A 55,938-nucleotide genomic window follows, 5' to 3' on the forward strand; every position below is an offset into this window, starting at 1 on the left:
ACACCAGGCGCCTGCACAGCAGCCTTGAGATGATGACCCCCGTGGAGTTCGAGCAAGCCCATTACGCGACCCTCAACCGAGAGCCGCAACCCGTATAGAAGCGGCGGAGAACCTGGGGCGGTTCACTCTCATGCGGCGGCGTTACGGGCCTTGGTCGTTTTCGGGGAGTAGGTAGCGTTCGGGGTGGTGGTAGCCGTTGATGCGGTGTTGGCCGGCCTCGAGTTCGGGTGGTGGGTGCCATTCGGTCTGGTTCTTGGCGTTTTTGGTGGTGGTCCAGCCGGTGTTCTCGATCATGCGGTTGTGCGGTCCGCAGGCGAAGGTCAGATCGTCGATGTTGGTCTGTCCGTCGTCTTTCCAGCCGGTGACGGCGTGGTGGACCTGGGCCCACGAGCCGGGAACGGTGCAGCCGGGCCGGGTGCAGCCCCGGTCGCGGGCATGCAGGACCAGCCGCTGGGCGGCGTTGGCGAACCGTTTGGCCCGACCCAGATACAGGCTTTGACCGGTGTGCTCGTCAAAGACGTACAGGTAGTGGTGGGCCTGGGCGGCCATCCGGATCAGGTCGGGCATCGGTAGCAATGATCCGCCGCCGGTGACCGCCACCCCGGCCCCCTTTTCCAGCTCCTGCAAGCTGGTCGAGACGATCACCGTCACCGGGAGGCCGTTGTGGCTGCCCAGTTGGCCGGATTCGAGCAGCCTGCGTCCCACGGCCAGCAACGCATCATGGTTGCGTTGGGCCTGGGTGCGGGTATCGCGCCCACCGTCATCGCGGTCGGGCTCAGCGTGCCGATCAGCGCCCGGCGCCGCCCCGGTATCTCCGCCTGATGCCTGCTCGGCGGGTGGCGGGTTGTTACCTGCCGCGGGGTCGTCGGGGAGATTGGCGCCTGGGGCGGCTTCTTTGGCGAAGATCGCCTGCCAGATCGCCAGCGCTTCGGGGCTGAGCACCCCGGAGATCTTGGCCGTGCCGTCGGGACGCTGCTTGCTGATCGTGATGCCACACTTTTCGGCCAACTCCTTGTCGGAGGGTTCGGCGCCGTCCTGGTCGATCATCGTCAACAGCACCCGCGCGGCTTCGGTCAGGTTCTCCGGATCCAATCCCGCCCCGGCCCACGCCAGGTGCCGGTCGGCCTCGGCGCGGGTGCCGACGTCAACCCAGGACGGCAGCTTACGGTGGAACTTCGCGATCACCGCGACATGCTCCTCATCGAGCAACCCTCGAGCCTGGGCGGCGGCGGTGGCCTCCCACAGCGGCGGCAACGGTTGTCCGGTCATGGCTCGGCGCGGCCCCAACGTCTTGGCGCGGGCGAGCCGGCGCGCCGCCTCAGCACCACTGACCCGCAGGGTCGTGGTCAGCATCTCTTTCCAGCTCGCCGCGCCCACCCGGGACGGTTCGGTTTCGTCTGTCAGCCGCGCCAGCACCTTGTGCTCCAGTGCCGGGACCGACCGCAGCACCCTGGTCAACTCGGTCAGCAGGCCAATCAGCTCGCGGTGGGAGAGCTCGTCGGCGGCTTTGGACAGCACGGCGATCTGCTCGACGATCGCCTCCACCGCCTCGGACACCAACTCCATATATCGAACATTAGTTCGAGGGTCCGACAACAAACCCGCCCGCGCACAACGCAAGTGACACACGAAACCACAGTGACCAAAGAAAATTCTGAGGCTCAACTCTGATGCTCATCGGGCCGGCTTCGGCGCCGGCGCGTCCGCGCCAGTCCATTGCCGGTGGGTGCTACCAGCCCTCGGTCAGCACCCGATCCAGGGTGTCGACGTAGAAGTCGGCGGCTTCGACGTCGATGCAGAGCGGCGGCTTGGTCTTGAGGATGTTCTGGTGGTCCCCGGTGGGCTGAATCACCACGCCGAGATCGAGCATCCGGTCGCAGATCGCTGCGGTCTCCTCGGTCGCCGGCGCCAGCGACTGCTCATCCCGGATCATCTCGACGCCTAGGTACAGCCCGAACCCATGCACGGTGCCGACGATCGGGTGACGATCGCGCAGCGCCTCCAGCCGGGCTTTGAGGTGTTCGCCGACGCGGCGGGCGTTGTCCTGTAAACCCTCGTCGCGCAACACGTTCAAGACGGTCAGACCGATCGCGCACGACAGCGGACTGCCGCCCGTCGACGAGAAGAAGTAGCCCTGGCTGGAGAACGCGTCGGCGACAGCGCGACTGGTGATCACCGCGCCGAGCGGATACCCGTTGCCGGTCGCCTTGGCCACCGCAACGATGTCGGGCACTGCGTCCTGTTGTTCGAAGCCCCAGAACCAGTTGCCCAGCCGGCCGTAGCCGACCTGCACCTCGTCGGAGATCGCCAGCCCGCCACCGGCCCGCACCGCGGCGTACACCCGCTGCAGGTAACCGTCCGGCAGCGCCATGCCGCCGGCGTTGCCGTATACGCTCTCGCAGATGAACGCCGCCGGCGCGCGCCCCGATGCGATGAGGTCTTCGATCTGAGCCACCGCCTCGGCGGTGTAGCGGAAAGCCTCAGTGCCGCGGAACTTGCCGCGGAAGCTGTTCGGCGATTCCACGGTGTGCACCCAATCCGGCCGGGTCGCAAGCGCATTCGGGTTGTCAGCGGTAGACGTCGACACCGCGTCGGTGCCGAATGTCCAGCCGTGATAGGCCTCGCGGACCGCGACCACGTCGCGACGGCCCGTCGCTGCCGTCGCCAGCCTGATCGCGAGATCGCTGGCCTCCGAACCCGAATTGACCAGGAACACCGTGTCCAGCGGGTCGGGCAGCAGCGCGGCCAGCCGCTCACTGAACTCGACAACAGCCTCGTAGTTGAACCGTGAATTCGTGTTCAGCTTGCGCAACTGGCGGGTGGCGGCATCTGCGATCCGCGGATGTGCGTGGCCCAGGACGGTCACGTTGTTGACCATGTCGAGATAACTACGGCCGGCGGTGGACATCAAATAGTGCCGACGGCCCCGCTCGATCTGCGGCGGTGTGCGGTAGTAGAACTCTTGAACCGGAGCGAAACTCGCGTCCCTGCGGGACAGCAGGTCCGCGGCGGCGCGGCCTGGCAGGGGTGCGAGGCCGAGTAGCGGTCGCGGATCCCGGGAGTGGGCCAGCCACCCCGCAGCGAGCTCGGCGCGCACGAACGCAGGGGCCGCCGGTGCACCGGCCGGGCGCACACTGACCTCGAACCGGTCGCGCGCACGCGAGGTGCCCACGAGCTCCCCGGCGGTGACGGCCCCGGTGGGCCCAGGAGTCACGCCGACCAGTGTCACCTCGAAATCTGTGCCGCGCAACGTGATCGATCCGGTGCTGTCGTGCAGCGCCTCGCCGTCCCACGGTGCTGCGACCGGCGTGTCGGCGGCAGTCCACACGCTGACGCCGGTGGCCACCACCTCCGGGCTGTCCTGGCTCAGTCTCGGTGCCCGGCACAGCATCGCCTCGCCGAAGCGCGTCACCACAACCGCGGCGCCCCGGTCAAGGGCGGCCTGCGCGGCGTTCTCGTCCGTGCCGGGACGGAGCGATCCAGCCGAGTCGAACGCGTCGTCGTACAGATCTGACGTCGTGGACAGATCGAGGCTCACGGCCGCCGACCGATCCACGCCGATGAGCTGCGCCTGGACCGCCACCGGGGGACGCGTCTCGGCCAATCCCAGGTCGGCCTTGATCTGCGCGGTCATCACGTCGACCGGGACGGAGGTGGCCAGCTCGAACATGCGACGCTCGCCGTCGGACTGCGCGGTGATGTAGTCGTTGTCCGGGTCGAGCGCTGCCTGCTGTGCTCCGCTCACGATCAGCACCGCGGTCCGCAACACGATCAGCGGCCAGAGCGCGTCGGCCTCGGCCGCCGACAGCGGACGTACGGCGTGGAAGGCCCTGATCGCTGGGAGTACAGAAACAACTTGGGCACCAACATGTCCCAGTACCGACGAGGCGGTGATGGCGAGCTCGGAGACCGCCCAGGTGTGGGACAGGTCGCCGAAGTCGATGACTCCGTCGGGGCGCACACGGGCGCCCTCGCGGGACACCACCACGTTCGCGTCGGTCAGGTCGATGTGGGCGGCCTGGCGCGGCAGCTTCTCATCGAGCGGGGTGATTCGCGCCCACGCCTCCCGCGCCGCTGCCAGCAGCCGGTCCCGCAGCGGCGCGTCGGCGACATGCGAGCTCAGCGTCTCCACCACATCCATGCCGAATCGCAGGTCCCACTGCAGGATCCGGTCCAGTCCGGGATGGGTGAACTGCGCCAGGGCCCGGCTCACGCGCCCGGCGACGTCGCCGAGACCGGCGACCGCCTCCGGGCTCAGGTACCCGGACTGTAGCAACGTCCCGCCCGGCAGGTAGCGCAGCAGCCGCACATACGCGGTGCCGTCTGCCAAATCCTCGACGGCCGTGCACTTCTGCCCGGCCTTGTTCTCCAACGGAACCGACACCCGCAGCGCCGGTTCGGCCTCCGCGATCAGCTGCGCGGCTTCGTCCTGTGCGGCCAGTTCCTCGGCTGTGAACGCCGGATTGGCGATCTTGAGGACGCCCACGATCTGACCGTCGTCGGCGTGGACGGTGAAATTCTTGTCCTGTTGGCTGCCCAGCGACTCCACACGCGCGGTGATGCCGTAGTGCGTGGACAGGATGTCGGCTGCCTGGGCCTCACTCACCTGCGGGGCGGGCAGCTCAGGCTGCTCCAGAAAGTTGAAGCCCCGAGCGCTCACTGGTGCACCATGCTCTTCGCCCGAGCGCTCATCGCAACACAAACTCTGTGACGACGTCCGAGAACGCGTCGTTGTCGTCCCCGGCTGCGGTGTGTCCGGCACCGGAGAGCTCGACGAACTCGGCAGCCGGGACCTTCGCCAGGAAGTCGTGCACCGCTTCCTCGCTCACCACATCGGACAGTTTCCCGCGCACCAGCAGGATCGGGATCGTCAACTCGATCGCCGCCTGCTCGAGCAGCTCGACCCGCACGAACGGGTCCTCGTTCGGCTTGGTCAGAAACGCCGGATCCCAATGCCAGTACCACCGGCCGTTGCGACGCCGCAGATTCTTCTTGAGGCCTTCGGGGCTGCGGGGTTTCGTCCGGTGCGGCAGATACGCGGCCACCGCGTCGGCGGCCTGCTCCAGTGAGTCGAAGCCGTGAACGTGACTGAACATGAAATCGCGGATGCGGGCGCTGCCTTCCTTCTCGTAGCGCGGCACCACATCGACGAGGATCAACCGCGCCACGCGCCCGGCACCGGCCTGCCGGGCCGTCAGAATCCCGGTCAGGCCGCCCATGCTGGCGCCGATGAGCACGGTCGGCCGCCCGATCTGGTCGAGCACCGCGCAGGTGTCGGCACACAGCGACTCGACGGTGTAGTTCGCGTCGGGGGAGCGGTCGCTGTCACCGTGGCCGCGGCTGTCGAGCGCGACCACGTGCAAACCCTCACCGGCCAGGATCTTTCCGGTCTTCTTCCAGGAGAACCGGTTCTGCCCACCGCCGTGCAGCATGAGCACCGAGGGGCGGGTGGCGTCGAACCCGGCGGTCTCCGCAGGCTTGTTCCACTCGTCGGCCACAAGTGTCAGGTCTTCGGCGCCGCGGAAGGTGACGGTCCTTGGTTCGTTGCAGGTGGTGCTCACGGGCGTCCTCTCGGCTGGTCCCCGCGATCACGCTACTGCGCGGGCGGGTGGTTGCCGTCCCGGGGCCGGGTCAACCCTGCGGACAGTAATATTTACGGTTGTGACAATGGGGGGTCATCACGATGACGATCGACGGCGCATCATCACCGCCGCATACCGCTGCCTGGCAGAACCGCACTCCGGACCTGTTCCGGTGTCGGCGATCCTGCGTGGGGCCGGAGTGTCCAGCCGGGCGTTCTACCGGCATTTTCTGTCGAAGGACGACCTCTTCCTGGCGTTGCTGCAGCAGGAGTGCGAGGCGGTCGTCGCTGCGGTGGACGCGGTCGCCGACGCCGCGGTCGGCACACCGACCGACCAGCTCGCGGCGTGGATCGCCGCCGTGTTCGACCTCGTGGTGGACCCGCAGCAGCGACTGCAGCTGACCGTCATCGACTCCGAGGAGGTCCGAGCGGCCAGAGGCTACCGCGAGCTGAGGGAGCGCTTTCACGCCGACCGTGAGCGGTCGCTGTCGGAGATCCTGCGCCGTGGCCGGCATGACGGCTCTTTCCCGCTTACCGAACCCGAGATCGATGCCGTCGCGATCAATGCGGTGGTCAGCAGGGTGCTCGGCAACCAAAACAGCGACGATCCGCAGATCCGCAAGCAGGCCCAGGAGACGGTGCTGGATTTTGCGCTGCGGGCGGTCGGAGCCACCGGCCCACGGTGAATCGCGGCGCCCGCCGATGAGTGGCGGGGCGTCGCCGAGTCGGAACGGGCAGGACACTGTTCGACCGAAGGAGCTGCCATGCCCGCCATCACGCCGTCGCTGTGGTTCGACGACAACCTGGAGGAGGCGGTCGCGTTCTACACCGCGATCTTCCCGAACTCCGCCGTCGAGTGCGTCGCGCGCTACACCGACGCCGGCCCCGGGAATCCCGGCGAGGTGGTGACGGCGACGTTCACGCTCGACGGTCAGCGCTTCATCGCCATCAACGGCGGGCCGCAGTTCCCGTTCACCGAGGCCGTGTCGTTCACCGTCGCCTGCCGTGACCAGGACGAGGTCGATCACTACTGGGACCGGCTGGTCGACGGTGGCCAGGAATCGCAGTGCGGTTGGCTCAAGGACCGCTACGGGCTGAGCTGGCAGATCGTGCCGGACCGGCTCAGTGAATTGATCGGCGATCCGGATCCCGCGCGGGCGGCGGCGGCGACCAAGGCGATGCTGGGCATGCGCAGGATCGTGATCGCCGAACTCGAAGGCGCCGTCCGGAGCATCTAGTCACGACGTATCCAGTTGGTCTCAGCTCGCCCGACGGCGTTCGTATTGCCAGCTCAGAATTTGTTGATATACGGTTCTGCGCGTCCTCGGCTGTGTAACCTCAGCCCCACCCGAATCGGGGCCAGGCCGGTTGTCGGAGGACCGATGGCTGAGGTGCACACGGGGAGGGGCGCGATAGATGGTCGCTTCTGACGTGATCGCCAAGCCCGTGCGCGCTTTCGGCGGCTTCTTCTCGATGGCGCTGGACACCTTCGTGGCGATGTTCCAGCCGCCGTTTGCGTGGCGTGAGTTCATCTCCCAGGCCTGGTTCGTCGCTCGGGTGTCGATTGTGCCGACGCTGCTGCTGACGATTCCCTACACCGTGCTGCTCACCTTCATCACAACGATCCTGCTGACCGAGCTCGGCGCCGCGGACTTCTCCGGGACCGGAGCTGCGCTCGGCACCGTCCGCCAGATCGGGCCGATCGTGACCGTGTTGGTGGTCGCCGGCGCGGGGGCCACCGCGATGTGTGCCGATCTGGGCGCCCGCACCATCCGCGAGGAACTCGACGCACTGCGGGTGATGGGCATCAATCCCATTCAGGCCCTTGTGGTTCCCCGGGTGCTGGCCGCCATGGTCGTGTCGCTGGCGCTGTCGGCGACCGTGATCCTCGTCGGCCTGTCGGGGGCCTACTTCTTCGTCGTGTACATCCAGCACGTGTCGCCGGGCGCGTTCGCGGCGGGCCTGACGCTGATCATCGGTACCGCCGATGTGGTGATCGCGTTGATGAAGGCCGCGTTGTTCGGGCTCTCCGCCGGTCTGATCGCCTGCTACAAAGGGATTTCCGTGCGTGGCGGCCCGGCTGGGGTCGGCAACGCGGTGAACGAGACCGTGGTGTTCACCTTCATGGCGCTGTTCGCGATCAACATCGTCGCGACGGCCGTAGCGATCAAGATCACGCTATGACAGTCGCTCGGCCCCATTCCCAGTTCCCGTGGCTGAAAGGCCGGTTCCGCTCCGTCGCCGATCCCTGGATCGACATCGGGGTGCAGACGAAGTTCTACGGCCGCACATTGCGCTCCGTCGGCTACGTCTTCAGCCACTACAGCGTCGAGTTGATCCGGATCGTCGCCCAGATGGGGCTCGGGGCGGGGGCGCTCATCGTCATCGGCGGGACGGTCGCGATCGTCGGCTTCCTGACGGTCACCACCGGCGCGCTGGTGGCGGTGCAGGGCTACAGCGACTTCTCCGAACTCGGCGTCGAGGCGCTGACCGGCTTCGTGTCGGCCTACTTCAACGTTCGGCTGATCGCACCGGCCACCACCGCGATCGCGTTGTCGGCCACCATCGGCGCCGGCGCCACCGCACAACTGGGCGCCATGCGGATCAACGAGGAGATCGACGCGCTCGAGGTGATGGGCATCCGGTCCATCGCGTTCCTCGCCTCGACCAGGGTGGTCGCCGGCTTCCTCGTGGTGATCCCGCTGTACTGCGTGGGTGTGCTGATGGCGTTCTGGGCGGCGCGGTTCGGTACGACCGTGATCTACGGCCAGTCGACGGGCGTCTACGACCACTACTTCAAGACGTTCCTCAACCCCACCGACCTGATGTGGTCGTTCGGGCAGTGCATCGTGTTGTCGGTGATCATCATGCTCGTGCACACCTATTACGGCTACACCGCGCGCGGCGGGCCGGCAGGCGTCGGGGAGGCCGTCGGGCGGGCGGTGCGCACCTCGCTGATCGTCTCGGCGTCCGTGCTGGTGCTCCTCTCGCTCGCCGTCTACGGCCAGTCCGGCAACTTCAATCTGGCGGGCTGACATGGACCAACACGACGAGGGCCTGCATCCGGCGTGGTACACGCTGATCCTGCTCGTCCTGCTCGCGGTCGCCCTGTGGCTGACGTACTCGTTGTTCTTCGGCACGTTCAAGCCGCACGAAACGGTGACCTTGACCTCTGAACGTGCGGGCCTGGTGATGGAGACCAACTCCAAGGTCAAGCTGCGCGGTGTCCAGGTCGGGCGGGTCTCCGCCATCCAGGGCGGCAGCCAACCGGTGGCGCTGACGCTGGAGATCGACAAGGACAAGATCGCGTTCATCCCGGCCAACGTCGAAGGTCAGATCCGGGCGACCACGGTCTTCGGTGCCAAGTTCGTCGACCTGGTCTATCCGGAGAATCCCCAGGGACAGCTGCAAGCCGGGCAGGTGATCGAGTCCCGCAATGTCACCGTCGAAGCCAACACGGTGTTCCAGAACATCGTCGACATCATCGAGCGCATCGACGTGGCCAAGCTCAACAGCACCCTGTCAGCGCTGGCCGACGGTGTCCGTGGGCAGGGCGAGCGAATCGGCCAGGCCACCACCGACGCGAATCAGGTCCTGCTCCAGCTGAATCCGCGCAGCGACACGATCGCCGCCGACTGGCGGGCGCTACGAGATTTCAACGACACGTACAGCGCTGCCGCGCAGGACATCCTGACCACCCTGGATGCGCTCAGCACCACCAGCACGACCATCACCGCCCGCGCCACCCAGCTGGATGCTCTGCTGCTGGCCACCACGGGACTCTCCAACAGCGGCATCAGCTTGCTGGCGCCCAACCAGGCCAACCTCATCAAGGCCGTCAACGTGCTCGAGCCGACCACGAACCTGCTGCACAAGTACAGCCCGTCCTACACCTGCCTGCTGACGGGGGCGAAGACCCTGCTCGACACCGGCGGCTACGAGGCGCCGGGCGGCAACGGACGAACGTTGGTGCTCGACGTCGGGCTGACGCTCGGCGATGACCCGTACCACTACCCGGACAACCTGCCGATCATCGGCGCCAAGGGCGGGCCGGGCGGCAAACCGAGCTGCGGTTCGCTGCCCGACGTCGCCAAGAACTGGCCCGTGCGAAACCTGGTCACCAACACCGGATTCGGCACCGGGATCGACTGGCGGCCCAATCCGGGCATCGGTTTCCCGGCCTGGGCCAACTACCTGCCTGTCACCCGGGCGGTGCCGGAACCGCCGAGCATCCGCAACCTCTTCGGCGGACCCGCGATCGGTCCGGTTCCGTATCCGGGCGCGCCCGCCTATGGCGCGGACCTGTACGCACCGGACGGCACCCCGCTGTGGCCGGGACTGCCACCGGCACCGCCCCCGATGGCGCCGCGGGACCCCGGACCGAGGCCCGGCTCCGAGCCGTTCATCGTGCACCACCCGGCGCAGATGCAGCCGACGCCCCGACCACCCGTGCCGTTGCCGCGCGAGGCGGCTCCGAAACCATGACCGCCGTCGCAAGAGCGAGGAGAGGTACACCGCCATGCCGGGCTTGACAACCAGGGTGCGCCACGACGCCGTGCGTCTCGGCGCGTTCCTGACTGTGTGCCTGATCGGTGTTTTCGGATTGTTCGCGGTGTTCGGTCAGATGCGTTTCGGGGAGAAGACCCACACCTACAAGGCTGCGTTCGCCAATGTGACCGGGCTGGAGAACGGGGACTTCGTCCGCATCGCCGGCGTCGAGGTGGGCAAGGTCGAAAAGGTCGCCATTCAGCCGGACACGACGGCGTTGGTCGAGTTCACCGCGGATCAGTCGGTGGTGCTGACCGAGGGCAGCAGGGCCGTCATCCGGTACGACGACCTGATCGGTGGGCGCTATCTGGCGCTGCAGGAGGGGGCCGGCGCGACGACGACTCTCGAACCCGGAGAGACGATTCCGATGGCCCGCACCGCGCCGGCGCTGGACCTCGACGCGCTGATCGGTGGATTCCGGCCTCTGTTCCGGGCGCTGGATCCCGAGCAGGTGAACGCACTGTCGGGTCAGCTGATCTCGGCCCTGCAGGGACAGGGCGGGACGATCAACTCGTTCCTGGCGCAGACTGCGACCCTTACGAGCACGCTGGCCGACCGGGACCAGCTGATCGGCCAGGTGATCACCAACCTCAACGTCGTGCTGGGCTCGCTCGGTGATCAGAACGACCAGTTCGCCAAGGCGATCGACGCGCTCGCCGACCTGGTGCAGACGCTGCGGGATCGCAAAGAGGACCTGAGCAACGGCCTGGCGTATACGAACGCCGCGGCCGCCACCGTCGCGGACCTGCTCACACAGGCTCGTCCGCCGCTGGCCAAGACGGTTCGGGAGACCGACCGCTCCGCGGCGATCGTGGTGGCCGATCACGAGTACTTCGACAACTTCCTCAACACGCTCCCGGACGCGTATCAAGCGCTGGCGCGCCAAGGCATCTACGGTGACTTCTTCAGCTTCTACCTGTGCGACATCGTGCTGAAGCTCAACGGTAAGGGCGGGCAGCCGGTGTACGTCAAGGTCGCCGGCCAGTCCACCGGGAGGTGCGCGCCGCGATGAAGTCCTTCAGTGAACGCAACCAACTCGTCGTCGGCGTCGTCGGGCTGGCGGCCACGATCGGCATCGTGCTGGGGTCGTTGAACTACGACAGGCTGCCGTTTCTGCAGGGCAAGGAGTACTCGGCCTACTTCGCCGAGGCGGGCGGCCTGAAAACCGGTGAAGACGTGCAGGTTTCGGGATTCACCGTGGGCGACGTCAAGTCCATCGAGTTGGACGGATCAAGTGCGCGCGTCACATTCACCATCGCCCGGGATATCCGGCTCGGTGAGCGCACCGAGGCGGCGATCAAGACCCAGGGCCTGCTGGGCTCCAAGATGCTGGAGATCACCTCGCGGGGCGGGGGTCAACTCGACGGTCCGATCCCGCTCGAGCGCACCACGTCGCCGTACCAACTCCCCGACGCGCTGGGCGATCTGGCGATGACGATCAGCGGGCTCGACACCGATCAGCTGTCTGATTCGCTGCGGGTCCTGTCGGCGACGTTCGCCGACACCCCGCCGCAACTGCGCGTTGCCGTGCAGGGGGTCGCGCGGTTCTCGGAGACCCTCAACGAGCGCGACGCCGAGTTGCGATCCCTGCTGGGCAACGCCGAGAAGGCCACGACGGTGCTGGCCGAGCGCAGCAATCAGGTCGTGAGCCTGGTCGCGAACAGCAACGCGCTGCTGATCGAGCTGCGGAACCAGAGCGCCGCCCTTGATCAAATCTCCGGCAACATCTCTGCGCTCAGCGATCAACTGCTGGGCTTCATCGCCGAGAACCGCGAAACGCTGCGGCCCGCGCTGGACAAGCTCAACGGCGTGCTGACGATGATCGACAACCGCAAGGAACGCCTGCAGAAGTCCATCCAACTGCTTCAGCAGTACTCGATGTCGCTGGGCGAGTCGGTGGCGTCCGGGCCGTTCTTCAAGACCTATGTCGCCAACCTGCTCCCGGGCCAGTTCCTGCAGCCTTTCATCGACTCCGCGTTCTCCGATCTGGGGCTGGACCCCACTGTGCTGTTGCCCTCGGAACTGACCGATCCGCCCGTCGGCCAGCCGGGCACACCGGCACTGCCTTCGCCCTACCCCCGGACAGGGCAGGGCGGCGAGCCGCGACTGACGGTTCCCGACGCCATCACCGGCAATCCCGGCGACCAGCCGTGCGGGCCGCCCGGGCTGCCGTTGCCCGGCCCGGGCTGCTACCCCTATCGCGCGCCGCTGCCGGCGCCGCCCCCCGGCGGGCCGCCGCCGGGGCCGCCCGCCGAGGCGGCACCGGGCCAGCAGTCGATTCCGGGACCGACCCCGGCGCCGGTGCTGGTACCCGCGCCCGGTGAGGCGCCTCATCTCGGATCCGCGGAGGCCGGACGATGACGCGCACCCTCCGGATCCTCCTGATCGCTTCACTGGCTGTGATTCTGGTCGGTGGCGTGGTCGTGCTGCTGCGCACCACCGATCGGATCAGCCGCACCTACGCCGTCGCGTACTTCGAGAACAGCAACGGCATCTATGCAGGCGACCATGTCAGTATCGTCGGCGTGCCCGTCGGCAGGATCGAGTCCATCGAGCCGCAGCCGGAGTCGGTCAAGATCTCCTTCTGGTACGACAGCAAGTACAAGGTGCCGGCGGACGCGAAGGCGGTGATCCTGTCGCCGACGCTGGTGACGGCGCGCACCATCCAGCTCACCCCCGCCTACACGGGTGGGCCGGTGATGGAGGACGACGCGGTGATCCCGCGGGAGCGCACCGCGGTCCCGGTGGAATGGGACGAGGTCCGCCAGCAGCTGGCGACACTGGCCGACACATTGCAGCCCACCGAGCCCGGCGGCGTGAGCCCGCTCGGCTCCGTCATCAACACCACCGCCGACAATCTTCGCGGCGAAGGCGCCAACATCCGGGACACCGTCATCAAGCTGTCGCAAGCCGTTTCGGCGCTGGGGGACAACAGCACCAACATCTTCTCCACGGTCAAGAACCTGGCGACCCTGGTGTCCGCGCTGCAGGACAGCACCAACCTGATGCGTCAGCTCAACCAGAATCTGGCCGGCGTGACCGGTCTGCTCGCCGACGATCCCGACGAGGTGGCCAACGCGGTCCGGGACCTGGACAGGGCCGTCGGGGAGGTCCAGACATTCGTTGCCGACAACCGCGAATCGCTGGGCACCACGTCGGACAAACTCGCGGGCGTGACCCAGGCGTTGACGGACAGTCTCGCCGACGTGAAGCAGTTCCTGCACGTGGCTCCCAACACCCTGCAGAACTACGTCAACATTTGGCAACCCGCCCAGGGCGCGGTCAGCAGTGTGCCGATGATCAACAACTTCGCCGACCCGGTCTCCTTCCTGTGCGGCGCCATCCAGGCGGCCTCACGCCTGGGCGCCGAGGAGTCGGCGAAACTTTGCGTGCAGTACATGGCGCCGATCATCAAGAACCGCCAATACAACTTCCTGCCGCTCGCGCAGAACGTCTTCGTCGGCGCCACCACCAGGCCGAATGAGCTCACCTACAGCGAGGACTGGCTGCGCCCCGATTACATTCCGCCGCAACCGGTTTCCGCCGAGCCGCCGGCGGGTGCGCCACCGTCACCAGCCATGGGGCCGCTCCTGCCCGCGGAGGCGGCGCCGCCCACCGCGCCCAACCCGGCTGACGGCCTGCAGGGCCTGATGGTGCCGCATGGAGCAGGATCATGATGCGCGCCAGCGCATTTCGCGCGGTTGCCATCGCGACCGTGCTGGTCGGGTTGCTGGCGGGCTGTTCCGACTGGCGCGGGCTGAACTCCGTTCCGCTGCCCGGTGTCGAGGGCACGGGGCCGGGAGCGTTTCAGATCCATGCGCAGATGCCGGAGGTCGACACCATCGAGCCGAACTCCCGCGTCCGGGTCGCTGACGTCAACGTCGGCCACGTCAGAAAGATCGAACGTCAAGGCTGGCATGCGCTGGTGACGATGCAGCTCAACGGCGACGTCGAGCTGCCGGCGAACGCGACAGCGACCCTCGGCCAGACCAGCTTGCTGGGTTCGCTGCACATCGAATTGGCGCCGCCGACCGACGAAGCGCCGCAGGGCAGACTGAAAGAGGGCTCGCTGATTCCGCTGTCGTCATCGCGGGCCTACCCGACCACCGAACAGGCGCTGGCTGCCATCGCCATGCTGCTCAACGGCGGCGGCATCGGCGAGATCCAGGACATCACCGAAGCGTTGAGCACCGCCTTCACCGGTCGGGAGAACGACCTGCGCAGCCTGATCGAGCAGCTCGACAAGGCCATCGGTTACCTCGACGACCAGAAGGACGACATCATCGCCGCGGCGGAGAGCCTCAACAACCTGGTGGGACAGCTCGCGGAGCAGAAGCCCGTGGTGGACAAGGCCCTACGGACCATCCCCGATGCGCTGGCCGTGCTCAGAGACCAGCGCAACAACCTTGCCGAGGCGCTCACCCAGTTGGGGAGGTTCAGCGCGCTGGCCGCCGACTCGGTCAACCAGACCCAGGAGGCGCTGGTTGCCGAGCTCGAAGACCTGGGCCCGGTGCTGGAGGAACTCGCCGACGCCGGCCCCGCGCTGACCCGCGCGCTGAGCTTCCTGCCGACGTTCCCGTTCCCCAAGGAGACGCTGACCAACTGGATGCGCGGCGATTACGCCAACCTCACGTTGATCCTCGACCTGACACTGAGCAGGATCGACTCCGGATTCTTCACCGGAAGCCGGTGGGAGTGCGACCTGACCTGGCTGGAGTTGCAGTGGGGCCGCACCATCGGGCAGTTCCCCAACCCGTGCATCGCGGGCGGCCCCGGCACCGCGGGCAACCCGTTGGTCGCTCCGTACCGCTGGGACCAGGGGCCATAGCATGCGTCTGACTCGTCGAATCCTGATCCAGCTGGCGATCTTCGCCGTCATAGCGACGACCGCCCTGGCGATCATGGTGTTCGCCTATATGCGGTTGCCCGCGTTCCTCGGCATCGGGCAGTACCGGGTGACCGTGGAGCTGCCCGAATCGGGTGGCCTGTACCCGAGGGGCAACGTCGCCTATCGCGGCGTCGAGGTCGGCGAGGTGAAGAGCGTCCAGCTGACCGATAAAGGCGTCGTGGCGGTGCTGTCGCTGAATGACGACGTCAAGATTCCCGCCGATGTCGACGCCGAGGTCCACAGCGTGTCCTCGGTCGGTGAGCAGTTCGTGCAGTTGCTGCCCCGAAGCGCCGAGGGGCCGGTGCTCAAGGACGGCGACGTCATCCCGATGGACCGGACGTCGATTCCGACGGACATCAACGGGGTGTTGAACGCCACCAACACCGGCCTTGAGGCGATACCGCAGGAGAACCTGCAGACCGTCGTCGACGAGGCCTACACCGCCGTCGGCGGGCTCGGGCCGGACCTGCGCCGGTTGGTCACCGGCAGCACCGCACTGGCCATCGACGCCCGCAAGAACCTCGAGTCGCTGACCACGCTGATCGACCAGTCCAAACCGGTGCTCGATTCGCAGACCGAGACCGGCGACTCGATCCAGGCGTGGGCGGCGAATCTGGCGAGCATCTCCGGGCAGCTGCAGAACCAGGACCCGGCCGTGGCCGGGATTCTGGAGAAGGGGCCGGGCGGCGCCGAGGAGGTGCGGGCGCTGTTCGACCGGCTGCAACCGACGTTGCCGATCGTGCTGGCCAACCTGGTGAGCGTCGGCGAGGTGGCGGTCACCTATCAGCCCAGCCTCGAGCAGTTACTGGTGCTGCTGCCGCAGGGCACCGCGGTCACCCAAGCCGTCGGCGTGCACAAGCGCAACACCAAGCAGGACTACATGGGTGATGCCCTGGTCTTCAACCTGAACCTGGCGATCCCGTTTTTCCCGGCGCCGATTCCGTTGCCGCCCCAGCAGTTGCCGCCGCCATGCACCACCGGCTTCCTTCCGGCGCAGCAGCGTCGCGTGCCGACCTTCGAGGACTACCCCGACAGGCCGGCAGGCAACCTGTACTGCCGCGTCCCGCAGGATGCGCCGTTCAACGTCCGCGGCGCCCGCAACCTGCCGTGCGTCTCCGTGCCGGGCAAACGCGCCCCGACCTGGCAGGACTGTGAAAGCGACGAGGTGTATGTGCCGCTCAACGACGGCTACAACTGGAAGGGCGATCCGAACGCCACGCTGTCCGGAGAGCCGATCCCTGACATGCCACCGGATGTTCCGGTCGCAGTGACGCCTCCACCGCCGGGGACGCCTCCGCTGCCCGTGGCGGCTGCCGAATACGACCCCGCCTCTGGCGAATACGTCGGTCCGGACGGGAAGGTGTACACGCAATCCAACCTTGCCGGTGGCGCGTCGGGGGAGCGGCCGTGGCAGTCGATGCTCGTCCCGCCCGGGGGCTGACCGCTCGCTGTCTGCGGACGACTGGGGCACGGGACTGTTCCGAACGTGGTGGTCAATAGTCAGTGCGTCGAATCGGCTCGCGGCCGCCGACGATATGGTGTCGGACACGTAAGTTGGTACCGACCTGTGCACCGACCCCGATCTGGCCCGCCGGCCGCTGAGGAAACATTGATGGCAGACGAGAAGAGACCCGCTGAGGAGGAGTCGACCACCGAGGTCGGCGCGCCCGGCGAGAGCCCTGAAGCCACGGCGTCGGTCGCGGATACGGGCGAGACGGAGTCGGACGGGGTCCAGGACTCCGAGGCCGCCGCGGCCGAGGTCGAGGATGAGGTCGCGCCCCGCAGGCCGATCTCGCATGTCAAGCTCGCGCTGATCGCCGGGACGGTCGGCGTGCTGGCCCTGGCGGGCCTCACCGGCTGGCTCGGATACCGCACCTACGAGTCCAACAAGGCCGAGGAACAGCGAAACGTCTTCTTGCAGGTCGGGCGGCAGGGAGCCCTCAATTTGACGACCATCGACTGGCAGAACGCCGACGCCGACGTCCAGCGCATTCTGGACTCGGCCACCGGCACGTTCTACGACGATTTCCAGCGGCGCGCGGAGCCGTTCGTGGAGGTGGTCAAGCAGGCTCAGTCGAAGTCGGTCGGCACCGTCGCCGAGGCGGGCCTGGAGTCCTCCAGCGACAACGAGGCCCAGGTGCTGGTCGCGGTGACCGTGCAGACCACGAACGCCGGCGCACCCGAACAGCAACCGCGGGCGTGGCGGATGCGGCTGACGGTGCAGGACGTCGACGGCGAGGCGAAGGTGGCGAAAGTGGAGTTCGTGCCGTGAGCGACAAGAACGACGTGACAGTCGGCGCGACCGACGACGACGCGACCGAGATCGTCGAGGCCGACACCGCTGAGCCGGCCGAGCCCGCCGACACCGGGGCGGCCGACGAGACCACCGGGCCGGACGAAACCGAGGCGGTCGACGAGACCGCCGCGGCTGACGAGGTGGCCGGGGCCGCTGACGCGCCTGCGCCGAAAGGCGGCATCGCATGGTCGCGGGTGGTGGCGTTCGCGGTGCTGCCGGCGCTGGCCCTGGTGCTCGCGCTGGGCGCGGGATATCTGAAGTGGCGCGACAATTCGATCCGCAACAGCGAAGTCGCCGCTGCGATGTCGGTGCAAGCGGCCCGCGACAGCACGATCGCGCTGCTGTCCTATAAGCCCGACACCGTCGAACAGCAGCTCGGTGCGGCACGCGAGCTGCTGACCGGTGAATTCCGGGACGCCTACACGTCGTTGACCAAAGACGTGGTGATCCCCGGCGCCAAGGAGAAGCAGATCTCGGCCGTCGCGTCGGTGCCTGCCGCGGCGTCGGTGTCGGCGACTCCGAGCGAGGCCGTGGTGCTGCTGTTCGTGAACCAGACGGTGTCGGTCGGCGCGGACGCCCCCACCGACACCGCCTCGAGCGTGCGGGTGACGCTGGAGAAGGACGGCGACCGCTGGCTGATCTCCAAGTTCGATCCGGTGTAGCGGTTCAGCGCGGCTCGCGGCCGGGGTGGTTGCGGGCCAGCATCGGCAGCAGGACCCAGCGCGGGGCCAACCGGTTCAGCGCCGCCGCCACCCGGTTCGCAGCGCCGGGCACGATGATCCGCCGGCCACGGACCAGGCCGTCGACCGCGGCCCTGGCGACGGCCTCCGGCTGCTCCCACAGGAAACTCGGGAGCAACTTCTCGGCGTCCTCGTCGGGAATGCCGGCGGCCTCGCCGAACCCCGTCCGCACCGGACCCGGACACACGACGGCCGCCGTCACGCCGGTGCCCTTCAACTCCTCGCGCATCGCCTCGGTGTAGGAGAGCACGAACGCCTTGGCTGCGCCGTAGGACGCCTGCCACGGCACCGGACCGAACGCCCCGACCGACGCGACATTGAGCACAGCGCCCCGTCCGCGCGCCACCATGGCCGGCACGAACCGGGTGCACAGGTCGACGACGGCAGCGACGTCGACCTCGATGAGCCGCAGTTCGTCGTCGACGTCCACCCGCGCGACCGCCCCCACATTCGCCACGCCCGCGTTGTTGACAAGCACATCCACCGTCAGCCCCAGGGCGGCCACCCGGTCGGGTAACGCCGCCCGGTCCGCACGCTCGGCCAGGTCGGCGGCGAGCACGTGGGCGCGCGTGCCGAGCGCATTGGCCAGCTGCCGCAGCCGCTCGGAACGCCGCGCCACCAGGACCACCTGATGCCCGCGCCGCGCAAGTTCGCGGGCCAGGTGTTCCCCGATTCCCGACGATGCGCCGGTGATCAACGCCGCCCCCGTGTCCGAGGGCGCGGGCATTGTCGCCATGCCGGCAGCCTAGCCTGGGCCGATGACGGTGCGCCGGCTCACGGCGGTCGACGCGCAGATGTACTGGATGTCGGCGGCGGTCCCCAACGACCAGTTCCTGCTGTACGCCTTCAACGCCTTTGACGGCGGCGGTGACGGCGGCGTCGGCGACCTGGACCGGGCGCTGGACGTCGTGCGTGGCCGGGCGCAGACCTGTGCGGAGTTCGGACTGCGGATCGCCGACACCGGGTTCTGGACATATCCGGTGTGGGCGCCGCGCGAGGTCGCCGTCGACCAGATCGTGGTGCACAACCTCGGCGCGCTCGACTGGCAGGCGTGCCTGGCGGCGGTCGCGGATCTGACCGACGAACAGCTCGACGCGACCGCTCTGACCTGGCGGCTGCACGTGTTCCCGTCCGTCGGCGGCCTGCCGGGCAACGGCACGGGATCGGTTGCGGTGCTGCAGATCTGCCACGCCCTCGCCGATGGCACCCGGGCCTCGGCGCTGGCCGCCCGCCTGTTCGGCCGTGACGTCGATGTGCCCGCGGTGACCGCGCCGGCGGCGTCCGGGGCGGCGCTGCCCTGGCGAGCGTTCGCCGCCGGCCGGGCGCACCGCCGGCTGGTGCGCGACACCGAAGCGGGACTGGTTCCACCGCAAGCGCTTTCGCGACCCGCGTTGACCAGCAATACCCGCCCCGACGGCGCTCGCCGGCTGCGTACGGTGGTGTGCCCGCGCGGACGGTTCGGTGCGTCGACAGTGACCGTCGGCGTGCTGGCGGCGGTGTCGGCGGCGCTGGCCGGTCATCTGCGTGAGATCGGTGACGACCCGGCCGAGTTGGGAGCGGAGGTGCCGATGGCCCGGCCGGGGCCGCCCAGGGCACACAACCACTTCGGCAATGTCGGCGTCGGCCTCTATCCAGGTCTGGCGCCGCAGGAGCGCGCCGAAGCGATCGCGGGGGACCTCCACCGGCGGCGGCGCCGTGCCGCACACCCGGCGATGGAGAGCGAGGCGGCTGCGTTCGCCACCCTGCCGGCCCCTCTACTGCGTTGGGGTACAGCGCAAATCGATCCCGACGTGCGGTCGCCCACAGTGACGGGCAACACCGTGGTCTCCAGCGTCAACCGAGGTCCCGCGGATCTGCGGTTCGGCGCCGCGACGGTCGTGCTGACCGCCGGCTTTCCGAGTCTGTCGCCGATGATGGGCGTCACGCACGGCGTGCACGGCATCGGCGACACGGTCGCGGTCAGCGTGCACGCCGCGGACTCGGCGATCGGCGACATCGACGCCTACGTCGAGCGGCTGGCCCACGCGCTGTCGCCCTGACCGCCGAAATCGCATTCCACGCGCGTCAAGTCGGGAAAATCGCACGCTGGACGCGATCTCGGCGAGGATGATGCGGATCTCACGACGACTCGGCCAACCCTACGAATCGGCCAGTGCCGCGACGACGGACTCCATCGAACGCGTCGCGGCGTCCCGGTCGTCGCCCATGCCGACGAGGGTGTCGATGACCAGAGGGCCGAGGATCTGCGCCAGCCCGTGGCCCTCGTGCCCGAAGAAGCCCGCCAGCTCGAGCATCACCGCGCCGTGGTTGATGCTCCACAACCGGCCCGCGACGGCGAGCTCGTCGTCGACGCGGATGCGGCCGGCCGCCATCATCCGGTGCACGGCGCGGTGCAGCGCGCCGAACGACGCCGCCCATTCGGCGCGGTTGGTCGCGGTACCGGTGGCGGTGATGTCGCTGCGGAATCGGGCGATGGACGCCGGCGAGGCCGCGCCGAACATCATCTGGTAGCGCGCCGGGTTGGCGAGCGCGAACCGGTGATACGCCAGCCCCATGGCCAGGAAATCGGCGACCGGATCGTCGGTGTCCGCGACTTCGGTGAGGACCTGGGTGAACCGGCTGAACACCTCGACGGCGATCGCGTCGAGCAGGCCCGTCATGCCGCCGAAGTGCGTGTAGACCGCCATCGTCGACGTGCCGGCCTCCGCGGCGACGCTGCGGGCACTCAAGGCCGCGAGGCCGTCGCGTTCCATCAGCCGTACCCCGGCCCCGACAAGGCTGTCAGCTACCTGTTTCATGGTTGCCATGCTGCCATAACGGTGTTATACAGAGACCACGTATAACGCTGTTATAGGGGGCGGTATGGCCAATCAGTACCTCGAAGGCGCATTCGCCCCGGTGGCGCAGGAGTACACGCTCACCGATCTCGACGTGGTCGGCCGTATTCCGGACCATCTGGACGGCCGCTACCTGCGCAACGGCCCCAATCCGGTCGCCGAGATCGACCCTGAGCTCTATCACTGGTTCACCGGTGACGGCATGGTGCACGGCATCCGCCTGCGCGACGGCCGGGCCGAGTGGTATCGCAACCGGTGGGTGCGCAGTCCGCGAGTGGCCGCGGCGCTCGGGGAGACACCGCCCCGGGGGGACTACGGCCTGACCCCGATCGGCGCCAACACCAACGTGATAGGCCATGCGGGCAGGACGATGGCGCTGATCGAGGCCGGGGTCGCCCAATACGAACTGACCGACGAACTGGACACCGTCGGCGTCTGCGATTTCGACGGCACGCTGGCCGGTGGCTACACCGCTCATCCCAAACGCGACCCGCAGACCGGTGAGCTGCACGCGGTGTCCTACTGCCTACTCAACGGGAACACGGTGCAGTACTCGGTGATCGGCGTCGACGGCCGGGCCCGGCGCACCGTAAACGTCGAAGTCACCGGAAGTCCGATGATGCACGACTTCTCGTTGACCGAACGGCACGTGGTGTTCTACGACCTGCCGGTCACGTTCGACGCCCGCCAGGCCGCCGCGATCGGTGTGCCGCGTGGGCTGCGGCTGCCCGCCCGGCTGCTGCTGTCCGCGCTGATCGGCCGGGTGCGCATCCCCGACCCCGTCGCGGCGCGCCGCCCGGGCGCCGGCGGCTCTGAGGCCGCCTTCCCGTACTCGTGGAACCCCCGCTATCCGGCTCGTGTCGGCGTCATGCCGCGCGACGGCGGCAACGGCGACGTCCGCTGGTTCGAGGTCGAGCCGTGCTACGTCTTCCACCCGATGAACGCGTTCGACGACGGCGACACCGTGGTGCTCGACGTGGTGCGGCACGAGAAGATGTTCGCCACCGATCATCGTGGTCCCAATGAGGGCCCGCCGACATTGGACCGCTGGACCGTCGACCTCGCCGATGGAAAGATTCGCGAATCCCGGATCGACGACCGCGGCCAGGAGTTCCCGCGCGTCGACGAACGCGTCGTGGGCCGGCGGCACCGGTACGGCTACGCCCCGGCCGTCACCGGTGGCGGGACCTGCGCTGACACGCTGCTCAAGCACGATTTCGTCGGGAACCGCTCCGTGGCCCGGTCGTTCGGAGCCGGAAAAACGTTGGGCGAGTTCGTGTTCCACCCGTCCAATCCTGAGGCCGGCGAGGACGACGGCGTGCTGATGGGCTACGTCTATGACCGGTCCACCGACCGCAGCGAACTGGCGATCCTGGACGCGGCCACTCTCGATGACCTCGCCTCCGTCCGGCTGCCGCACCGGGTGCCGGCCGGGTTCCACGGCAACTGGGTGCCGACGGCCCAGACGGGCAGGGGGTGGCCAGCGACGTGACAGATGTTCTAAGTTCTGTTGCATGACTGCCTATGACGTCGGAGTGCTGATCCTGCGAGTCGTCCTCGGCTTGACCATGGCTGCGCACGGCTACAACAAGTTCTTCGGCCCAGGCGGACTCAAGGGCACCGCCGGTTGGTTCGACAGCATGGGGATGAGGCCGGGCATGTTCCACGCCCGGATCGCCGCGACCACCGAGATGGCCGCGGGCATCGGGCTGGCGGTCGGTCTGTTGACCCCGATCCCGGCCGCGGGTTTCGTCGCGCTGATGCTGGTCGCCGCCTGGACGGTGCACAAGCCCAACGGGTTCTTCATCGTCAAGGAGGGCTGGGAATACAACCTGGTGCTCGCAGCGTCGGCGGTCGGCATCGCGACCATCGGCGCAGGCAAGCTGAGCCTCGACCACCTGCTGTTCTCCGGCACGGGCGTGTATGACCTGCTGCACGGCTGGTGGGGGCTGGTGATCTCGGTGGGGCTCGGCCTGGCCGGCGGCATCGGTCAGCTGGTCATCTTCTACCGTCCGCCCGCCAAGACTGGCGCGTAACCTCCCGGCCAGTCCCCGCGAGGTAGCCCGCGAACAGACGCAAACTCGCACGATCGCGCCGCGAATCGTGCGATTTTGTGTCTGTTCGCGGCCATCGAAACTGAAACACGTTCTAGTCTGTCCGGCATGGGGTTTCTCAAGCAGGACGCTCCCGTCGTCGACTACGCGGAATGGAGTAAGGGCACCCGCGCGGAACGCATCGTGCCGATGGCGCGGCACTGGGCGGAGGTCGGTTTCGGCACTCCCGTCGTGCTGCACCTGTTCTACGTGGTGAAGATCCTGCTCTACGTGCTCGTCGCGTGGCTGATCGTGCTGAGCACCAGCGGGATCGACGGCTTCACGAACGTGGCCGCCTGGTATCACGAGCCGATCGTGTACCAGAAGGTGGTCTTCTACACGATGCTGTTCGAGGTCGTCGGTCTCGGCTGCGGGTTCGGTCCGCTGAACAACCGGTTCTTTCCGCCGATGGGCTCGGTGCTGTACTGGCTGAGACCCAAGACCATCCGGCTCCCCCCGTGGCCGAACCGGGTTCCGTTGACAACAGGCGACACCCGCACCCTGTTCGACGTCGCGCTCTACGGAGCCCTGCTGGTGGTGCTCGTGGTCGCGCTGTTCTCCGACGGCACCGGCCCGATCCCGGAGATCGGGTCCGAGATCGGCATCCTGCCGGTGTGGCAGACGGCGACGATCATCGGGTTGCTGATTCTCGCCGGGTTGCGCGACAAGGTCATCTTTCTGGCCGCCCGCGGCGAGGTGTACGGGTCGCTGGCGGTGTGCTTCCTGTTCAGCGGCGCCGACATCATCATCGCCGCGAAGCTGGTCTGCCTGGTGATCTGGATGGGTGCGGCGACCTCGAAGCTCAACAAGCACTTCCCGTTCGTGATCTCGACGATAATGAGCAACAACCCGGTGATCAGGCCGCGGGCGATCAAGCGGAAGTTCTTCGAGCGCTTCCCCGACGACCTGCGTCCCGGGCGCGCGTCGCGGGTACTCGCGCACTTCTCGACGGCCATCGAGATGCTGGTGCCGCTGGTGCTGTTCTTCTCTCACGGCGGATGGCCCACCGCGATAGCGGCTTTCGTGATGCTGGTGTTCCACTTCGGCATCCTGTCCGCAATCCCGATGGGGGTGCCCCTGGAGTGGAACGTCTTCATGATGTTCAGCGTGCTGGCGTTGTTCGTCGGCAACGCCGGGGTCGGTCTGTCGGACCTGCAGAGCCCCTGGCCGATCGTGTTGTTCGTCGTCGTCGCCGGCACCGTCGTGGTCGGAAACCTCTTCCCCCGCAAGGTGTCCTTCCTGCCGGGCATGCGTTACTACGCCGGCAACTGGGACACCTCGCTGTGGTGCGTGAAGCCGTCGGCCGCCGAGAAGATCACCAACGGCATCGTCGCGATCGCCAGCATGCCCGCCGCGCAGATGGAGAAGTTCTACGGCAGCAAGGAGACCGCCGAGATCTACCAGTACATGGGGTATGCGTTCCGGTCGTTCAACACCCACGGCCGGGCGATGTTCACGCTCGCGCACCGGCTCATGGCCGACGGGAACGAGGACGAGTACGTGCTCACCGACGGCGAACGGATCTGCAGCACCGCGATCGGATGGAACTTCGGTGACGGACATATGCACAACGAGCAGCTGATCGCCGCCCTACAGAAGCGGTGCCATTTCGAGCCCGGCGAGGTGCGGGTGCTGTTGCTCGACGCGCAGCCGATCCACCGGCAGCGTCAGGAGTACCGGCTGGTCGACGCCGCCACCGGCGAGTTCGAACGCGGTTACGTCATAGTCGACGACATGGTCACCCGGCAGCCGTGGGACGACACTGTTCCGGTGCACGTGACGTGGCAGAGGGACGCCGCCGACGCCTCGTGAGTCGCGGATCGGCTCTGTCTGTGCGGGGGGTCAGCCCATGACGTCGCGGACGGGCACACTCTCGAGGCCGGTCAGCAGCAGCTCCCTGGTCTTGTCGAGATGCTTGCGCCAATGCGTTTCGGCGCCGACGGCGTCGCCGGCGCGCAGAAATTGCATCAGCCTGCGGTAGGACCGCAACAGCGTGTCGTAGTCCGCCTTCGACACCGGGCGCCGTTCGTTGAACACGAAGGCCGTGTGCCTGACCGTGATCTCGTGCAGCATGCCGGCCACGATGCTCAGCGTCGCGTTGCCCGACAGCTGCACCACGCGCAAATGGAACAGCCCGGTGGCCTCGGCCAGCCGGCTGGACTGGTGACCGTCGGCGGCGAGTTCCTCCAGCATCTGCTCCAGCTCGTCGAACGCCTCGGGCGAACCGGACTCGGCGAGCAACCGCGCGGCCATCGGTTCGATTCCCGACTTCGCGGTCAGCAGGTCGGCGATCGTCGCGCCGGACAGTTCGAGCAGCAGCCCCGCCGGTCGGGCGACGACCTCGGGGCCGGGCACCCGCACGCGCGCGCCGGTGCGGGAGCCGCGGCGCACCTCGACCAGGCGCTCGGACTCCAGCACCCGGACGGCTTCGCGCAATGTCGGGCGGCTGACGCCGAAGTGGGCCATCAGCTCGGCTTCGTTGGGCAGGAAGTCGCCGTCCTTGAGCTGTCCTTCGACGACCATCCGGCGCAGCGTGCCGGCGACGAGCTCGGCGGTCTTGGGGGAGCGAACGGCGGCGCGAGAGGCGACGGCGTCCGGCCCGATCATCGGGGCCAGGGGTATGCCGTGGGTCACTGCACCTCCTCGTCGGTCGACTACGCTGCGTGACAGCTGTGCAACTCAGTAAACCATGTGATGACGGGGTAATCGGACCACGCGGGGGTCCGTCCAGGTGCGAACCACCCTGGGAGGTGGCGGCCCGGGTCCAAACCCCTACCAACCAGTAGGTTGACCTAGTAAACCTTGTTGGTTAGGTTCGTGGCAAAGCCGATTCAATGAAGGAGTATCCGCATGGCTGAAGCCGTCATCGTCGAGGCAGTCCGCTCGCCAGTCGGCAAGCGCAATGGCGCTCTGTCGGGGATCCATCCGGCCGAGCTGTCGGCCCAGGTGCTCAACGGACTGGTGCAGCGTGCCGGTGTCGACCCCGCGCTCGTCGACGACGTGATTTGGGGCTGCGTCATGCAGGCCGGCGAGCAGGCGCTCGACATCGCCCGCACCGCGGTGCTGTCGGCCGGCTGGCCCGAGACCGTCCCGGGGGTGACCGTGGACCGCCAGTGTGGCTCCAGCCAGCAGTCGCTGCACTTCGCCGTCGCCGGTGTGGTGGCCGGTCACTACGACGTCGTGGTCGCCGGTGGCGTCGAGTCGATGTCGCGCACCCCGATGGGCTCGTCGCTGGCCAACGGCGGCAACCCCTATGGTGAGTCGTTCAAGGCGCGCTACGACAAGACTCCCAACCAGGGCATCGGCGCCGAGATGATCGCCGAGCAGTGGGGCCTGTCCCGCACCGAGCTCGACGAGTTCTCGCTGCGATCGCATGAGAAGGCTGCTGCCGCACAGGATTCCGGTGCTTTCAAGGATCAGATCGTGGGCATCAAGACCCAAGACGCCGACGGCAACGACACCGTCGTGCTCGAAGACGGCGGCATCCGCCGCGGCGGCACCGTCGAGTCGATGGCCAACATCAAGCCCGCATTCAAGGAGGACGGCGTGATCCACGCCGGTAACTCCAGCCAGATCTCCGACGGCTCGGCCGCGCTGCTGCTCATGTCCGCCGAGAAGGCCAAGGAGCTCGGTCTCAAGCCGCTGGCCAAGGTGCACACCGCGGTGCTCGCCGGCGCCGACCCGGTCATCATGCTGACCGCGCCGATCCCGGCCACGCAGAAGGCGCTCGCCAAGTCCGGCCTGAGCCTGGACCAGATCGGCGCATTCGAGGTCAACGAGGCGTTCGCGCCCGTGCCGATGGCATGGCTGAAGGACATCGGCGCCGACGAGAACAAGCTGAACCCCAACGGCGGCGCCATCGCGCTCGGCCATCCGCTCGGCGGCTCCGGTGCGCGCATCCTGACCACGCTGCTATACCACATGCGCGACAACAACATTCAGTACGGCCTCCAGACCATGTGCGAGGGTGGCGGCCAGGCCAACGCGACCATCCTGGAACTGCTGTGACCGACACCGCCGTCGCCCCTGGCGCGCTCACCGAGCGCCGGGGGAACGTCCTGATCATCACGATCAACCGCCCCGAGGCCCGCAACGCGATCAACGCCTCGGTCAGCACCGCCGTCGGTGACGCACTGCAGTCCGCGCAGGAGGACCCGGAGATCCGGGCCGTCATCCTGACCGGCGCCGGGGACAAATCCTTTTGTGCCGGAGCCGATCTCAAGGCGATCTCACGCGGGGAGAACCTGTTCCACCCCGAGCACTCGGAGTGGGGTTTCGCCGGCTACGTGCGGCACTTCATCGACAAGCCGACCATCGCCGCGGTCAACGGCACCGCGCTGGGTGGTGGCACCGAGCTGGCCCTGGCCAGTGATCTGGTGGTCGCCGAGGAACGCGCGAAATTCGGTCTGCCCGAGGTGAAGCGTGGTTTGATCGCCGGCGCCGGCGGCGTATTCCGCATCGTCGAGCAGCTGCCGCGCAAGGTGGCGCTGGAGCTGATCTACACCGGTGAGCCGATCAGCTCGGCCGACGCGCTGCGCTGGGGTCTGATCAATCAGGTCGTGCCCGACGGCACCGTCGTCGACGCTGCTCTGGCTCTGGCCGAACGGATCACCTGCAACGCGCCGCTGGCCGTGCAGGCCAGCAAGCGGGTGTCCTATGGCGCGATCGACGGTGTGGTCGCCGGCGACGAGCCGTTCTGGAAGCAGACCTTCGGCGAGTTCTCGACTCTGCTGAAGACCGAAGACGCCATGGAAGGACCGCTGGCCTTCGCGCAGAAGCGCGAGCCGGTCTGGAAGGCCAAGTAAGCCAAGCAAGGGGAGCGAAAAGCCATGAAGCGCACCATCTATGACGCCGAGCACGAGGCGTTCCGCGGAACCGTCAAGGAGTACATCGAGCGTGAGCTCGTCCCCCACCACGAGAAGTGGGAGACCGAGCGCATCGTGGACCGGTCGGCCTACACCGCGGCGGGCAAGTACGGCCTCATCGGGTTCAACATGCCCGAGGAGTTCGGCGGCGGCGGGTCGGACGATTTCCGGTTCAACGCGATCATCGACGAGGAGATCGCCAAGGCCGGTGTGCACGGACCCGCGCTGAGCCTGCACAACGACGTCGTCGGGCCCTACTTCAAGGACCTGACCAACGACGAGCAGAAGAAGAGGTGGCTGCCGGGCATCGCCAGCGGTGAGACGATCATCGCAGTCGCGATGACCGAGCCCGGCGCCGGCAGCGACCTGGCCGGCATCCGCACCTCCGCGGTGCGCGACGGCGACGACTGGATCATCCACGGCTCCAAGATGTTCATCTCGTCGGGCATCAACTGCGACCTGTGCGTCGTGGTGGCCCGCACCGACCCGGAGGCCGGGCACAAGGGCTTCTCGCTGTTCGTGGTGGAGCGCGACATGGAGGGCTTCAGCCGCGGCCGCAAGCTCGACAAGATGGGTTTGCACAGCCAGGACACCTCCGAGCTGCACTTCGAGAACGTCCGGGTGCCGAACGCGAACCTGCTCGGCAAGGAGGGGCGCGGCTTCTACCACCTGATGACCAACCTGCCCTCGGAGCGACTGTCGATCGCGATCTCGGCGATCGCCGGCGCGCGGGCGGTGTTCGACGAGACGCTGCGATATGCCAAGGACCGCAAGGCTTTCGGCCAGCCGATCGGCAGCTTCCAGCACAACCGGTTCCTGCTCGCCGAGATGGAGACCGAGCTCGAGGTCACCGAGACCTACATCGATCGCTGCCTGCAGGGCGTGGTCGACGGAGAGCTGACCGCGGTCGAGGCGGCCAAGGCGAAGTGGTGGGCCACCGAGGTCGCCAAGAAGGTCGTCGACCAGTGCGTGCAGTTGCACGGCGGCTACGGCTACATGATGGAGTACCGGGTCGCCCGTGCCTACGTCGACGGGCGCATCCAGACGATCTTCGGTGGCACCACCGAGATCATGAAGGAGATCATCGGTCGCGACCTGGGAGTCTGAGTCGGCCCGCCGACGTGGAATCTGAGTCGGCCCGCCGACGAGAAATGCCCCCGCCCGAGGCGGGGGCATTTCGTGTGCCGACAGTGCGGTGAGAGCGGTGATTTCGCGCAATCACCAGACCCAGCGCACTCTCGGCGCTGAGACGGCCGGCTAGCCGATCGGTGCCTCGGCCGCGGGCACGGTGGGCGACTCGGCCGGTGCTTCCGCCGGCGCCGGTGCCGGCTCGGTGGTCTCGGTCGGGGACGTGGTCGTCGTCTCGGTGGTGCTCGTCTCCGACGTGCCGGTCGGTGTGATCGGGGCCGGGGCCTCGGTCGGGTCGAGCACCTTGTCCACGAGGTAGATGCGGGCGTTCTGCGCCGGGATGCCGCCGCAGAGCACCTCGGTGGTCTCGTTGACCTGGATGTCACCGCCGGAGCCGGTCACCTCGATCTCGGTGCCCTCCTGGGTGGGACGCTGGCCCTTGACGTCGTCGGGGCCGAGCAGGCCGAGGAACGCGTGGTAGTACAGCAGGCTGGTCAGCGCGGCCGGATCGGTGCGCAGCACCTCCTGCTGGTCGGGCGGCAGCGCGGCGAACGCCTCGTTGGTGGGCGCGAACACCACGTACGGCCCGTTGTCGAGCACGCTGGTGATGTTCACGGCAGGGTTCATCTGCCCCGAGAGCGCGGCGTTGAACGTCGAGATCTCGGCGATCGAGGACAGCGCGGTGCTGACCGGCAGGTTCGCCAGGCCCTTCCAGTTCGGCAGTGCCTCCTTGAACGCGCCGCACTCGGGTCCCTGCGGATCCGGGATCTCCGCCGCGGGGGTGGTCGGTTCGGCGTGGGCGTTGATGGACAGCGGGACCGACAGGGCGATCGCGGCGGCGCTGACAGCGACGCCGATGGCCTTGCTGGTAGGGGTCTTCACGTTGCGCTCCTTACAGTCGTCAAGTCGCCTGGCATGGTATGTGCCGCTGTCGGCGACGGCCAAGTCGAGTTAGCGGGCGAGGCTTGTCGCTCGACCCGTCGGCAGTGCCCTGAGCTGGGCTTCAGGGCCTCGGCGAGGTGTCGGGCAACAGGGTTGCGACGATGCTGCTCAACCCGGCCGCGGTGGCCTCGAACGTCGCGGTTCCCGAACTGGCCTGCACCATCGCGCCGACCAGCCCGAACTCCAGCGTCTCGGTGACCTCGGGCCATACCTGCGAGCGCAGCGCCGCGCGCACCCGGCGGTGTAGTTCGGCATGGATGCGACGCCGGATGACCTGCACCGACGGCTCCCGCGAGATCAGCGCGCCGGCGCACGCGGCGGCCAGCCCGGGATGCTTCGCGGGAAGCATCACCAGCTGGTTGAACAGCGCGGCCGCCCGCGCCCGCGCCGACTTGTCCACATCGACGGTCAGCGGCGCGTCGCGGAGCAGATTGAGATAGATCTCGGCGACGATCGCGTCCTTCGACCGGAAGTACACGCAGAGGTCGCGGTGCGAGACGCCGGCCGCCGCGGCGATGCGCTGTGTGCTCAGCGCGTCGAACGCGACCTCGGCGAGTTGCGCGACGGTGGCGTCGAGGACGGCGGCCACCACCGTATGGTCGTCGCGGTCGCGGTCACCGTAGGAGCGAAGGTAGACGACCTTCGCGCCGGTGGTCACGCACCCGTGCCCGAGCTCGACGCGCTCTCTGTGCAGAGGTGTTCGGACAGTGCCCACAGTGCCAGCGCACGGGAGTCGTCGACGGCGTAGGGAGCGGCGGTGCGCACCCGGCAGTCGGACAGGTACACCCCGCCGCTGCTGTCGAGTTCGTCGCTGACGGCCGCCCACACCTGGGTGGCGGCGCCGTACTCCGGTGTCGTGAACTGCGTGCGGAAGTCGGTCGGCGGCTTGTCGCCGGTCCGTTTCGCGCTGGACTTGTTCAGGCTCGTGAAGTCGTCGTTGGTCATGTGGCGGGCCAGCGAGGTGGCCACGATCCCGGGGTGCACCGCGAAGGCGCGCACGCTGCTGTCACGCAGCCTGCGGTCCAACTCGACCGCATGCAGCATGTTGGCGGTCTTCGACGCGCCGTAGGCGGCGAACTTGTCGTAGTCGCGGTGCTCCCAGTTCGGGTCCTGAAAATCGACGTCACCCATGCGGTGTCCCTCAGAGGACAGGTTGACCACCCGTGCGCCGTCGGCGGCGACCAGCGCGGGGAACAGCAGCCGTGTCAGCTCGAAATGGCCCAGATGGTTTGTGCCGAACTGCATTTCGAAGCCCTCGGCGGTACGGCCGAACGGGGTGAACATCACTCCCGCGTTGTTCATCAGCACGTGCACCGCCGGCGTCAGCTCGGCGATCTCCGCCGCGGCCGCCGCGACGCTGGCCAACGACGTCAGGTCCAGGTGCACCGACGACAGCGCCGCGTCGGACACCTCGGCGTGTATCCACGCCTCGGTCTCGGCGAGCGCATCGGTGTTGCGGGCCGCCAGGATCACGTGCGCACCGGTCCTGGCCAGGGCGCGGGCGGACTCGCGGCCCAGTCCGGAGGAGGCGCCGGTGATGACGCAGGTCTTGCCGGTGAGGTCGACTCCCTCGACGATGTCGAGTGCGGTCGGCGCTGACGTCGATGTCACGACGTGAGGATCGCACGTGGCGTCGGGACCGTCCGCACCCGGCCCTACGATGACGGCCATGCCTGAGCCACTGATCCTGCCCGTCGCCGGCCACTCACCCGACCTGCACCCCGACAGCTGGGTGGCGCCCAACGCCACCGTTGTCGGCCGGGTCAGCCTCGCCGCCGGCGCGAGCGCTTGGTACGGCGCGATCCTGCGGGCCGAGGCCGAGCCCATCGAGATCGGGGCCGGCACCAACATCCAGGACGGCGTGACCATCCATGTCGATCCCGGCTTCCCGGCACGGGTGGGCGCGGGAGTCAGCGTCGGGCACAACGCGGTGCTGCACGGCTGCACCATCGAGGACAACTCACTGGTCGGCATGGGCGCGGTGGTGCTCAACGGCGCCGTCGTCGGATCGGGCTCGTTGATCGCCGCCGGCGCGGTGGTGCCGCAGAACGCGGTGATCCCGCCGGGATCCATGGTCGCCGGGGTGCCGGGCAAGGTGCGGCGCCAGCTCAGCGAGGACGAGATCGCCGGCATCCGCAGCAACGCCGCGGTGTATCAGGAGCTGGTGAAGCTGCACCGGAACCAGGCGTGACCGACCTAACCCCGCGCCCCGTGTTCTGAACTCAGGCGGCCTGGGTACAGGGCTTACCGTGAAACCCGTGCGCACCCTGGTCACCGGCGCGACCGGCTACATCGGATCCCGCCTGGTCGCGGCGCTCCTCGAGGACGGACACCAGGTGGTCGCGGCAAGCCGAGATCCGGACCGGTTGGCGCAGTTCGGCTGGTACGACAGTGTCTCGACGGTGACGCTCGATGCGCACGACGAGATCTCGGCCAACCAGGCCTTCACCGACGCCGGTCCCGTCGACGTCGTCTACTACCTGGTGCACGGAATCGGCCAGCCGGGATTCCGCGAGGCCGACAACCGCGCCGCGGCCAACGTGGCGGCCGCGGCGAAGGCCGCCGGGGTGGGACGCATCGTCTACCTGGGCGGGTTCGTACCGAATGAGAACTCGCTGTCGGAGCACCTGGCCAGCCGGGCCGAGGTCGCCGCCGCGCTGACCATCGACGGCGGGCCGGACGTGGTGTGGCTGGGGGCCGCGATCATCATCGGTGCGGGCTCCACGTCGTTCGAGATGCTGCGCTACGTCGGCGACCGGTTCCTGCTGCTGCCCATGCCGGAATGGTCGGCCAACCCGATCGACCCGATCGCGATCAGCGACGCGCTGCACTATCTGGTCGCCGCGGTCGACACCGACGCCGTGCCCGCGGGCGCCTACGACATCGCCGGTCCGGAAACCACCACCTACGGTGACCTGCTGCGCACCTACGCGAAGGTGGCCGGCATCTGGCGCACGCCGGTCGCGGTGTACGGCGTCGACACCTCGCTGGTTTCGAAGCTGACCGGCGCCGTGCTGCCCGTTCCGGGTGGACTGGCCGCCGATCTCGTTGAGTCCCTGGACTTCCCGATGTTGGCGACGGCGAAGAGTCTCCGGGATCTGGTGCCCGATCCTCCCGACGGACTCGTGGGCGTCCAGGACGCGATCCAGCGGGCGGTCGCCAGCCCGCCGCGCCGGCCTGTCGACGAGCTGACCGACCCGCACCATCTCGCCGACACCGACCCCGAGTGGGCCGGGGGCGACACCCTGCGGCTGCGGCAGCTGGCCCGCGCGGTGACACCGCCGGTGGCCCGGCCTATTCTCGGTCTGCTCTGTTTCGTTCCGGGTCCGGTCGCGGCGGCCGTGCGCACCGGGCTGGACACTGTGCTCGGACTGGTGCCCAGGGTGAGTACGGCGTGAGCGCCGAGGTGGGTTGGGCCGGCGAGTTGCGCAAGATCGCGCGCAGGAAGGCTCCGCCGTACAACGAGCCACCGTCGGTCGTCGGCAAACGCAAATGGGTGGTCGGCGTCGTCCTGTTGATCGGCGCGGCACTGCTGGGCTATTCGCTGAGCCGGCCGCCGGGCGACGAGACCTTCATCTGGCTCACCCTCGCACTCGCCGGCGTGTGGGCGGCGGGCGCTTTCGCTTCGGGCCCGCTGCACATGGGCCACGTCTGTGTCCGCGGCCGCAACCAGCGGCCCGTCATCACCGGAACCGCGGTTGGGCTGCTTCTCGGCGGCATCTTCGTGCTCGGCGGTCTGGTGGTGCGCGAGATCCCCGGCGTCAACGACTACATCCGCGAAGTCCTGCAGTACTCGAACGCCGGCCCGCTGTACCTGATCATCTTCATCACGGTGATCAACGGGCTGGCCGAGGAGATGTTCTTCCGCGGCGCGGTGTACACCGCACTGCTCAAATACCATCCGGTGATCGTCTCGACGGTGCTCTACGTCATCGCGACGGCGGCCACCACCGGCAACCCGATGCTGGGCTTCGCCGCGATCATCCTGGGCACTGTGTGCGCGCTGCTGCGGCGGGCCACCGGGGGAGTGCTCGCCCCGATGTTGACGCACTTCTTCTGGGGGCTGGTGATGGTGCTGGCGTTGCCGCCGATGTTCGGGGTGTAGCTCAGATCGCCAGTTGTTCGTCGGCGTCCTGCGCATCGGCGCCGCGCCACACCTCGACCGCCCGCTGCAACGGCAGACCGAGTGCGTCGCACAGTCCGACCACAGTGCCGAAGCTCGGGCTCGGCATCCTGCCCACCTCGATCTTGCGCAGCGTCTCCGGGGAGATCCCCGCGGCCCGGGCCACGCCCTCGGGGGCGCGGCCCGCCCGTGCCGTTCTCAGTAGCGCGCCGAGGCGTTGACCGGCGCGGATCTGTTCGGGACTCAGCGGTACGCGGACCATGCCGCACAGCATAACGGTATTCAAATACCGCGCCTGCTACCGTGGCGGTATAAAAATACCGACACGACGGAGCAGCGCATGATCGAACTCAAGACCGCCAAAGAGATCGACAAGATGGCGGTCACCGGCGAATTCGTCGCCCGCACCCTGCAGACGCTGAGCGGTGAGGCCGAGCCGGGTGTCAACCTGATGCAGCTCGAACACCGGGCCAGGGCGCTCGTCGACGAGCGCGGCGCGACGTCCTGCTATTGGGACTACGCACCGTCGTTCGGTCGCGGACCCTTCCGCAACGTCATCTGCCTATCGGTCAACGACGCTGTGCTGCACGGACTTCCACACGACTATGGGCTCGCCGACGGCGACGTGCTGAGCATGGACTTCGCGGTGTCGATCGACGGCTGGGTCGCCGACGCGGCGGTCACCGTGATCGTCGGTGAGCGCGTCGACCCAGCGGACGCCGCGCTGGTCGACTCCACCCGGCGCGCGCTGAGCGCGGGCATCGCTGCCGCGGTCCCCGGCGGGCACCTCGGCGACATCTCGGCGGCCATCGGCGAGGTCGCGGCTGCCGAGGGGTACGCCGTCAACACCGACTTCGGCGGCCACGGACTCGGCCGCACCATGCACGAGGACCCGCACGTCCCCAACCGCGGAAACCGCGGACGCGGGATGAGGCTGCGCCCGGGACTGACGCTGGCGCTGGAGCCGTGGTGGGCGCGGGGCACACGGCGCCTGACCGTCGACGACGACGGCTGGACCCTGCGGTCGGCCGACGGCTCCCGCACCGCGCACTCCGAGCACACCATCGCCGTCACCGAGGACGGTCCGCGCATCCTCACCGCAGCGCCTTAGCTCAGCGGGTGGGCCAGTTCGTCCTGTCGCATCCGCGCGGCCCGCAGTGCCACCGCGGCCAGCAGCACCGGTGCCACGCCCGCGGCCAGGAAGATCGCTTCCATCGGAACGACTTTCGACAGCGGGCCGACGATCGCGAACGACACCGGCATGAACGCCAGGGACACGAAGAAGTCGAGGCTCGACACCCGGCCCAGCATCTCGGGCGGCACCCGGCGCTGAAGCAGGGTGCCCCAGATGACCATCCCGGCGCCATCGGTGACGCCGACAACGAACGTCGCCGCGGCCATCAGAGGGAACGACGACGTGACACCGACGATCACCAGCGGGACCGAGCCCAGGCCCCACATCGTCATCATCACCGTCAGATACCGGCGCGGCAGTCGCCGCGACGACACCGAAAGCGCGCCCAGTGCACTGCCCATCCCGAAGAACGCCAGGATGAATCCGTAGGTCTGCGCACCGTGGGTGAAGCGGTTCTGCACCAGGAAGGGCAGCAGCACCTCGATCGGTCCGAGCACGACGAGCACGAACATGCTGGCGAACAGCAGCGTCCACAGCAGCCACGGGGTGCGCAGCACGAACACCCAACCCTCGCGCAGGTCCCGCAGCAGATTCGGGCGCGAAACTTCTACCGGGCCGGGATCTCTCGGTGCCGGCCGGGTGAACAGCAGCAGGCCCAGGCTGACGGCGAACAGCATGGCCACCATGACCGCACCCGTCGCCGGCACTGTCGCGCCGACCACCAGCCCGGCCACCGCGGGACCCACCGCGCGCTGGAACACCGGCCGGACCACCCCTTCGACACCGTTGGCGGCCAGCAGCTGCTCGGCGGGCAGAATCCTCGGCAGAATCGCGCTGTACGCCGGGAAGAAGAACGCCGCCGCGATGCCCAGTGCCGCGGCTGCCACCGCCATGTGCCAGATCCGTAGTGCCCCAACAAGTCCGAGCGCGGCGACGGTCGACACCACGACCGTGTTGACCGTCGCGACCACGATGATGATCCCGCGCTGGCTCAGCCGGTCAGCGGCCAGGCCGCCGACCAGCACGAACGCGACCAGTCCCGCGCCAAGGCACGTCGCGACCAGCGACAGCGAGGTGGGGTCGTTGGACAGCTCGATGACCTGCAGCGCCATCACCACGGCCCACATGCCCTCGGCGAAGATGGACAGCGACACCGCCGCGATGAGCAGGCGGTACTCGCGGAAGCGGAACGGCGCGAGCACCCGCCAGCCGGCGGGGGCCACCGGCTGCTCCGGCCCCGATCGTGCGGTCTCGTACTTCGTGCTCACCGATCGATGGTCGCCGACGAGCATGGGATGCGTCGAACCATTTTCTACCGCCGAAATCGCATTCCACGCGCGCTTTTCACGACTTGACGCGCGTGGAATGCGATTTCGGCGAAGTAACGGTTATGAGTCGGTGAACGTCGCCGGCCGGCGCTGCTGGAATGCCTTGGTGCCCTCGCGGAAATCGTTGGACTCCAGCAGGATCAGCTGTCCGGTCTTCTCCCGCTCGAGCGCGCCGTCCAGTTCGAACAGCGTCGCGGCGTTGATCGCGTCCTTGGTCTTGCGCAATGCCACCGCCGGCCCGGACACCAGGGTGCCGATCACCTTGTCGACCTCGCCGTCGAAGTCCGCAGCCGGGAACACGGCGCTCACCAGGCCCCAGCTGTAGGCCTCGTCGGCCGAGAGGCGTTCGGCCAGCAGCGCCATCCGCATCGCACGGATGCGACCCACCGCCGCCGCGATCAACGCCGAGGCCCCGCCGTCGGGCATCAGGCCGATCTTGGTGAAGGCCAGCATGAAAAACGCCTTCTCGGAAGCGAGTACGACGTCGCACGCCATGGCCAGCGAGACACCCACCCCGGCTGCCGCGCCCTGCACGATCGCGACCGCGGGCTGGGGCAGCGCGGCGATCGCGCGGATGCAGCGGTTCGCGGCGTCGAGCACGTCGGCCGGCGTTCCCGCCGCGCCCGGATTAGCGTGGTCTTCTTCGCTGATTCCCGCCCCCGAGCAGAAGCCGCGGCCCGCGCCGCCGAGGCGCACGACGCGCACCCGAGGATCGTTGGCGGCGCGTTCCAGCGTCGAGGCCAGCGTCTGCAACATCGGCGCAGTGAGTGAGTTCAGGCTCTCCGGGCGGTTCAGCGTGATGGCGAGGATGCCGCCGTCGAGGCCGACGGTCAGGTCGTCGATGCCTTCGTAGACGTCGGTGCTCGGGTCGGTGGTGGTCATGAATGTCCTCTTCATTGGGGCCTTCGGTGACTGCTGAAGCCCCGTGGCCGGTCGACTTGGTTATACAAGTAAGCTATGTCGCGGTCAACCGAGCGATACTCATGAAGGGCGGTCAGGGCATGGCTGGACCACTACAGGGACTTCGAGTTGTGGAGCTGGCCGGCATCGGCCCCGGACCCCATGCGGCAATGATCCTCGGCGACCTCGGTGCCGATGTGGTGCGCATCGAACGCCCAGGTAAGGGCCCCGGCCCGGCGACCAAACCAGGTGGCGACTACCTGCTGCGCAACCGCCGGTCGGTGGCGGCGAACCTGAAGAGCGAAGAGGACCGCGACATGGTCCTGAGGCTGATCGCGAAGGCCGACGTGCTGATCGAGGGGTTCCGGCCCGGGGTCACCGAACGGCTGGGGCTCGGTCCGGCGGACTGCGCGAAGGTCAACGAGAAGCTGATCTACGCGCGGATGACCGGCTGGGGCCAGGACGGCCCTCGCGCCCAGCAGGCCGGCCACGACATCAACTACATCTCGCTCAACGGTGCGCTGCACGCGATCGGCCGGGCCGGGGAGCGGCCGGTGCCGCCGCTGAACCTCGTCGGCGACTTCGGTGGCGGATCGATGTTCCTTCTGGTCGGGGTGCTGTCGGCGCTGTACGAGCGGGAACGCTCGGGCAAGGGTCAGGTGGTCGACGCCGCGATGGTGGACGGCTCCAGCGTGTTGTCGATGATGATGTGGGCGTTCCGCGGCATGGGCATGTGGAGCGACGAACGCGGCGTGAACATGCTCGACACCGGCGCGCCGTACTACGACACCTACGAATGCTCCGACGGGCGCCACATTGCGGTGGGCTGCATCGAACCGCAGTTCTACGCCGAGTTCCTCAAGGGCATCGGTCTCGAAGGTGTCGACCTGCCCGACCAGAACGACATGAGCCGCTGGCCGGAGCTCAAAGAAGCCTTCACCAAGGCGATCGCCGCCCACGACCGCGACCACTGGGCCGAGGTGTTCTCCGGCACCGACGCCTGCGTGACGCCGGTGCTGTCGTTCGCCGAGGTGGAGTCCGAACCGCACAACGCCGAGCGCAACACCTTCTACTCGGAGAACGGTTCGCTCTACCCCGCACCCGCGCCGCGGTTCTCGCGCAGTGTGCCATCCGCCCCGAAGCCCCCTGGGGTACCCGGCGCGGACACCGAAGCTGTTCTGCAGGAATGGATTTAGTCAAAGTCAAGGTCAGGAAAGGATTCGTTCTGTGGAGATCAAAGACGCCGTAGCCGTCGTCACCGGAGGTGCTTCCGGTCTCGGTCTGGCGACCACGAAGCGGCTGCTGGACCGGGGCGCCTCGGTGGTGGTCATCGACCTCAAGGGCGAGGAGGCCGTCTCCGCGCTCGGCTCGCGCGCGAAGTTCGTCGAGGCCAATGTCACCGACCCGGAGCAGGTGGGCGCCGCGCTGGACGCCGCCGAGGAGATGGGCCCGCTGCGTATCGACGTCAACTGCGCGGGCATCGGCAACGCCGCCAAGACGCTGGGCAAGGACGGCCCGTTCCCGCTCGACGGGTTCAAGAAGGTCGTCGAGGTCAACCTGATCGGCTCCTTCAACGTGCTGCGGCTGAGCGCCGAGCGGATCGCCAAGACCGAGCCGATCAACGGTGAGCGCGGCGTCATCATCAACACCGCGTCGGTGGCCGCGTTCGAGGGTCAGATCGGCCAGGCGGCGTACTCGGCGTCCAAGGGTGGCGTCGTCGGCATGACCCTGCCGATCGCCCGTGATCTCTCGCGCGAGCTGATCCGCGTCTGCACGATCGCGCCGGGACTGTTCAAGACCCCCCTGCTGGGCTCGCTGCCCGAGGAGGCGCAGGCGTCGCTGGGCAAGCAGGTGCCGCATCCCGCGCGCCTGGGCGACCCCGACGAGTACGGCGCCCTGGCGGTGCACATCGTCGAGAACCCGATGCTCAACGGTGAGACGATCCGCCTCGACGGCGCGATCCGGATGGCGCCCCGATGAGCGCTTGCGCGAAGAGCGAGGAGCACCGATGAGTCTGAAGACGAAGTTCACCGAGACGTTCGGGGTCGAGCACCCGATCGCCCAGGGCGGTATGCAGTGGGTGGGTCGCGCGGAACTCGTTGCAGCCGTGGCGAATGCGGGGGCGCTGGGTTTCATCACCGCGCTGACCCAGCCGACGCCGGCGGACCTGGCCAACGAGATCGCCAAGACGCGGGATCTGACCGACAAGCCGTTCGGGGTCAACCTGACGATCCTGCCGGCGATCAACCCGCCGCCGTACGACGAATACCGTCAGGTGATCGTCGACGCAGGTATCAAGATCGTCGAGACCGCGGGCTCCAACCCGGCGCCGCACCTGCCGATGTTCCACGACAACGGCATCAAGGTGCTGCACAAGTGCACCTCGGTGCGGCATGCGGTCAAGGCCCAGTCCCTGGGGGTGGACGGCATCAGCATCGACGGGTTCGAGTGCGCGGGGCATCCGGGTGAGGACGACGTGCCCGGACTGGTGCTGATCCCGGCGGCGGCCGACAAGATCGAGATCCCGATGATCGCCTCGGGCGGGTTCGCCGACGGGCGGGGTCTGGCCGCGGCGCTGGCGCTGGGTGCCGACGGCATCAACATGGGGTCGCGCTTCATGTGCACGGTCGAGTCGTGCATCCACCAGAACGTCAAGGAAGCGATCGTGGCCGGGGACGAGCGGGGCACGGAGTTGATCTTCCGCAGCTTGCACAACACCGCGCGGGTGGCGTCCAACGTGGTCTCGCGTGAGGTGGTGCAGATCCTCGCCGAGGGCGGTCAGTTCGAGGACGTCAAGGATCTGGTGGCCGGAGTACGTGGCCGCAAGGTGTTCGACGACGGCGACGTCGACGCCGGCATCTGGACCGTCGGAACCGCCATGGGTCTGATCAACGACATCCCCACCGTCGGCGACCTGGTCGCCCGCATTGTCGGGGAGGCGGAGGATCTGATCTCGAACCGTCTCGCAGAAATGGTCATGCCTGCAGCGCAGCGGGTGTGATCGCCGGATCGCCCGGACGCACCTCGGGTCCGCCCGAGGTGCCCGGGCGTCGGGCAAACTCGATAACGCAGGGACGCGCGCCCGTGAGGGCGCGCGTTCTTTCACACCGCGGTGGGCAGAACCTGCTCGTCGTCGAGCTGCTCGGAGGTCAACCCCTCGACCAGGACATCGCCGTGGTAGAGAGCGTCGAAATCAACCTTGATGACATCAGCACTGGTGTCGTCGATCCACATGTACTGAACAGTAACCACGGGCTCTAAGGAATCTTTGAGCCTCGTATCGGAAAACTGTGGCAATTCTTACCGCCGGGTAGGTTCGTTGCCTACCGGCGGGTAGCTCACGGTCCCGCCGGTGCGGGTGGTGCGGTGAAGTGGATCGGATTGACGCCGTACAGCGCGACCCAGGTCAGTACGGCGACGACGAACGCGAGTGCGACCAGCGCCACCCTGACCCGGGTGGACCAGACGATGCGGCTCAGCATGCGATGGTCGACGGAGTACCGGCCCGCGCCGGTGAAAATCAGCGTGGCCGCCCCGAGGCCGAGCAGGAACGGCACGTTGAACGGTTCGGACCAGAACGCCGCGCCGGACACATTGACCGCCCAGGCGCACAGCATCACGCCGAGTGCGGCGCAGCCGGCCAGCGGCGTGAGCACGCCAAGCAGCAGTGCGATGCCGCTGATCGTCTCGGTGGCGGTGACCATGAACGCCGCGAACGCCGGCAGCCGCCAGCCGGCGTCGCCCATGAACTGCACCGTCATGGGGAAGTCGGAGACCTTGATCAGGCCGGCCTGCAGGAGGGCCGCGCCGATACCGAGGCGAAGGATGAGGAGGCTGACGTCGGCGGAGCCGGCGATTGGGCTGACGTCGGCGGAGCCGGCGATTGGGCTGCTGTCGGCGGAGCCGGCGATCGGGCTGGGGCGTTCGGTCATCGACGCTGACGGTAGCGGGTTGCGGGGCTTCCGGGTGGGCTTCGTGCTCATGAACAGGTTGACCGCATGCGGTCGCGGAATTCATCGCCAACCCGTTGACCGACTGAAGTTACCGCTGATAACTTAGCGGCGATAATCCTGGGGAAGGGTCACCGTGCTGCACCGCATCGCTTCACTGGCCATCGCGGCACCGCGCCGCGTTCTCGTCATCGCACTGCTGGTCATGGTGGCCTGCGGCATCTTCGGCGCGCCGGTGGCCCGGCACCTGTCGGCCGGTGGCTTCCAGGACCCGACGTCGGAGTCGGCGCGCGCCACCCAGGTGCTCGTCGACAAGTTCGATCAGGGTGACATGGAGATGCTGATCAGCGTCACCGACGACACCTCGGCCGAGGGCGCTGACAGTCCGTCGGCACGCAGCGTGGGCACCGACTTGGCCGACCGGTTGGCGGCCTCCCCTCACGTCGGATCGGTGACGTCGGCGTGGACGGCCCCGCCTTCGGCGGCTCCGGCTCTGATCAGCGAGGACGGCAGGACCGGGCTGATCGTCGCCGGGATCACCGGCGGTGAGAGTGAGGCGCAGAAGCACGCCAAGGCGCTGGCCGAAGAGTTGGTTTACGACCGCGACGGCGTCTCGGTGAACGCGGGCGGTGTCGCGATGACTTATGTCCAGATCAACGCGCAGAGCGAAAAAGACCTGCTGATGATGGAGTCCATCGCGATTCCGCTGAGCTTTGTCGTGCTGGTCTGGGTGTTCGGCGGCCTGCTCGCGGCCGCGCTGCCGTTGGCGGTCGGTGCGTTCGCGATCCTCGGGTCGATGGCGGTGCTGCGCGCCGTCACCATGGTCACCGATGTGTCGATCTTCGCGCTGAACTTGACGATCGCGATGGGTCTGGCGCTGGCGATCGACTACACCCTGCTGATCATCAGCCGCTACCGCGACGAGCTCTCCGAAGGACACGACCGCGATACGGCGCTGGTGCGCACCATGATGACCGCGGGCCGCACCGTGCTGTTCTCCGCCATGACCGTCGCGCTGTCGATGGTGGCGATGGTGCTGTTCCCGATGTACTTCCTGAAGTCGTTCGCGTATGCGGGCATCGCCGTGGTCGGCTTCGCCGCGGTGGCGGCCATCCTGATCGCACCGGCGGCGATCGTGGTCGCCGGGGACCGGCTCGACTCGCTGGATGTGCGGCGCCTGTTCCGGCGGGTGTTCCGCCGGCCGGAACCGGTGGCCAAACCGATCGAGCAGATGTTCTGGTACCGGTCGACGAAATTCGTGATGCGGCGGTCGATTCCGATCGGCGCCGCTGTCGTCGCGCTGCTGCTGGTGCTGGGCGCCCCGTTCCTCGGCGCCAATTGGGGATTCCCCGACGACCGGGTGCTGCCGGAGAGTGCCTCGGCGCGCCAGCTCGGCGACGAACTGCGCACCGACTTCGCCGTCGACTCGTCGACCAATGTCGTTGTGGTGCTGCCCGACACCGAGGGTCTGCACCCCGAAGCGCTCTACGATTACGCCGCCGAACTGTCCCGCGTTCAGGACGTGTCCTCGGTGTCCTCGCCCGGCGGCACGTTCGTCGACGGGGTCAGGGTGGGTCCGCCGTCGGCGGCCACCGGAATCGCCGACGGCAGTGCGTTCCTGACCATCGGAAGTACCGCGCCGTTGTTCACCGATGCGTCGGAGGTCCAGCTGGACCGGTTGCACGGCGTCGCCGCGCCCGATGGCCAGCAGGTACTGCTGACCGGCCTGGCTCAGATCAACAGGGACAGTTCCGACGCCATCACCTCGCGGCTGCCCACCGTGCTCGGCGTGATCGCAGCCATCACGTTCGTGTTGCTGTTCCTGCTCACCGGCAGTGTGGTATTGCCGCTGAAAGCGTTGGTGCTCAACATCTTGTCGTTGACCGCTGCGTTCGGTGCGCTGGTGTGGATCTTCCAGGAAGGTCACCTGGGCGCGCTCGGAACCACTCCCACCGGGACCCTCGTCGCGACCATGCCGGTGCTGTTGTTCTGCATCGCGTTCGGTCTGTCGATGGACTATGAGGTGTTCCTGGTCTCCCGGATCCGTGAGTACTGGCTGGCGTCGGGCTCGACGACCGCCGAAGGCAGCGACGAGAGCGTGGCGCTCGGACTGGCACGCACCGGCCGGGTGGTCACCGCCGCGGCGCTGGTCATGTCGATCTCGTTCGCGGCGCTGATCGCCGCCCAGGTCGCGTTCATGCGGATGTTCGGGGTCGGTCTGACCCTGGCGATCCTTGCGGACGCCACGCTGGTACGGATGCTGCTGGTGCCCGCGTTCATGCATGTGCTGGGCCGATGGAACTGGTGGGCGCCGAAACCATTGGCGAAATTGCATGAACGCATCGGGTTCAGTGAGACCCTGGACGACGTGGGCGTCCCCGCCTCGCGCCCGGAACCGGTCGCAACCGGGAAAGAGAATGGCTGATCCGAACGCGTCACCGCGCCGCCGGCACCGCGCACCCCGCGGCGCCGGTGATCAACTGCGCACTGAGATCCTGGACGCCGCAACCGAACTGCTGCTCGAAACCGGAGACGAGAAGGTGGTCTCCATTCGGTCCGTGGCCGACCGTGTCGGGGTCACACCGCCGTCGATCTACCTGCACTTCGCCGACAAGACCGCTCTCCTGCACGCGGTGTGCAGCCAATACTTCGAAAAACTCGACGAAGAGATGCAGACCGTGGCCGGTGCGTACGTCTCGGCGTTCGACGTGTTGCGCTCCCAGGGCATGGCGTATCTGCGATTCGCGATGAAAACGCCCGTGCTGTACCGGATCGCGATGCTCGGGCATGGCAGCCCCGGCAGCGACGTCGACCTCGCCCTGAACAGCTCGGCGTTCGGGCACCTGCGCGCGACGGTGCAGGCGCTGATCGCCGAGGGGATCTACCCGCCGGGGGACCCGACGCGGCTGGCGCTGCAACTGTGGACCGCCGTCCACGGCATCGCGGCGTTGCTGATCTCCCGCCCCTACCTGCCCTGGGGAGATGTCGAACAGTTCGCCGACGGCCTGATGCGGGCGGTGTGCTGCGGTCACGTCATCTCCGGGGCGATCAGGCCGGACGACTCACCGCAGGACATCATGACCTGGTTGAAAGGGGTGGTTGATGAGCGAAACCGTGGATAACCCGTTCTTCGCGCGGCTGTGGACGGCGTTGGCCTCGCGTGAACCCGAATCGCTGCGCGCGATGCGCCGCGCGAACCTGGCCGGGCTCAGCGGACGAGTCCTTGAGGTCGGGGCGGGCACGGGATCGAACTTCGCGTTCTACCCCGACACCGTCACCGAGGTGGTGGCCGTGGAACCCGAACGCCGGCTGGCCGCGGTTGCGCAGCAGGCGGCTGTCCGCGCGACGGTGCCTATCGTGGTGAGCACCGACGTCGTCGAACGGTTCGCCGACGCCGAACCGTTCGACGCCGTGGTGTGCTCGCTGGTGCTGTGCTCGGTCGATGACCCGGAAGCCGTTGTGGCCCAGCTGTTCTCCATGCTGCGTCCGGGTGGACAGCTGCGCTACCTGGAACACGTGGCGGGAACGGGCGCCCGCGCGCGGCTGCAGCGGGTCGCCGACGCGACGCTGTGGCCGCGGCTGCTCGGCAACTGCCACACCCACCGCCACACCGAAGACACCATCGTCGGCGCGGGATTCCGCGTCGACGGGGCCAAGCGGGAGTGGGCGTTCCCGAAGTGGGTGCCGACGCCGGCGGCCGAGTTCGCGATCGGGGTCGCGGTCCGCCCCTAACTGGCTGTGGGTCGTGTCAATAGCCGGGTTTGGCGTGGAGTGGCGACATCCGGTGTTCGGGTGGTGTGGTGGTGCTGTGATAGCCGGTGGCCGGCTGAAAGCGGACGGGTGCCTGGCGCCCACGTTGACGTATGCGACCTCGTGGTGATCTGGTCATCTGGCGTCGTTCGGGCTGCCGTGGAGGCGAAGGGCCGGGTGCCAAGTGAGATGCGACGTTACCCGAGACGGGTCCGCCATAACCGAGGCGGCATCTGATCCGGCCCTTCGTCCCGTCCGTTCAGCGTGGCACTGCCGGCCGGGGGTGTGAAGAGTGTGCTCTGAACTCCTTTCGGCCAGGGGCTCCTACCGAGGGATTTAGCTCCAGCGGGCGGGGTCGTAGACGGCGTGGTCGCGGACCAGCGCGTGGGCGATGCGGTTGGCGCGGTGAGCCAGTGCGCAGGCGATGACTCCGCCACGCTTGCCTCTGTCCTTGAGTCCGTGTGCGTAGGTCTTGGCGGTCGGCTCGGTCAGCCATAAACCGATACCGAGATCGATCAGTGCTCGGCGCAGCGCCACGCTGCCCTCGCGGCTGATCGATCCGTCGCGGCGTTGGTGCGCGGACTCGTACTGCATCGGTGACAGGCCCGAGGCGCGGTAGATCTGCTTGGACCCCGGCCATCTGTTCGGATCACCGAGAGCGGCAGCGTAATTGGAGACGCGAACCACACCCCAGCCTGGTACCGACGTCAGGGTGCGAAACGGGCTTGACGGCAACAGCCGGGCGAGTTCGGCTTCGGCTGAGGCGATCCCGGTGTCCAGGTCGGTCAACAGGCTGACGTCAGCGGCCAGCACCCGTCGGGCCACCACGGCATCGCGGGTCGGCAGGGCGTCTTTGGCCGCGGCGACCAGACGCTCGGCGACCGGGCGGCGCAGCTGCACGTCGCGGGCGGCGGCGAAGCGGATCAACCGATTCACCCCCAATCCCGACAATCGCGCCGGATCGGTGAACTCGGCGGCGACCAGACGCCCGATCTTGGTGCCCAACACATCCGGCAACGCCAACGTCAGTCCGGGGAACGCCCGATCGAGTTGAGCGAGCAACTGATTCTTTGTCGCCGTGCGGGTCGCGACCCGCCGCAACCGATGCTGGGCCCACGCCGTCATCTCCCCGATGAGCACCTCACGCTCGCCGATCACCCGGCCCCGGCCGGCCAACATCAACTCGGTGATCGCCTCGAGATCGATCGCGTCGGTCTTCACCCGCCGTCGGCCCATCACGCGGCGCTGCTCAGCCACGTGCGCGGGGTTGAGTTCGCGCACTTCCCAGCCCGGCGGCCAGCGGTAATCCACCACGGGCCGGTGGTAATGCCCAGCGGCTTCCACGCTCACACTGACCTGCGGACACGACGACGCCACGGCCAGCACGCGCTGCACCGCAGCGCCCAGACCCGAGCGGGTCATCGCGAACTCAACCGGGCCCATCAAGGGTCGACAAGCGCCGTCGGTAACCGACACCATCGCCGAAGTCTTGCCGACATCGACGGCAACGACGATCGTGGACGACGTGACTGGAGCACTTTGGACAGACACAACAACACCTCCGGGGCGTGCCATTGAGGACCTGCAGCGCGCCAAACGCTCAGGCCCTCGAAGGAATCTCTGACAATCCCTTCTTGACACCCCCGGAGGCGTTTGTGAAGGACTACCTCAAGTCATATCAACCGAGCAGCGCAGCCAGGCGTTGCAGCAGCCCGGGGAGCGCGGTGGCTGCCGTCTCGCGCAGGCTCACCGTCGCGCTGGAGGACAGCGGGGTGGGCTCGGGGTTCACCTCGATGACCGGAGTCCCTCTGGCCACCGCCAGCTCCGGCAGTCCGGCCGCCGGATAGACGACCGAAGACGTCCCGACGACCACCACCAGGTCGGCGTTGACGACGGCCTCAACCGACTGCTGCCACGCGTCGTCGGGCAGTGCCTCGCCGAACCACACCACGTTGGGACGGATCAGTCCACCGCAGACGCCGCACGTCGGTGGGTCGACGGATTCGATCGGCTCCGGCATGTCCGGCACCGCGCTGCGGAACGCCGACCGGCAGTGGTCGCAGTGGAACTCGAAGAGGCTGCCGTGCACGTGGTAGACCCGGGAACTGCCGGCGCGTTCGTGCAGGTTGTCGACGTTCTGGGTGACCACATGCACGTCGGCGTAGTCCTCCCAGGCTGCGACCGCGCGGTGGGCGTTGTTCGGCGCGACGGCGCTCATCATGTGGTGGCGCCACAGATACCACGCCCACACCCGGTCCGGGTGGGCTCGCCAACCGTCGGCGCTGGAGATCTCGTACGGGTCCACCTGCGCCCACAGGCCGGTCTCCACATCGCGGAAGGTCGGGACACCGCTCTCGGCGGAGATCCCCGCACCACTGAATACCGTCACCTGCACACCCCCAAGTTAGCGGCTTTGGGTGATACTGGGCACGTGGCCGAGTTGGGGGATTGGGTACGCGTCGATCCGCACGCTGCCAGGCCGCTGTTCGACCAGCTCAGAACGCAGATCATCGCAGGTGTCCGGGAGGGCAGGCTCACGCCCGGCACCCGGCTCCCGACGGTCCGCGAGCTGGCCGGTCAGGTCAACCTGGCAGTGAACACCGTGGCGCGGGCGTATCGGGAGTTGGAAGCGGCGGGGATTCTGGAGACGAGGGGGCGTTTCGGAACCTACGTTGCGCGGTCGGATCCCGCCGACGCGGCGATGGCGACGGCGGCGCACACCTACGTGGCGGCGGCGCGCGCGCTGGGCGTCGACAAGGGGGAGGCGCTGCGGTACATCGAGACGGCTTTCGGCTGAGGCGTGCCCGGCCGGCTCATCAGCCGAACTCGAGCAGCGTGAACGTCGGCCGGACCGGATCGAGCAACGGCACCCGTTGCGCCGTCCACAGCAGCGCGTTGAGCAGTCGGCCGCGCGCGTGTTCGGCCGGCACGTCGTGCACGGCGCGCACCCCCGGGACGGTGTTGACCAGGTCGGCGGCTTCGGCCACCGACAGCGTGAACGGCATCGGGGGCACCTTGTAGCGCCGTGAGGCCCGGAAGCCGCGGCGCACCAGCGGCGCGAACGCCGACGGCGGCAGGTCGAACATCATCTGCCCACCCGGGAAGCGCGCCGCGCACGCCTCGATCAGTGACATCGACTCCTCGGGTTGCAGGTACATCAGCAGCCCCTCGGCGGTGATGAAGACCCCCTCACCCGGGTCGACCTCGTCCATCCAGCGCAAGTCCAACGCGGACTGCGCGATCATCCGCACCCGGTCCGACGCGGGAAGCAGTTTGCAGCGCAGCTCGATGATCGGGGGGAGATCGACGGTGAGCCAGCGGAAGTCGTGGCCGAGGTCCGATCCCTGAGCGTCGAGCCGGTAGAAGCTGGTCTGCAGCCCTTCGGCCAGCGCCACCAACGTCGCCTGCGGATGGTCGAGCAGATACCGCCGGGCGCGCTTGTCGAATGCCTTGGCGCGCAACGCCATATCCTGCCTGCGTACGTAGCCGAACTTGGCGAAGTCGAAATCGATGGAGTCCACCAGGTGAATGGCCATCGGGTCTTCGATCAGCGAGTCGGGCCTGCGCGCTTCGGTCGCGCGGACCAGCAGCGTCAGCAATGCCGTCTCGGAGACCCCGGTGACGTCGGCGACGTGTTTGCCGGTGCGTGCCATCAATTCTCCTGTCCCGCCCCGCGCCCGGCGCGCAGGACCTTGTCGATGGTGCGCAGGTTGCGCGTGGTGGTCGAGGACTTGTACCGCTTCTTGCCCATCGTTTTGCCCATGGCGCTGGCGAGGGTGGCCGCTCGGGGCACCTGCCAGTACACGACCCCGTCGCCGGGCTGGATCTGTTCTTGCGGCCCGGGTCGGTCCGCGAGCGCGCACAGCTCGCTGTGCACGCCGGGGTCGCTGACGAACGTGACGTAGGAATGGTGCTCGGGCACCTCGCGCTCGAACGGAAACGCGGCCGAGACCGCGGCGACGGCGTCCAGGTCGTAGACGAGCACCCAGGCGTCGTAACCGAATTCGTCGCGTAACGCCCGCTCGGCATCCCGCCGCACCGCGTCGGCGCTGGCGCGGCTGCTCAGCAGCACGTTGCCGCTGGCCAGGATCGTCGTCACGTCGGTGAACCCGGCGTCGCGCAGGGTCGCAGCGACGGCGGCCATCTTCAAGCTCACCCCGTTGACGTTCACACCGCGTAAGAAGCCCGCGTAGCGCGTCATCACCCGCACTCCGGCGAAAATCGGTTCACCTGCTCGATGATCCCAGACCCGAAGAGGTCGTACGCTCGACGCATGACGCGTGACGCTTTCGACGACAAGCTGCTGGCGCTGATCGGCGGAAACTCGTTGGGCGTGCTGGCCACCCTCAAACGCGACGGTCGGCCGCAGCTGTCCAACGTGGTCTACCACTTCAATACGCGCACGTTGACGATCTCGGTGTCGATCACCGAGCCGCGGGCCAAGACCCGCAACCTGCGCCGCGATCCACGCGCGGCGATCCACGTCAGCTCCGACGACGGGTGGGCGTACGCGGTCGCCGAAGGCGACGCCGTGCTCAGCCCTACGGCGGTCCGCCCCGACGACGACACTGTCGACGGGCTCGTCGAGTTGTACCGCAACATCTCCGGTGAGCATCCGGACTGGGACGACTACCGGCGGGCCATGGTCGATGATCGCCGGGTGTTGATGCGGCTGCCCATCGCGCACGTGTACGGCATGCCGCCCGGGAAGCGCTGACCGAACGGCTACGCTGCCGTCATGGCATCGAATGAGCCCGCCGAGTCCGACGAGGACGACCAGAAGCGCAAGTTCCGGGAAGCGCTCGAGCGCAAGAATGCCAAGGCGGTCAAGGGTTCGTCCCATAAGGACGGCGGCGCCAACACGGCCAGGGGCTCCCACGGACCGGTGGAGAACCGACGCGAGTTCCGCCGCAAGAGCGGCTAAGGACTGTCGGCGGGTCTGCGGTTGCCGGCTCGGCATGCGCGGCCAGACGCATCGTTCATGACGTGACCACTCAGCGCGGAAACGCCGGATGCCGGCCTTTGTGCTGGAGAATGACCACCACAACTGGGCGTGGATGCGCGACGGGGAAGAAGTCCCAGGCCACCGCCGGCACGTCGCACGCCGACGGCGCTCGCAGGCAGTCACGGGCCCACGGTGCGGTGGAGAATCGCCGGGAGTTCAGGCGTTAAGAGCGGCTCGTATGTCAGCCGGTGGTGGACTCGCGAACGATCAGTTCGGTGGGCAGTGTCGTCGACAGTGTCGGTAGGCCGTGCAGGAGCGTCAGCAGCGTCTGAACTGCGCGAACGCCCATCTCGGCTAACGGACTTCGAATCGTGGTCAGAGGTGTCATCAGTTCGGCCGCCACCGGCACATCGTTGTACCCGGCGACGGCGACATCCGCGCCCGGACGTAGCTTCGCTGCCCGCAGGGCACCCATCACCCCGATGGCTGAAAAGTCGTTCACCGCAAAGATCGCTGTCGGTGGGCGTCGCCGGTCCAACAGTTCGAGAGTGCCACGATGTCCGTGCTCCGAATCGAAGCCGAGCTCCAGAATGTTGGACCGCGGCACCATTGTGCCGGCCTCGGCAAGCGCGTCGACGCAGCCGGCGACGCGATCGACACTCGTGCTCGCCCACGGGGGCCCCGCAATGATTCCGACGTCGGTGTGCCCGAGTGCTGCAAGGTGTTCGCCGATCTGCCTGCCGCCGCGATAATCGTCTCCGCAGACCGACAAGTGGCCTGGGCTACGCCGGGATACCAGGACGAATCGAACCTTTCGGCGCTGCAGTTCTGCGAGATTCGTCCCGTCGAGATGGGCATCGCCGAGGATCAGCCCATCGACGCGACGCCCGATCAACAGCTCGAATCGTCTCATCTGCTCGATGGGTTCATCGTGGGTGTTGGCAACGAAGGTCTCATACCCGGCGCGATTGGCTTCACTTTCGATCGCGTCGTAAACCAGAGACAGCACGATGTCGGTCAGATGTGGCACCAGCACGCCGATCGTCGTTGATCGGTTGGTGGTCAGGCTGGCGGCGTTCGGATTCGGCACATAGCGCAATTCCTTGGCCAGAGCTGCGATCCGCGCATCGGCGGCGCTGACCTCTGCTCCCGGCACGGCGGCGCGCCGCAGCGCACGCGAGACGGTGGATATGTGGACACCCGCGGCCTCGGCCACGGTGCGCAGGGTCACTGGCCCACTGGGCGTTTCTCGCTCAACCACCAGATCTCCTCCATCGCCGAGACCGGACACGATTCAATGCAACCGTTCGCGCAAAGGTAACGCAATACTGGCACGAACCCCGGCAACAGTCCTGCGTAGCGCGTTTGGCCGCAGTGTGGAATAGCAAAAGCCTCACCTATACGGTATTTGCTGAAAGACGGTAGTGACCTGCGTCTCAAAGGCCTCTACCTGCTCAGATGGCTAAATGTTACGACGATGTTACGCAAATTTACGAACTATTGTCGAATGCAAAAATTTGCCCTTAGCGCTTGACGAGAGCCCTGGCTGCTGCCAGTCTGTGTGCCAGTCGGTTGCGCAATCGCTTGCATAAGCGTTTGCACAATGCTGGAAAGGGGCCGAATGCATCTCGCAGCTGCGCGACAGATCGCCGTGGGCGGTGTACAGCTGGATGCCGCAACCGGCCATTGGGAGCGCAACCTGGTGCGGGTCGAACGAGAACTGCGGGCCGGTCGCCGCGGAGGCATGCGACTCGTGGTGCTGCCCGAGCTGTTCAGCAACGGATACGCCTTCGACGCCGAGTACGCCGAACCGCCGCTGGGGCCCACCGTGCGCCGACTTGTCGCGCTCGCCGCTGAACTCGACCTCGTGATCGCAACCGCGTTGTATGTGCGCACGGCATCTGGGGTCTTCACCGATCGGGCCTATGTAATCGGTCCGTCCGGGGTCTTGGGGGAAGCGGACAAGGGCTACCTCTGGGGGCCTGAAGTCGGGGCGTTGACCGCGAGTGAGCAGCCAGGAGTCGTGGTGCAGACGCCCGTCGGGACTGTCGGCGTCGCCATTTGCTACGAAGCGGGCTTTCCCGAGATGGTCCGTGACCTGGCGCTCCGGGGCGCTGAAATAATCGCCGTGCCAGCGGCTTTCGGACTGCCTCGCCTTCACGCGTGGGAACTGATGACCCGCTCGCGAGCACTGGAGAACGGGTGCTTCCTGGTTGCTGCCGGTCTCACCGGACGTGACAGTCGAGGCAACGAATTCGCCGGCCACAGCCGGATCGTCAGCCCCCGAGGCGAGGTGATGTCCGGCCTCGACCGGGAAGAGGGGATGGTGAACTCCGAGGTAGATCTCGCAGATATCGACAGGGCTCGCTCCGAAATCCCCTATCTGCACTCGCTTGCCGTGCGCGGTTCGGCCAAGAGCGCCGCGGCAGCACGGCTCGACCCAGCAGTACCGACGTCCGAAAAGCCAGAAATAGTACTGAACTAAGGATGCTTCAATGATCGACCTTGAAGGTGTAGACCTCGTATCGGCATTCCGTCGTGAACTCGAGCTGTGCAAGGTTCATGCCGGCGAGCACGTGGTGATCCTTTCCGAACCCAGCAGCAGGTCCGATTATGTGACCGCCACCTTCGCGGCGGCCAAGTCGCTGGGGGCGCACGTCATCTCGGCAGTGGTCCCGGGCGGTTCGGCGGCCCCCACCCCCTCGACCCATACCGGTTCGGGTCCCGGTCTGGTCTCCGTGCTGCAGGACACCGTCGCCCAGGAACTGCTGAAGAACGCCGACCTGGTGGTCGACCTCACCCGCGAGGGCTTCATCCACGCCCCCGCTCAGCAGTCCATCCTGGCCGCCGGCACGCGCATCATCTTCGTCTGCGACGCGCCGGAAGTCCTCATCCGCAACATGCCGACACCCGGCGACAAGGACCGTGCACTGGCGGCCGTCGCAGCGGCCGAGGCCGCCGCGACCATGGTGGTGACCTCGTCGCACGGCACCGACCTGACGGTCGACATGGCCAATGCGCACCCCGGGTTCCAGACCGGTTTCGCCGACGATCCGGGCCGTTGGGACCATTGGCCGTCGACGATGATGCTGTGCTGGCCTCAGGTCAGCGAGGGAACGATCGTGCTCGCGCCCGGCGACATCCTGCTTCCGTTCAAGGAGTACGTGCGCGACGCGGTCCGGTTGTCGGTGGTGGCCGGTCAGATCGAGAAGGTCAGCGGCGGTGGCGAAGCGGCGATGTTGGAGCAGTACTTCATCGATTCCGACGACAAGTGGGCGCGCTACCTCAGCCACATGGGCTGGGGGCTGATGCGGACCGCCGACTGGTTCGCCACCGCGATGTACTCCAAACACGAGATCATGGGCATGGACGCCCGCGCCTACGCGGGTAACTTCCTCTGGTCGACCGGCCCGCATCCCTACCTTGGGCGGGATTCCTACGCACACCTCGACATCGCCATGCGCGGCTGCACCATCGAACTCGACGGTGCACCAGTTGTCGTCAACGGATACCTGATCGACGACGAGCGGGCTCACTCATGACCAGGCCGGCGGTACTTCACTTCGTTTGGAAAGGTTCACTATGACAACGCAACTCGACACAGGCCGGCCCGACGAAGGACTCAATCACGCGGCGCAGGTCGACATCCAGAACGTGAGCCTGACGTTCGAGACCAAGCGGTCGGGGCGGGTGCAGGCGCTGGAGGACTTCAGCCTCACCATCGAGCCGGGCACGTTCTGTTGCATCGTCGGCCCCAGCGGATGCGGCAAGTCGACTCTGCTGAGGATCATCGACGGCTTGCAGAAGCCGGACTCGGGGCGAGTGCTACTCAACGGCAAGACGATCGAAAAGCCGACCCTGGACATCGGATTCGTGTTCCAGCGCTACAACCTGCTGCCGTGGCGCACGGTGCTGGCGAATGTCGAGTTCGGCCTGGAGAACCTGGGTGTGCCCAAGGAGAAACGCCGCGAGACGGCTACCCATTGGATGAAAGTCGTCGGCCTGGAGGGCTTCGAACAACACTATCCGGGGCAACTGTCCGGCGGTATGCAACAGCGGGTCGGTCTGATCCGGGCGCTGGCGATCGATCCCAAGATTCTGTTGATGGATGAGCCGTTCGGTGCGGTCGATGACCTCACGCGGATGAAGCTGCAGGAAGAACTGCTCAATCTGTGGGAGCGGGACAACAAGACCGTCGTCTTCGTCACCCATGACATCGAAGAGGCCCTCTACCTCGCCGACAAGGTGATCGTCATGAGCGCCCGCCCCGGACGGATCAGCGAGGTGTTCGATGTCGAGCTGCCCCGGCCTCGCAATCCGGAGATCCGGGCACTGCCGGAGTTCGCCAAGCTCAAGGGTGAGGTCCTGCGCTGTCTGCACCTGACCGGTTCTGCCGGAGAGGACCACCAGTGACGGTCACCGCGGTCGAGGAGGCTGCAGGCCCATCGGGCGCGCCGGGTACCCAGCGCAGGCGACCACCGATGTCGAAGAAGCGCAAGCACTTCTGGCTCCGCGTCGTGGCGTACGGCGGGATTCTCGGGGTGTGGCAGATCACGGCCATGATCCAGGGCCCATTCTTTCTGCCGACCATCCCCGAGGTGCTGGCCGCGATGCCAGAACTGGTCAGCGCGGGTTACGCCGCCACGCTGGCGATCAGCATCCAGCAGCTGATCATCGGATTCGCGCTGTCGCTGGCCATCGCCATCCCGTTGGGCGCCCTGATGGGAGCCTCGAAGGTCGTCGATGCAGCGCTCACCCCGTTCGTCAACGCGCTGTACGTGACCAGCAAGGAGTCGCTGCTGCCGCTGCTGATCATCATCTTCGGTGCACAGCTCGGCTACCTGGTCTCGGTGGTGGTCTTCTTCGCGGTGTTCTTCCCGATCATGAACACCGCGGCCGGGGTCCGGTACGTGGAGGGCTCGCTGTCGGAGATGGCGAACGCCTTCTGTACCAGCAAGTGGCGCATGTACACCCGGATCTACCTGCCGGCGGCCGCGCCGTTCGTGGTGGCCGGCATCCGCCTCGGTCTCGGCATGGCGATCAAGGGAATGGTGATCGCCGAGCTGTGGATCTCTATCGGAACAGGCCACCTGCTGCGGCAGTTCGGTGCGCTGCGTGAGCTCGATCTGTACTTCGCCCTAGCCATCCTGGTGATCGCCATCGCGTTGTTCGCAGACAAGATCCTCTATCTGATCGAGACCCGGCTGTTCCGTGGCACGACGAAGGCCGGAGGCCAGTGATGAACAAACTGGAATCGAAATACGGCCTGATGGCCGTCTCGGTGAGCGCGGTGCTGGCGGCACTGATCATCTGGCAGATCGCCGGAACATACGGCGGCCTCTTCTGGCTCCTGCCGCCGTCGGAGATATTGTCCGCCACCTGGTCGGAGACCATCAACGGCGCGCTGCCCGCCGCCGCCGCCCAGACGCTGCTGATCGCCCTGATCGGTGTCGTGGTCGGCTCGGTCCTCGGCGTGGCAGTCGGCGCGCTGATGGGCTACTACGACGCGTGGAACGCCGTGCTCGATCCGCTGGTGAAGATCGGCTTCGCGGCGCCGCTGGTGATGCTGGTCCCGGTGATCTCGATCTATTTCGGGATGGGCACCACGGCGAAGATCGCCTTCACCGTGCTGTTCTGCATCTTCATCGTGATCATCAACACCGCAGCGGGTTTGCGCGAGGTACCCGATGAGGTGATGGAGATGGCCCGGGCTTTCGAGGTCACGCCGCGCGCCATGATGGCGCGGATCCTGATCCCGTGGGCCGGGCCCTACATCCTGACCGGCATCCGAATGTCGGTGGGCCGCAGTATCCAGGGCGCGCTGATCGCCGATCTGTTCCTGCGAGCGGAGGGCCTGGGTCTCTACATGATCAAGGCGGGGAGCTCGTT

The 55,938-nt window shown here is 67.6% G+C and carries 56 protein-coding genes (1 of these 56 only partly in view); 37 read left to right on the plus strand and 19 right to left on the minus strand.

Features of this window, described 5'->3' with window-relative positions; translation table 11 throughout:
* Nucleotides 1-141: 141 nt before the first annotated feature.
* From ACTWP6_RS20425 to ACTWP6_RS20435, 3 genes are all read right to left on the minus strand, one after another.
* Nucleotides 142-1,566 carry a DUF222 domain-containing protein gene (locus ACTWP6_RS20425; RefSeq protein WP_443188634.1) on the minus strand — a complete coding sequence of 475 codons (1,425 nt, stop codon included), beginning with the start codon at nt 1,564-1,566 and terminating at the stop codon, nt 142-144.
* A 163-nt stretch (nt 1,567-1,729) separates the two neighbouring features.
* A complete protein-coding gene (locus ACTWP6_RS20430; protein WP_260754846.1) occupies nt 1,730-4,660 on the minus strand; it encodes an aminotransferase in 2,931 nt (976 codons plus the stop codon).
* Nucleotides 4,661-4,688: 28 nt separating this feature from the next.
* Nucleotides 4,689-5,561, minus strand: a complete 873-nt coding sequence (locus tag ACTWP6_RS20435) for an alpha/beta fold hydrolase (protein ID WP_443188635.1) — start codon at nt 5,559-5,561, stop codon at nt 4,689-4,691.
* Nucleotides 5,562-5,667: 106 nt separating this feature from the next.
* Here ACTWP6_RS20435 and ACTWP6_RS20440 point away from each other — a divergent pair, with 106 nt between their 5' ends.
* The 12 genes from ACTWP6_RS20440 (at nt 5,668) to ACTWP6_RS20495 (ending at nt 17,975) form a co-directional block, all read left to right on the plus strand.
* Nucleotides 5,668-6,267, plus strand: coding sequence for a TetR/AcrR family transcriptional regulator (locus ACTWP6_RS20440; RefSeq protein WP_260754844.1), 600 nt, complete (start codon nt 5,668-5,670; stop codon nt 6,265-6,267).
* 78 nt (nt 6,268-6,345) lie between these two features.
* On the plus strand, nt 6,346-6,819 hold the full coding sequence (locus ACTWP6_RS20445) for a VOC family protein (protein ID WP_443188636.1): 474 nt from the start codon (nt 6,346-6,348) through the stop codon (nt 6,817-6,819).
* A 178-nt stretch (nt 6,820-6,997) separates the two neighbouring features.
* Entirely contained in the window at nt 6,998-7,765 is a 768-nt protein-coding gene (locus ACTWP6_RS20450; RefSeq protein WP_260754842.1) for an MlaE family ABC transporter permease, read from the plus strand.
* Nucleotides 7,762-8,616, plus strand: a complete 855-nt coding sequence (locus ACTWP6_RS20455; protein ID WP_260754841.1) for an ABC transporter permease — start codon at nt 7,762-7,764, stop codon at nt 8,614-8,616. The genes ACTWP6_RS20450 and ACTWP6_RS20455 overlap by 4 nt, the downstream gene beginning before the upstream one ends.
* Nucleotide 8,617: 1 nt before the next feature.
* Nucleotides 8,618-10,066: an MCE family protein gene (locus ACTWP6_RS20460; RefSeq protein ID WP_260754840.1), complete on the plus strand. Its 1,449-nt coding sequence runs from the start codon at nt 8,618-8,620 to the stop codon at nt 10,064-10,066.
* A 34-nt stretch (nt 10,067-10,100) separates the two neighbouring features.
* A complete protein-coding gene (locus tag ACTWP6_RS20465; RefSeq protein ID WP_443188637.1) occupies nt 10,101-11,141 on the plus strand; it encodes a virulence factor Mce family protein in 1,041 nt (346 codons plus the stop codon).
* Nucleotides 11,138-12,490 carry an MCE family protein gene (locus tag ACTWP6_RS20470; protein WP_443188638.1) on the plus strand — a complete coding sequence of 451 codons (1,353 nt, stop codon included), beginning with the start codon at nt 11,138-11,140 and terminating at the stop codon, nt 12,488-12,490. The genes ACTWP6_RS20465 and ACTWP6_RS20470 overlap by 4 nt, the downstream gene beginning before the upstream one ends.
* Nucleotides 12,487-13,806, plus strand: a complete 1,320-nt coding sequence (locus ACTWP6_RS20475; protein ID WP_260754838.1) for an MCE family protein — start codon at nt 12,487-12,489, stop codon at nt 13,804-13,806. The genes ACTWP6_RS20470 and ACTWP6_RS20475 overlap by 4 nt, the downstream gene beginning before the upstream one ends.
* Nucleotides 13,803-14,957 (plus strand): virulence factor Mce family protein, encoded by a 1,155-nt coding sequence (locus ACTWP6_RS20480; protein ID WP_443188639.1) that lies wholly within the window; start codon nt 13,803-13,805, stop codon nt 14,955-14,957. Before ACTWP6_RS20475 ends, ACTWP6_RS20480 begins: the two co-directional genes overlap by 4 nt.
* Nucleotide 14,958: 1 nt before the next feature.
* On the plus strand, nt 14,959-16,458 hold the full coding sequence (locus ACTWP6_RS20485; protein WP_443188640.1) for an MCE family protein: 1,500 nt from the start codon (nt 14,959-14,961) through the stop codon (nt 16,456-16,458).
* 171 nt (nt 16,459-16,629) lie between these two features.
* The gene (locus ACTWP6_RS20490) at nt 16,630-17,289 is read left to right on the plus strand and encodes an Mce protein (RefSeq protein ID WP_443188641.1); all 660 of its coding nucleotides are present in this window, start codon (nt 16,630-16,632) and stop codon (nt 17,287-17,289) included.
* The gene (locus ACTWP6_RS20495; protein WP_443188642.1) at nt 17,286-17,975 is read left to right on the plus strand and encodes a hypothetical protein; all 690 of its coding nucleotides are present in this window, start codon (nt 17,286-17,288) and stop codon (nt 17,973-17,975) included. The genes ACTWP6_RS20490 and ACTWP6_RS20495 overlap by 4 nt, the downstream gene beginning before the upstream one ends.
* 4 nt (nt 17,976-17,979) lie before the next feature.
* Here the strand turns inward: ACTWP6_RS20495 and ACTWP6_RS20500 are convergent, their stop codons facing one another.
* Nucleotides 17,980-18,789, minus strand: coding sequence for an SDR family NAD(P)-dependent oxidoreductase (locus ACTWP6_RS20500; protein ID WP_260754835.1), 810 nt, complete (start codon nt 18,787-18,789; stop codon nt 17,980-17,982).
* 22 nt (nt 18,790-18,811) lie between these two features.
* Between ACTWP6_RS20500 and ACTWP6_RS20505 the strand changes: the two genes are divergently transcribed.
* Complete coding sequence (locus ACTWP6_RS20505; RefSeq protein ID WP_260754834.1) at nt 18,812-20,092, plus strand: WS/DGAT domain-containing protein; 1,281 nt, start codon at nt 18,812-18,814, stop codon at nt 20,090-20,092.
* A gap of 99 nt (nt 20,093-20,191) precedes the next feature.
* Here the strand turns inward: ACTWP6_RS20505 and ACTWP6_RS20510 are convergent, their stop codons facing one another.
* Entirely contained in the window at nt 20,192-20,851 is a 660-nt protein-coding gene (locus ACTWP6_RS20510; protein ID WP_260754833.1) for a TetR/AcrR family transcriptional regulator, read from the minus strand.
* Between the two features lie 64 nt (nt 20,852-20,915).
* On the opposite strand from ACTWP6_RS20510, the gene ACTWP6_RS20515 reads away from it, so the two are divergent.
* The 3 genes from ACTWP6_RS20515 to ACTWP6_RS20525 all read left to right on the plus strand — a co-directional run bounded on the left by ACTWP6_RS20515 (nt 20,916) and on the right by ACTWP6_RS20525 (nt 24,795).
* Nucleotides 20,916-22,382 (plus strand): carotenoid oxygenase family protein, encoded by a 1,467-nt coding sequence (locus tag ACTWP6_RS20515; protein ID WP_443188643.1) that lies wholly within the window; start codon nt 20,916-20,918, stop codon nt 22,380-22,382.
* 22 nt (nt 22,383-22,404) lie between these two features.
* Nucleotides 22,405-22,926: a DoxX family protein gene (locus ACTWP6_RS20520; RefSeq protein WP_443188644.1), complete on the plus strand. Its 522-nt coding sequence runs from the start codon at nt 22,405-22,407 to the stop codon at nt 22,924-22,926.
* Between the two features lie 126 nt (nt 22,927-23,052).
* A complete protein-coding gene (locus ACTWP6_RS20525; RefSeq protein WP_443188645.1) occupies nt 23,053-24,795 on the plus strand; it encodes a DUF3556 domain-containing protein in 1,743 nt (580 codons plus the stop codon).
* A gap of 30 nt (nt 24,796-24,825) precedes the next feature.
* Here the strand turns inward: ACTWP6_RS20525 and ACTWP6_RS20530 are convergent, their stop codons facing one another.
* Nucleotides 24,826-25,590 carry a FadR/GntR family transcriptional regulator gene (locus tag ACTWP6_RS20530; protein WP_443188657.1) on the minus strand — a complete coding sequence of 255 codons (765 nt, stop codon included), beginning with the start codon at nt 25,588-25,590 and terminating at the stop codon, nt 24,826-24,828.
* Nucleotides 25,591-25,833: 243 nt separating this feature from the next.
* On the opposite strand from ACTWP6_RS20530, the gene ACTWP6_RS20535 reads away from it, so the two are divergent.
* The 3 genes from ACTWP6_RS20535 to ACTWP6_RS20545 are packed head-to-tail and all read left to right on the plus strand — an operon-like array spanning nt 25,834 to nt 28,955.
* Nucleotides 25,834-26,991: a thiolase family protein gene (locus tag ACTWP6_RS20535; RefSeq protein WP_260754829.1), complete on the plus strand. Its 1,158-nt coding sequence runs from the start codon at nt 25,834-25,836 to the stop codon at nt 26,989-26,991.
* Nucleotides 26,988-27,788 (plus strand): crotonase/enoyl-CoA hydratase family protein, encoded by an 801-nt coding sequence (locus tag ACTWP6_RS20540; RefSeq protein ID WP_260754828.1) that lies wholly within the window; start codon nt 26,988-26,990, stop codon nt 27,786-27,788. The genes ACTWP6_RS20535 and ACTWP6_RS20540 overlap by 4 nt, the downstream gene beginning before the upstream one ends.
* 24 nt (nt 27,789-27,812) lie before the next feature.
* Complete coding sequence (locus ACTWP6_RS20545; RefSeq protein ID WP_443188646.1) at nt 27,813-28,955, plus strand: acyl-CoA dehydrogenase family protein; 1,143 nt, start codon at nt 27,813-27,815, stop codon at nt 28,953-28,955.
* A 150-nt stretch (nt 28,956-29,105) separates the two neighbouring features.
* On the opposite strand, the gene ACTWP6_RS20550 is transcribed toward ACTWP6_RS20545, so the two are convergent.
* From ACTWP6_RS20550 to ACTWP6_RS20560, 3 genes are all read right to left on the minus strand, one after another.
* A complete protein-coding gene (locus ACTWP6_RS20550; RefSeq protein ID WP_443188647.1) occupies nt 29,106-29,858 on the minus strand; it encodes a fasciclin domain-containing protein in 753 nt (250 codons plus the stop codon).
* A gap of 121 nt (nt 29,859-29,979) precedes the next feature.
* Complete coding sequence (locus ACTWP6_RS20555; RefSeq protein ID WP_443188648.1) at nt 29,980-30,576, minus strand: TetR/AcrR family transcriptional regulator; 597 nt, start codon at nt 30,574-30,576, stop codon at nt 29,980-29,982.
* Nucleotides 30,573-31,529 (minus strand): SDR family NAD(P)-dependent oxidoreductase, encoded by a 957-nt coding sequence (locus tag ACTWP6_RS20560; RefSeq protein ID WP_443188649.1) that lies wholly within the window; start codon nt 31,527-31,529, stop codon nt 30,573-30,575. Before ACTWP6_RS20560 ends, ACTWP6_RS20555 begins: the two co-directional genes overlap by 4 nt.
* A gap of 58 nt (nt 31,530-31,587) precedes the next feature.
* On the opposite strand from ACTWP6_RS20560, the gene ACTWP6_RS20565 reads away from it, so the two are divergent.
* The 3 genes from ACTWP6_RS20565 to ACTWP6_RS20575 are packed head-to-tail and all read left to right on the plus strand — an operon-like array spanning nt 31,588 to nt 34,023.
* On the plus strand, nt 31,588-32,109 hold the full coding sequence (locus ACTWP6_RS20565) for a gamma carbonic anhydrase family protein (protein WP_260754823.1): 522 nt from the start codon (nt 31,588-31,590) through the stop codon (nt 32,107-32,109).
* 58 nt (nt 32,110-32,167) lie between these two features.
* Nucleotides 32,168-33,316: an NAD(P)H-binding protein gene (locus ACTWP6_RS20570; RefSeq protein WP_443188650.1), complete on the plus strand. Its 1,149-nt coding sequence runs from the start codon at nt 32,168-32,170 to the stop codon at nt 33,314-33,316.
* Nucleotides 33,313-34,023, plus strand: coding sequence for a lysostaphin resistance A-like protein (locus ACTWP6_RS20575; protein WP_443188651.1), 711 nt, complete (start codon nt 33,313-33,315; stop codon nt 34,021-34,023). Before ACTWP6_RS20570 ends, ACTWP6_RS20575 begins: the two co-directional genes overlap by 4 nt.
* A gap of 1 nt (nt 34,024) precedes the next feature.
* Here ACTWP6_RS20575 and ACTWP6_RS20580 read toward each other — a convergent pair whose 3' ends face one another.
* Nucleotides 34,025-34,303: a helix-turn-helix domain-containing protein gene (locus tag ACTWP6_RS20580; protein ID WP_260754820.1), complete on the minus strand. Its 279-nt coding sequence runs from the start codon at nt 34,301-34,303 to the stop codon at nt 34,025-34,027.
* Nucleotides 34,304-34,381: 78 nt separating this feature from the next.
* Here ACTWP6_RS20580 and map point away from each other — a divergent pair, with 78 nt between their 5' ends.
* A complete protein-coding gene (gene map, locus ACTWP6_RS20585; protein ID WP_443188652.1) occupies nt 34,382-35,152 on the plus strand; it encodes a type I methionyl aminopeptidase in 771 nt (256 codons plus the stop codon).
* On the opposite strand, the gene tet(V) is transcribed toward map, so the two are convergent.
* Both tet(V) and ACTWP6_RS20595 read right to left on the minus strand, forming a co-directional pair.
* Complete coding sequence (gene tet(V) / locus ACTWP6_RS20590; RefSeq protein WP_443188653.1) at nt 35,149-36,444, minus strand: tetracycline efflux MFS transporter Tet(V); 1,296 nt, start codon at nt 36,442-36,444, stop codon at nt 35,149-35,151. The genes map and tet(V) overlap by 4 nt on opposite strands.
* Nucleotides 36,445-36,564: 120 nt before the next feature.
* Nucleotides 36,565-37,386: an enoyl-CoA hydratase gene (locus ACTWP6_RS20595; RefSeq protein ID WP_260754818.1), complete on the minus strand. Its 822-nt coding sequence runs from the start codon at nt 37,384-37,386 to the stop codon at nt 36,565-36,567.
* A gap of 119 nt (nt 37,387-37,505) precedes the next feature.
* On the opposite strand from ACTWP6_RS20595, the gene ACTWP6_RS20600 reads away from it, so the two are divergent.
* The 3 genes from ACTWP6_RS20600 to ACTWP6_RS20610 are packed head-to-tail and all read left to right on the plus strand — an operon-like array spanning nt 37,506 to nt 40,405.
* Nucleotides 37,506-38,600: a CaiB/BaiF CoA transferase family protein gene (locus ACTWP6_RS20600; RefSeq protein WP_260754817.1), complete on the plus strand. Its 1,095-nt coding sequence runs from the start codon at nt 37,506-37,508 to the stop codon at nt 38,598-38,600.
* Between the two features lie 31 nt (nt 38,601-38,631).
* A complete protein-coding gene (locus ACTWP6_RS20605; protein ID WP_260754816.1) occupies nt 38,632-39,384 on the plus strand; it encodes a 3-hydroxyacyl-CoA dehydrogenase in 753 nt (250 codons plus the stop codon).
* 28 nt (nt 39,385-39,412) lie between these two features.
* Nucleotides 39,413-40,405 carry an NAD(P)H-dependent flavin oxidoreductase gene (locus ACTWP6_RS20610; RefSeq protein ID WP_260754815.1) on the plus strand — a complete coding sequence of 331 codons (993 nt, stop codon included), beginning with the start codon at nt 39,413-39,415 and terminating at the stop codon, nt 40,403-40,405.
* A gap of 101 nt (nt 40,406-40,506) precedes the next feature.
* On the opposite strand, the gene ACTWP6_RS20615 is transcribed toward ACTWP6_RS20610, so the two are convergent.
* Nucleotides 40,507-40,638 (minus strand): hypothetical protein, encoded by a 132-nt coding sequence (locus ACTWP6_RS20615; protein ID WP_260754814.1) that lies wholly within the window; start codon nt 40,636-40,638, stop codon nt 40,507-40,509.
* A gap of 104 nt (nt 40,639-40,742) precedes the next feature.
* On the minus strand, nt 40,743-41,336 hold the full coding sequence (locus ACTWP6_RS20620) for a DoxX family protein (protein ID WP_443188654.1): 594 nt from the start codon (nt 41,334-41,336) through the stop codon (nt 40,743-40,745).
* Between the two features lie 154 nt (nt 41,337-41,490).
* Between ACTWP6_RS20620 and ACTWP6_RS20625 the strand changes: the two genes are divergently transcribed.
* The 3 genes from ACTWP6_RS20625 to ACTWP6_RS20635 are packed head-to-tail and all read left to right on the plus strand — an operon-like array spanning nt 41,491 to nt 45,086.
* The gene (locus tag ACTWP6_RS20625) at nt 41,491-43,779 is read left to right on the plus strand and encodes an MMPL family transporter (protein ID WP_260754812.1); all 2,289 of its coding nucleotides are present in this window, start codon (nt 41,491-41,493) and stop codon (nt 43,777-43,779) included.
* On the plus strand, nt 43,772-44,476 hold the full coding sequence (locus ACTWP6_RS20630; protein WP_260754811.1) for a TetR/AcrR family transcriptional regulator: 705 nt from the start codon (nt 43,772-43,774) through the stop codon (nt 44,474-44,476). The genes ACTWP6_RS20625 and ACTWP6_RS20630 overlap by 8 nt, the downstream gene beginning before the upstream one ends.
* Complete coding sequence (locus ACTWP6_RS20635) at nt 44,457-45,086, plus strand: class I SAM-dependent methyltransferase (protein ID WP_260754810.1); 630 nt, start codon at nt 44,457-44,459, stop codon at nt 45,084-45,086. The genes ACTWP6_RS20630 and ACTWP6_RS20635 overlap by 20 nt, the downstream gene beginning before the upstream one ends.
* Nucleotides 45,087-45,440: 354 nt before the next feature.
* Here ACTWP6_RS20635 and ACTWP6_RS20640 read toward each other — a convergent pair whose 3' ends face one another.
* Together ACTWP6_RS20640 and ACTWP6_RS20645 are read right to left on the minus strand one after the other, a co-directional pair.
* Nucleotides 45,441-46,655 carry an IS110 family transposase gene (locus ACTWP6_RS20640; protein ID WP_260754809.1) on the minus strand — a complete coding sequence of 405 codons (1,215 nt, stop codon included), beginning with the start codon at nt 46,653-46,655 and terminating at the stop codon, nt 45,441-45,443.
* Nucleotides 46,656-46,782: 127 nt separating this feature from the next.
* The gene (locus tag ACTWP6_RS20645) at nt 46,783-47,499 is read right to left on the minus strand and encodes an NAD-dependent deacylase (RefSeq protein ID WP_260754808.1); all 717 of its coding nucleotides are present in this window, start codon (nt 47,497-47,499) and stop codon (nt 46,783-46,785) included.
* 36 nt (nt 47,500-47,535) lie between these two features.
* Here ACTWP6_RS20645 and ACTWP6_RS20650 point away from each other — a divergent pair, with 36 nt between their 5' ends.
* On the plus strand, nt 47,536-47,901 hold the full coding sequence (locus ACTWP6_RS20650) for a GntR family transcriptional regulator (protein WP_260754807.1): 366 nt from the start codon (nt 47,536-47,538) through the stop codon (nt 47,899-47,901).
* Between the two features lie 19 nt (nt 47,902-47,920).
* On the opposite strand, the gene ACTWP6_RS20655 is transcribed toward ACTWP6_RS20650, so the two are convergent.
* A complete protein-coding gene (locus ACTWP6_RS20655) occupies nt 47,921-48,757 on the minus strand; it encodes a class I SAM-dependent methyltransferase (RefSeq protein WP_443188655.1) in 837 nt (278 codons plus the stop codon).
* Nucleotides 48,757-49,305 (minus strand): DUF1697 domain-containing protein, encoded by a 549-nt coding sequence (locus ACTWP6_RS20660; RefSeq protein ID WP_260754805.1) that lies wholly within the window; start codon nt 49,303-49,305, stop codon nt 48,757-48,759. Before ACTWP6_RS20660 ends, ACTWP6_RS20655 begins: the two co-directional genes overlap by 1 nt.
* Before the next feature lie 72 nt (nt 49,306-49,377).
* Here ACTWP6_RS20660 and ACTWP6_RS20665 point away from each other — a divergent pair, with 72 nt between their 5' ends.
* Both ACTWP6_RS20665 and ACTWP6_RS20670 read left to right on the plus strand, forming a co-directional pair.
* Nucleotides 49,378-49,821 carry a PPOX class F420-dependent oxidoreductase gene (locus ACTWP6_RS20665; protein ID WP_260754804.1) on the plus strand — a complete coding sequence of 148 codons (444 nt, stop codon included), beginning with the start codon at nt 49,378-49,380 and terminating at the stop codon, nt 49,819-49,821.
* Between the two features lie 21 nt (nt 49,822-49,842).
* Nucleotides 49,843-50,028, plus strand: a complete 186-nt coding sequence (locus ACTWP6_RS20670; protein ID WP_260754803.1) for a DUF5302 domain-containing protein — start codon at nt 49,843-49,845, stop codon at nt 50,026-50,028.
* Between the two features lie 262 nt (nt 50,029-50,290).
* Here ACTWP6_RS20670 and ACTWP6_RS20675 read toward each other — a convergent pair whose 3' ends face one another.
* The gene (locus tag ACTWP6_RS20675; protein ID WP_443188656.1) at nt 50,291-51,340 is read right to left on the minus strand and encodes a LacI family DNA-binding transcriptional regulator; all 1,050 of its coding nucleotides are present in this window, start codon (nt 51,338-51,340) and stop codon (nt 50,291-50,293) included.
* A 330-nt stretch (nt 51,341-51,670) separates the two neighbouring features.
* On the opposite strand from ACTWP6_RS20675, the gene ACTWP6_RS20680 reads away from it, so the two are divergent.
* The 5 genes in view from ACTWP6_RS20680 to ACTWP6_RS20700 are tightly spaced (at most 40 nt apart) and all read left to right on the plus strand, a layout consistent with a single transcriptional unit that may run on beyond the window.
* A complete protein-coding gene (locus tag ACTWP6_RS20680; protein WP_260754801.1) occupies nt 51,671-52,534 on the plus strand; it encodes a carbon-nitrogen hydrolase family protein in 864 nt (287 codons plus the stop codon).
* Nucleotides 52,535-52,544: 10 nt separating this feature from the next.
* On the plus strand, nt 52,545-53,591 hold the full coding sequence (locus ACTWP6_RS20685; protein ID WP_260754800.1) for a hypothetical protein: 1,047 nt from the start codon (nt 52,545-52,547) through the stop codon (nt 53,589-53,591).
* 40 nt (nt 53,592-53,631) lie between these two features.
* On the plus strand, nt 53,632-54,462 hold the full coding sequence (locus ACTWP6_RS20690; protein ID WP_260754799.1) for an ABC transporter ATP-binding protein: 831 nt from the start codon (nt 53,632-53,634) through the stop codon (nt 54,460-54,462).
* Nucleotides 54,459-55,289, plus strand: a complete 831-nt coding sequence (locus ACTWP6_RS20695) for an ABC transporter permease (RefSeq protein WP_260754798.1) — start codon at nt 54,459-54,461, stop codon at nt 55,287-55,289. Before ACTWP6_RS20690 ends, ACTWP6_RS20695 begins: the two co-directional genes overlap by 4 nt.
* Nucleotides 55,289-55,938, plus strand: partial view of an ABC transporter permease gene (locus ACTWP6_RS20700; protein ID WP_260754797.1) — the 5' portion only. It continues 112 nt past the right edge of the window; the window shows 650 of its 762 coding nt (coding positions 1-650); it begins with the start codon at nt 55,289-55,291; the stop codon falls past the right edge of the window. The genes ACTWP6_RS20695 and ACTWP6_RS20700 overlap by 1 nt, the downstream gene beginning before the upstream one ends.

It is taken from the genome of Mycobacterium sp. 4D054 (genome assembly GCF_052245755.1).
Taxonomy (GTDB): Bacteria; Actinomycetota; Actinomycetes; order Mycobacteriales; family Mycobacteriaceae; genus Mycobacterium.

Excerpts from the sequence above, each read along its gene's own strand:
- ACTWP6_RS20500 (WP_260754835.1), bottom strand. The coding sequence starts at position 18,789 with ATGGCGACAATGCCCGCGCCCTCGGACACGGGGGCGGCGTTGATCACC.
- ACTWP6_RS20510 (WP_260754833.1), bottom strand. The coding sequence starts at position 20,851 with ATGAAACAGGTAGCTGACAGCCTTGTCGGGGCCGGGGTACGGCTGATG.
- ACTWP6_RS20515 (WP_443188643.1), top strand. The coding sequence starts at position 20,916 with ATGGCCAATCAGTACCTCGAAGGCGCATTCGCCCCGGTGGCGCAGGAG.
- ACTWP6_RS20425 (WP_443188634.1), bottom strand. The coding sequence starts at position 1,566 with ATGGAGTTGGTGTCCGAGGCGGTGGAGGCGATCGTCGAGCAGATCGCC.
- ACTWP6_RS20620 (WP_443188654.1), bottom strand. The coding sequence starts at position 41,336 with ATGACCGAACGCCCCAGCCCGATCGCCGGCTCCGCCGACAGCAGCCCA.
- ACTWP6_RS20445 (WP_443188636.1), top strand. The coding sequence starts at position 6,346 with ATGCCCGCCATCACGCCGTCGCTGTGGTTCGACGACAACCTGGAGGAG.
- ACTWP6_RS20520 (WP_443188644.1), top strand. The coding sequence starts at position 22,405 with ATGACTGCCTATGACGTCGGAGTGCTGATCCTGCGAGTCGTCCTCGGC.
- ACTWP6_RS20600 (WP_260754817.1), top strand. The coding sequence starts at position 37,506 with ATGGCTGGACCACTACAGGGACTTCGAGTTGTGGAGCTGGCCGGCATC.
- ACTWP6_RS20680 (WP_260754801.1), top strand. The coding sequence starts at position 51,671 with ATGCATCTCGCAGCTGCGCGACAGATCGCCGTGGGCGGTGTACAGCTG.
- ACTWP6_RS20545 (WP_443188646.1), top strand. The coding sequence starts at position 27,813 with ATGAAGCGCACCATCTATGACGCCGAGCACGAGGCGTTCCGCGGAACC.
- ACTWP6_RS20480 (WP_443188639.1), top strand. The coding sequence starts at position 13,803 with ATGATGCGCGCCAGCGCATTTCGCGCGGTTGCCATCGCGACCGTGCTG.
- ACTWP6_RS20635 (WP_260754810.1), top strand. The coding sequence starts at position 44,457 with ATGAGCGAAACCGTGGATAACCCGTTCTTCGCGCGGCTGTGGACGGCG.
- ACTWP6_RS20665 (WP_260754804.1), top strand. The coding sequence starts at position 49,378 with ATGACGCGTGACGCTTTCGACGACAAGCTGCTGGCGCTGATCGGCGGA.
- ACTWP6_RS20660 (WP_260754805.1), bottom strand. The coding sequence starts at position 49,305 with ATGACGCGCTACGCGGGCTTCTTACGCGGTGTGAACGTCAACGGGGTG.
- ACTWP6_RS20610 (WP_260754815.1), top strand. The coding sequence starts at position 39,413 with ATGAGTCTGAAGACGAAGTTCACCGAGACGTTCGGGGTCGAGCACCCG.
- ACTWP6_RS20475 (WP_260754838.1), top strand. The coding sequence starts at position 12,487 with ATGACGCGCACCCTCCGGATCCTCCTGATCGCTTCACTGGCTGTGATT.
- ACTWP6_RS20460 (WP_260754840.1), top strand. The coding sequence starts at position 8,618 with ATGGACCAACACGACGAGGGCCTGCATCCGGCGTGGTACACGCTGATC.
- ACTWP6_RS20465 (WP_443188637.1), top strand. The coding sequence starts at position 10,101 with ATGCCGGGCTTGACAACCAGGGTGCGCCACGACGCCGTGCGTCTCGGC.
- ACTWP6_RS20670 (WP_260754803.1), top strand. The coding sequence starts at position 49,843 with ATGGCATCGAATGAGCCCGCCGAGTCCGACGAGGACGACCAGAAGCGC.
- ACTWP6_RS20470 (WP_443188638.1), top strand. The coding sequence starts at position 11,138 with ATGAAGTCCTTCAGTGAACGCAACCAACTCGTCGTCGGCGTCGTCGGG.
- ACTWP6_RS20595 (WP_260754818.1), bottom strand. The coding sequence starts at position 37,386 with ATGACCACCACCGACCCGAGCACCGACGTCTACGAAGGCATCGACGAC.
- ACTWP6_RS20685 (WP_260754800.1), top strand. The coding sequence starts at position 52,545 with ATGATCGACCTTGAAGGTGTAGACCTCGTATCGGCATTCCGTCGTGAA.
- map (WP_443188652.1), top strand. The coding sequence starts at position 34,382 with ATGATCGAACTCAAGACCGCCAAAGAGATCGACAAGATGGCGGTCACC.
- ACTWP6_RS20655 (WP_443188655.1), bottom strand. The coding sequence starts at position 48,757 with ATGGCACGCACCGGCAAACACGTCGCCGACGTCACCGGGGTCTCCGAG.
- ACTWP6_RS20505 (WP_260754834.1), top strand. The coding sequence starts at position 18,812 with ATGACGGTGCGCCGGCTCACGGCGGTCGACGCGCAGATGTACTGGATG.
- ACTWP6_RS20440 (WP_260754844.1), top strand. The coding sequence starts at position 5,668 with ATGGGGGGTCATCACGATGACGATCGACGGCGCATCATCACCGCCGCA.
- ACTWP6_RS20525 (WP_443188645.1), top strand. The coding sequence starts at position 23,053 with ATGGGGTTTCTCAAGCAGGACGCTCCCGTCGTCGACTACGCGGAATGG.
- ACTWP6_RS20530 (WP_443188657.1), bottom strand. The coding sequence starts at position 25,590 with ATGATCGGGCCGGACGCCGTCGCCTCTCGCGCCGCCGTTCGCTCCCCC.
- ACTWP6_RS20450 (WP_260754842.1), top strand. The coding sequence starts at position 6,998 with ATGGTCGCTTCTGACGTGATCGCCAAGCCCGTGCGCGCTTTCGGCGGC.
- ACTWP6_RS20485 (WP_443188640.1), top strand. The coding sequence starts at position 14,959 with ATGCGTCTGACTCGTCGAATCCTGATCCAGCTGGCGATCTTCGCCGTC.
- ACTWP6_RS20535 (WP_260754829.1), top strand. The coding sequence starts at position 25,834 with ATGGCTGAAGCCGTCATCGTCGAGGCAGTCCGCTCGCCAGTCGGCAAG.
- ACTWP6_RS20565 (WP_260754823.1), top strand. The coding sequence starts at position 31,588 with ATGCCTGAGCCACTGATCCTGCCCGTCGCCGGCCACTCACCCGACCTG.
- ACTWP6_RS20630 (WP_260754811.1), top strand. The coding sequence starts at position 43,772 with ATGGCTGATCCGAACGCGTCACCGCGCCGCCGGCACCGCGCACCCCGC.
- ACTWP6_RS20490 (WP_443188641.1), top strand. The coding sequence starts at position 16,630 with ATGGCAGACGAGAAGAGACCCGCTGAGGAGGAGTCGACCACCGAGGTC.
- ACTWP6_RS20455 (WP_260754841.1), top strand. The coding sequence starts at position 7,762 with ATGACAGTCGCTCGGCCCCATTCCCAGTTCCCGTGGCTGAAAGGCCGG.
- ACTWP6_RS20615 (WP_260754814.1), bottom strand. The coding sequence starts at position 40,638 with ATGTGGATCGACGACACCAGTGCTGATGTCATCAAGGTTGATTTCGAC.
- ACTWP6_RS20690 (WP_260754799.1), top strand. The coding sequence starts at position 53,632 with ATGACAACGCAACTCGACACAGGCCGGCCCGACGAAGGACTCAATCAC.
- ACTWP6_RS20580 (WP_260754820.1), bottom strand. The coding sequence starts at position 34,303 with ATGGTCCGCGTACCGCTGAGTCCCGAACAGATCCGCGCCGGTCAACGC.